Here is a 56,479-nt window from a genome sequence, read left to right as displayed (position 1 = left end):
CAGCAAGCCAACGCACTGCGCATCAGCATCGGCGCTCAGCCGCAAAGTATCGACGACAGCGTCCTCCTGCAACAGAACGTGGCGCTGCTCAACAACTCCGATCCAACCGACTCTGCACCCGGCTATCGCCAGGTCACTACCAGTGACCAGGCTTTCACCGGTAGCCGTGGGGTGATTCAGTTGAATCAGAGTGCCGGGGTGGGAAACCGAACGGCCAACACCCTGAGCATACGGGTCGCGAACTGACCCAAACAGGTAGGAACAACACTTAACCTAAAATAAAGTACGGAGAATCACCATGAAACCCTCGATGGCACTAAAGCCTCTGGTTTTCGCAATTGCTGCGGTCATGGCTGTTGCTGTACAAGCTGGGCAGAACGATCGGCGTGGCAATGATCACCATAATAATGGTCATCATAACAACGGCCACCACACCCCTCCTCCAACCAAGATCCCTGTCTATGCGACTGCCAATGCCTACGATAGCCAGCGCAGCACCGGCAACCGCATCCACAACGAAGGGACCGAGAACTCAGCCGAGGTGAGCGAGTCCGTCGAAGGCGCAAGCGGCAACGTCGGGGTCAACGTGGCGGCCGGTAACGGCAACCAACAAGACAACGCCGCGGCCATCGCCAACGCTCAGTCCGAATCGAGCGTCGACAACACCTTCGTGTTCGGCACTGCCGAAGCTACCGCCCGCGTCACGCAATACAGCAACAACAACAGGGTCAACAACTGGTCGACGCAAAACTCTGCGGTCATGAGCGGATCAGCCAGTGGTACCAACGGCAACGTGGGTATCAACATTGCTGGTGGCGACCTTAACCAACAGAAAAACACCATGGCCATTGCCAATACCAATGCGCCACTCGGTAACGCAAGAGCCACCGCCTCTGCCAATCAAAACGGCCCTGGCCTGACTGTCAACAACTACGCCGATCGGGAAACCCGTCTGGATACGCTGACCTTTACCAAAACCATCAGCGGTTCGTCCTCTCGCGAAGGCACCTTCGACGCCAGCGTTGATAAGAGCGCTTCGTCGAGCTCCAGTGCCAGCGGTTCGCGCAGCTCTGAGGCCAGCGGTTCGAAGAGCTGGAGTGCCAGCGGTTCCAACAGCATGACTGCCAGCGGTTCCAACAGCTCGAGTGCCAGCGGCTCCAACAGCTCGAGTGCCAGCGGTTCGGGCAGCTCGAGTGCCAGCGGTTCCCACAGCTCGAATGCCAGCGGTTCCAACAGCCGCGATACCAGCGCAACCAGCAGTGCTTCGCTGGACGTCGCGCTGAACGCCGCCGCCGAGGCTGCCCGGTCCGTCACCACGGATGATGGCCGTCGCGAACGCACCCGCAGCGAAGAAGCCAGTGCATCGCTTGATGTAACGCTTAATGCATCGTTCGATGCATCGCGCGAAACTTCATTCGACTCTTCGTTCGACAGATCGCGCGACTCGTCGTGGGATAAATCGCGCGACTATGCGTACGACAAATCGCGTGATTCTTCCTACGATAAATCCCGTGACTCTTCTTACGATAAGTCCCGTGACTCTTCTTACGATAAGTCGCGTGACTCTTCGTACGATAAATCGTCGTCCTCCTCGTTCGAGAAAGCCTACGAAAAAGCTTCTGAGTCTTCGAGCTCTATCTCGAAAAGCTACAGCGAAGCCGACTCGTTTGAGCTGAGCAACAGTGTTTCCTTCCAAGTGCTGACTCCAATTGGCTGGGCCAACCCTGTCACCAACACTGCAACCCTGAGTGGTTCGGTGAATGGCGGCAGCGGCAACCTGGGCGTCAACGTAGCTGCTGGCGTGGGCAACCAACAAAGCAACTCGCTGGCCATTTCCAACACCTCGTTCTAATCGCCGTGGCTTGGAGGCCCCCTTCGGGGGGCCTTTTTCAACACCCGCAGGGGGCGTCGAACATGCGCATTATCGCCTTGGCGTTTTTGCTTTGCCTGGCAAGCATCAGCGAAGCTGCGCAATTGCCACTTTCCGTGTTGCCCGGTGGTGCGGTGATATTCAAGCCCATCCAGAGCGTGCGTGAGCGCAAATTCGCCGACCTTGTGCAACAGAAAACCGACTTCAGTTGCGGCGCCGCTGCCCTGGCGACCATATTGCGCCAGGCCTATTGGCTGGACGTGAATGAAGAACAGATTATCGAAGGCATGCTGGCCCATGCCGATCAGGACCTGGTCCGTGTCCAGGGCTTCTCCATGCTCGACATGAAGCGTTACGTGGAAAGCCTCGGCATGCGAGCCCGTGGTTACCGGGTAGCCGTCGAGACCTTGCACACCATCCGCATTCCGGTGGTGGTGCTGATGGACATCCGTGGCTACAAGCATTTTGTGGTCATGCAAAAAGTTCACAACGGCTGGGTATACATCGGTGATCCGGTGCTTGGCCATAAACGCTTCAAAGTCGACGACTTTGTCAAAGGCTGGAACGGCATCATCTTCGCCATCATTGGCCAGGGTTACGACAAGACCAATGCCCTGCTCGACCCGCCTCTACCGCTCACCGCCAAGAACCGCATCAACACCTTCACCCCGGTGCAAGACGCAGAGTTGCTGGACTTCGGATTCATCCAAAGCGACTTCTTCTAATGACAAGGGAGCACGAAGCTCCGGGAGCATCCAATGAAGACTTCAATCTGGCTCGCCGTGCTTTGCCTGGCCGCCAGCCTGCCAACCCAGGCGCAGACGCTCAAACCCATTGAACTGAAGGATCAGGAACTGGCAAACCTGCGAGGCCGCTTTGTCATGCCGGGGCGGATCATCAGCTTCGGCATTGTCATGAGCAGCACCTGGCAAAATGCCAATGGTGAGGTCATCGGCGCAACATCCTCGATGCACATTCAACAGTCGACCATCAAGCCACAGTTCTATGTGTCAATGATCGACGAAAATGGCACGGGCTCGGCGCGTTCGCAAAACACCGGGACCGGCACCGTCACCGGTGGCAGCGGCCTCAACAGCACCGAAGGCGTGACTCAGATCGTGCGTGCGGCCGGCGACAACAACAGCGCCTACAACAACGTTGATATCAACGTCACCAGGGCCAACCAGGCGCCAGCAGCCGCAACCCAACCACAGGGCCAGGCACTGGCCGCAGGCTCGACGCTGGCCGGCGCCAACGGCGCAGGCTCGCTGAGCATTTCGTCCACCGGTAGCGGTGTGCAACTGAACATCGTCGCCAGCAACAACCAGGGCAGTACCGTGCAACGCCTGGCCCAGGGCGGGCTGATGCAGAACACCACCTTGCTCGGCGCTGGCAACCAGGTCAGCAACCTCACCTCTCTCAATGTTGTGCTGCGTGACAACGTGCCGACCGCCGGAGCGCTGAACGGCAACCTCGACCAGCTCAAAGGCCTTCGCACGCTCGGATTCTGATCTACGCTCAGTCTCACCATCTGAATTCAGAAGGGACGGCTAACCCATGCACCGATCGATGACGTTCAGGGCTATCGTCTGTTTGAGTAGCCTGACTCCAGCCACATTGCTCTACGCAGCAGCCGACCCCCAGGTCGAAGCACTAAAACAAGAACTCATGGAGTTGAAACAGCGTTACGAAGCACAGCAGCAAGCGCTGATGGTCCTTGAACAACGCGTACGCCAGGTTGAAGAAGCACCTGCCACACCTGCCCCCAAACGCCTCACCAGGTCCCCCGCCGAGACGGTCAAGAGTGGCCAGACGGTGGCATCCGGTGCGCCGGGTACCACCGGCAGTGCCTACGGCCAGTCGCTCAAGGACGATTCGGAGCCTGCGCAAAGCGTTTCCAACCTGTATGACGAAGCCAGCGGCTTTTTCGGTGGCGGCAAGTTCAGCGTCGAAACCGGCCTGACCTACACCCACTACGATACTCGGGCACTGGTACTCAACGGTTTCCTGGCACTGGACTCGATTTTCCTCGGCAACATCAACCTCGACCGCATCAAGGCGGATAACTGGACCCTGGACCTGACGGCCCGCTACAACCTGGATCAGAGTTGGCAGTTCGACATCAACGTCCCCGTGGTCTACCGCGAGTCCACCTACTCTTCTGGCGGCGCAGGTGGCGCTGGCCCGGTTTCATCCGAAGCAACCGTCAGACGCGACCCCACCATCGGCGATGTCAACTTCGGCGTTGCCTACAAGTTTCTGGATGAATCGGAAAACCTGCCTGACGCAGTCGTCACCCTGCGGGTCAAGGCGCCTACCGGCAAGGACCCTTATGGCATCAAGCTGGTCAACGACCCCACCAACGACAACTTGTCCGTGCCCGAAAGCCTCCCCACCGGCAATGGTGTCTGGGCGATTACACCGGGTATTTCGCTGGTCAAGACCTTCGACCCTGCCGTGCTCTTCGGCAGCCTGTCCTACACCTACAATATGCAAGACTCGTTCAGCGATATCAGCCCGACAATCAATACCAAAGTCCCGGGTGACGTGAAGCTCGGCGACTCCTGGCAGATCGGTGCCGGTATTGCCTTTGCCTTGAACGAGAAGATGAGTATGTCGTTTTCGTTCTCCGACCAGTTTGCCAGCAAAAGCAAGATCAAACCCGATGGCGGCAACTGGCAGTCGATTCCCAGCAGCGACTACAACGCAGCAAACTTCAACATCGGCATGACCCTCGCCGCTACCGACAACCTGACCATCGTCCCCAACCTGTCCATTGGCCTGACCGACGACGCGCCAGACTTCTCTTTCAGCCTGAAGTTCCCCTACTACTTCTAAAGCTTGCGCCCATGAAAAAGCCCGCATCGGCGGGCTTTTTCATGGGCGCTCAGCGAATTTGATGCTTATGCAACAGGCGGTAGAACGTAGGCCGGGAAACCCCCAGCACCTTGGCGGCAATACTCAAGTTGTCGCTGTGTCGGTTAAGCACATCGCACAAGGCCTGGCGCTCGGCCCGGTGCTTGTAATCTTCAAGGGTACCCATGCTCGGGGCGAAAGCATGCGGGCTGAGCAGCCCCAGGTCCTGAGCCTCGATCTGCCGGCCCTCGGCCAGAACCAGGCCACGCCGGACCCGATTGGCCAGTTCGCGTACATTGCCTGGCCAATCGTGCTTGCCCATCGCCACCAAGGCATCCTCGCTGAAACTGCGCGGGCGTCGCCCGGTTTCCAGGCTGTAGAAATGCGAAAAATGACTGGCCAGCATCGACAGATCGCCGTGGCGGTCTCGCAGCGGCGCGGTGACGACCTGCAGCACATTGAGGCGGTAATACAGGTCTTCACGAAAACGCCCGCTGTCGATGGCCTTTTCCAGGTCGACGTGGGTGGCGGCCAAAACCCGCACGTCCACGGCAATCGGCTGGCTGCCGCCCACCCGTTCGATGTGCTTCTCCTGCAAAAATCGCAGCAGGTTGGCCTGCAGCTCCAGTGGCAGATCGCCGATTTCATCGAGAAACAGGGTGCCGCCGTTGGCCGCTTCAATTCGGCCGATCTTGCGTTGATGGGCGCCGGTAAAGGCGCCTTTCTCATGGCCGAACAGTTCGGACTGGATCAGGTGTTCGGGGATGGCGCCGCAATTGATCGCCACGAACGGCTTGTCGTGGCGCTGGGACTGGCGGTGCAGGGTCCGCGCCACCAACTCCTTGCCGGTACCGCTCTCGCCGCGGATCAGCACCGGCGACTCGGTGGGCGCCAACTTGCTCAGCAGCTTGCGCAGCTCGCGGATCGGATGGCTATCGCCCAACAGTTCATGCTCGGTCTCGTCGACATGCACGTTGCCCTTGCCTCGCAGGCGCGCCATGCCAAAGGCCCGGCCGAGGGTGACCTGCACCCGCGAGACATCGAACGGCAAGGTATGAAAGTCAAAAAACCATTCGCAGACAAAATCGCCGACATTCTGCGCCCGCAGCTCTTCGGCGCTCAAGACCGCGATCCATTCGGTGTTGCTGCGGCTGATCAGGTCCTTGACCGCATCCGGGTGCTGCAGGTGCGAAGCCTGCAAGCGCAACAGGCCTACGTCGCAGGGATGCTCAAGGGCCGAAGTCAAGGTACAGCTATGCACGTCCCAGCCCACACTGCGCAAGCCTGGCAACAGGCGATGACAGTCATCGCACGGATCGACGATCAGCAGGCGGCGGTTGGATGCAGGCTCTAGCATGACCTTTTCCTTGGCGCCAATAGTTGGAATTTTAAGTAGAAACAGTGTGTTGGCAGGCCCGTTTTAACAGTAGCAACGATGCGTCAATATCCCACTACCGTCTGTCTGCAAAGCATCGTTAGTTGCCTAAGGGTCGGGAATTTTTCTGCGCTTTCAACGTCTGAAGCGGCGACACTTGGTCGCGTTGTGTCACTGCGGTTAAATAATTTTCAATAGCGATGTGACTCACCTTGGTGCTGCGTGCATCAGTACAAGTAACTTACCGCTGCGCAAACAGGCGCGCGGGTTTATTCCATGTTTGGGCCCACAGAGAGACCGAACCCATGAACGCCCCGCTGCGTGTCAACGAAGCCCTGCTGATTGCCGACCACGCCTTTGAACCTTTCCAGTGTGTTGCCTGGGATGTACCCAACGGTACCGGCGAGTTGAGCCTGGCAGTCATCGACCGGACCAGCACCCGCATTGGCAGCAAGCAAGTTCCTTGCAGCACCTACTCCGACCCTGCGCAACTGGCTCATTTGATTGAAGAAGTTCGCGCCGAGTTGAGCGAGAAAGGTTATGCGCTGCAGCCTTGGTCGATGCCCAAGTAAAGAGCGGTTAATTGCCAAAGATGCTGTATTCGCGCGCGTCTTTGGCAACGTTGCTATAACACGCGTATAAACTGCGACACATAGCCGCAGTTACTCTTATGTATTCCGCGTTATTCGCCGAGTAGTGCCAGTGTCTCCAGGTGCTGGTAATCGGCATGCAGTTGTTGCGCAAGTAACTGTGCCCTTCCCAGCTTGACCGGCGAGCTTTCGATATCCACCAACACTGATTGGCAAGGCAGCGGTTGCAGCGCCTGCCAGGCCTTGAGCCGACCATCCGTCACGATCAGGCATCGCTGCAGTTCTGCCGGATAGCGTCGTTGACGCTCCTGCAGCCAATTCCGTGCCTGCTCCAGTGCCGCCAGCAATGGCGTACCGCCCCCCGCCCCCAACGCCTCCAGCCACGGCTGCAAGCTCGCCGAGGCTTTAAGCCCATGCCGCTGCCAGCGCGGCGCATTGCCGCTGGCGGTGAGCAGGGTCAGCCGCGCGCGGTTGCGGTAGGCCTGATCGAAAAACCCCGCCAGCATGCCCTTGGCCCGGCTCAGGGCCTGGTGGCGGCGCGTTGACGCCGAAGCATCGACAATCACCAGCCACAACTCATGGGCGCTGGCCGTGCGCTGCTGCCAGCACAGGTCGTTGCGCGTGCGCGGGCGGCCCTTGAGCAAGGTCGCCGGCCAGGCCACCGCGCCGGATGTAGCCTGCTTGCCACGCCCACGCGGGCCCGCAGTCAATGCACCGGGCCGGGGTCTGGCATCCGCGCTGGTGTGCCGGCGGATGCTCAGGGCTTTTTTGCCCAGCTCGGTACCTCGCGCCGGGCGCCGCTCGGTGTGGCTTGTGGCGCCAGTTCGCCCCACTGGCCCTGGCCTTGCTGGCCGGCCGATGGCGGCATCGCCGCACCGTTGTCTGGCGCTTGCGGTTGTGGCGTGGGGGCTTCACGGCGGCGATGGCGCAAGGCGAATTCGGCCACGGCATCGATATCCTCGGCTTCGATCGCCAGCGCTCCGCGCCAGGCCGCGTGTGCCCGGGCCGCCCGCAGCCAGACCAGATCGGCACGCAGGCCATCGACGCCAGCGGCAAAGCAGCGCTCGGTAATCTGCGCCAGGGCCTGGTCGTCCAGGGCAATCTGTTGCAGGCGCTCACAGGCGCCATGGCAACGCTCGCGCAGGGCCGCCTGAGCGGGCGCCCACTGGGCACAGAACGCCTCGGGGTCACTGTCGAAATCCAGGCGCCTGCGAATGATCTGGCCACGGGCTTCGGGCAACGGCTGGCCTTCGAGCACGACATTAAGGCCGAAGCGGTCGAGCAATTGCGGGCGCAACTCGCCCTCTTCCGGATTCATGGTGCCAATCAGCACGAAACGGGCACTGTGGCGGTGGGAAATGCCGTCGCGCTCGACCCGGTTGGTACCACTGGCGGCGACGTCCAGCAACAGGTCGACCAGATGATCCGCCAGAAGATTGACTTCATCCACATAGAGCACGCCGCCGTCGGCCTTGGCCAGCACCCCGGGGGAAAACTGCGCCTTGCCCTGGCCCAACGCCGCATCCAGGTCGAGGGTGCCGACCAGGCGCTCTTCGCTGGCCCCCAGCGGCAAGGTCACGAACGGTCCTTCACCGAGCAAATCCGCCAGGCCCCGGGCCAGGGTGCTCTTGGCCATGCCGCGCGGACCCTCGATCAGCACGCCGCCGATCTTCGGGTCGATGGCGGTCAGGCACAGCGCCAGCTTCAGCTGATCGGCGCCAACCACGGCGGCCAGGGGGAAGTGTGCAGGTTCGCTCATCTCAATTCTCTTCTTCGCCGTCCAGCAGTTGTTCTTCCAGGGCTTCGCGGTACTCGCCGGGCTCCTGCCAGAGCCCGCGCTGCTGGGCTTCGAGCAGGCGCTCGGTGATGTCGCGCAGCGCCTCGGGGTTGTGCTGGCGGATAAAATCGCGGGTCGGCCCATCGAGCACGTAGGCGTCGGCCAGCGACTGGTAATGGTGGTCGTCGATCAGGTGCGTGGTGGCATCGAACGCGAACAGGTTATCGACGGTGGCGGCCAGCTCGAAGGCACCTTTGTAGCCGTGGCGCTTGGCCCCGTCGATCCACTTGGGGTTCAGCGCCCGGGCACGGATCACCCGGTTGAGCTCTTCCTTGAGGGTGCGGATGCGTGGCCGGTCGGGCTGACTGTGATCGCCGTGATAACTGGCCACGCTGTTGCCGCCCAGGCTTTCCACAGCGGCGAGCATGCCACCCTGAAACTGGTAGTAGTCATTGGAATCGAGCAGGTCGTGCTCGTGGTTGTCCTGGTTCTGCACCACCGCCTGTACCTGGCTCAGGCGCCGGGCAAAATGCGCGCGCGCCGGCGTGCCGTCATCGGCTGCACCATAGGCATAGCCTCCGTGATTGAGGTAGACCTCGGCCAGGTCCTGACGCTCATTCCACAGGCGCCCGTCGATGGCATTCTGCACCCCCGCGCCATAGGCGCCCGGCTTGGCCCCGAACACCCGCCAGCCGGCCTGACGGCCCGCCTGTTCGGCGTCCAGGCCCTGGGCCAGCAACTCGGCGCGCTCGCTGCGCACCTTGGCCGCCAGGGGGTTGAGGTCATCCGGCTCATCCAGCGCCGCCACCGCCTGTACAGCAGCATCGAACAGTTTGATCAGGTTACCGAAGGCATCGCGGAAGAACCCCGACACCCGCAAGGTGACATCCACCCGTGGGCGGTCGAGCAGGCTCAAGGGCAGGATCTCGAAATCGTCGACGCGCTGGCTGCCACTGGCCCACACCGGCCGCACACCAAGCAAGGCCATGGCCTGGGCAATATCGTCGCCACCGGTGCGCATGGTCGCCGTGCCCCACACCGACAGGCCCAGCTGGCGCAGGTGATCGCCGTGGTCCTGCAGGTGACGCTCGAGGATCAGGTTGGCCGAGGCAAAGCCGATACGCCAGGCGGTGGTGGTCGGCAGGTTGCGCACATCGACGGTATAGAAGTTGCGCCCGGTCGGTAGCACGTCCAGGCGCCCGCGGCTCGGCGCGCCACTCGGGCCAGCGGGCACGAAGCGCCCGTCCAGGGCCGCGAGCAGGCCGTGCATTTCTGCCGGGCCGCAGCCGTCCAGTTGCGGTGCGACCTGATGCTCCAGCGCCTCGACAATAGCCTGCACCTGCGCCCATTCAGGGCTGTCGGCAAGCACTTTGCTGCCGTTGAGCGTCTGCTCGATCAGCTGGCTGGCATACAGTTCCAGGCGCTCGCGGGTATCGCCTGCGGTGCGCCACAGCGCCGCATCGAGGTCGGCCAGCAGCGCCGGGCGCGGGCCCTGCCAGGGCTGGCCAAGGTCGCAATCGAGTGGGTCGAAGCCCAGCTTCAGCGCCCTGGCCAAGGCCCGCAACAGGCTACCGTTGGCCCCGCGCCCATCGCCCCGCTCAACCCGCAACAGGGCCAGCAAGGTGTCGATGCGCAGGCGTCCGCTCGGTGACTCGCCGAACACATGCAGGCCATCGCGGATTTGCGACTCCTTGAGGTCGCACAGGTAGGTGTCCAGGCGTGGCAGCCACACCGCCGCGTCGTCCAGCGCGCCTTCGATCTGCAGTTCACGGTCGATATGGTTGTCGCGTACCAGCGCGAGGATATCGCGCTGCAACTCCCGGGCCCGGCGCGGGTCGAGCAACTGCGCCTCGTAGTACTCGTCGGCCAGCAGCTCCAGGTTGCGCAATGGCCCGTAGGTTTCGGCGCGGGTCAGCGGCGGCATCAGGTGGTCGATGATCACCGCCTGGGTGCGGCGCTTGGCCTGGGCACCCTCGCCCGGATCATTGACGATAAACGGGTAGATGTTCGGCAGCGGCCCGAGCAGGGCGTCCGGCCAGCAGCTGTCGGACAGGCCGACGCCTTTGCCGGGCAGCCATTCCAGGTTGCCGTGCTTGCCGACATGGATCAGCGCATCGGCGGCAAAGCCGTGACGCAACCAGAAGTAGAACGCCAGGTAGCCGTGCGGCGGCACCAGGTCGGGGTCGTGGTAGACCGCGCTCTGGTCCAGCTGGTAACCCCGGGCCGGCTGGATGCCGACGAAGGTCAGGCCGTAGCGCAGGCCGGCGATCATCATCCGCCCGCTGCGGAACATCGGGTCCTGGCTCGGTTCGCCCCAGCGCTCGCGCACGGCCATCTGGTTGGCCTCGGGCAAAGCGGCAAAAGCCGCCAGGTAATCGTCCAGGGCCATGCTCTGCATGCACGGGCGCAGGTCAAGGCTGTCCAGGTCGTTGCTGACGCCGCCGAGCAGGGCCTGGATCAGCGCCGTGCCGCTGTCGGGCAAGGGCGCCACGGGATAGCCCTGAGCCTGCAAGGCGCGCAGGATGTTCAGCGCGGCGGCCGGGGTGTCGAGCCCCACACCGTTGCCAATGCGGCCATCGCGGGTCGGGTAGTTGGCGAGGATCAGCGCCACGCGTTTCTGCGCGTTGGGTAGCTGTGCCAGGTCGCACCAACGCCGCGCAAGTTCGGCGACAAAGTCCATGCGCTCGGGCTGGGCCCGGTAGCAAACTACATCGGACTGGCTGCGCTCACTGCGCCAGGCCAGGTCCTTGAAGCTGATCGGCCGGGTGATGATGCGCCCGTCCAGCTCCGGCAAGGCGATGTGCATGGCCAGGTCGCGGGCGCCCAGGCCTTGCTCGCTGGCCTGCCAGGCCGGCTCGTTGTCCTGGGCGCAGATCGCCTGCAACACCGGGATATCGCGGCGGAACGGACGCAGGTGCGGCTGCTCGGGGCTGGACTGGGCAAAGCCTGTGGTGTTGATGATCAGCGCCGCGTCAACCTGGTCCAGCCAATCCTCGACCTGTTGCAGGCAACCTGCCTCCTTGAGGCTGGCCACGGCAATCGGCAAAGGGTTGAGGCCGGCCCGTTGCAAGCGCTGGCAAAAGGTATCGATAAAGGCGGTGTTGGCCGCCTGCAGGTGCGAGCGGTAGAACAGGATCGGCACCACCGGCTGCTCGACCTGCCACTCGTCGAACCAGTCTTGCAGCACCGCGGCGGCCTTGCGCGGGTGATACACCGCAGTGCGCGGCAGCTGCTGCGGCTCGCTCCAGGGGTAGTCGCCCTGCAGGTACTGGCTGGCCAGGCAGTTGAACAGGTTCAAGGCATTGGCCTTGCCGCCCTGGCGCAAAAAGTGCCAGAGCCGTTCGGCCTGCTCGGCCGGCACCGTGCTCAGGCGGGTCAGTTCCGGGTCCGGACGGTCGTCGCCCGGCACCAGGATCAGCTGCACGCCACGGGCGGTCAGTTCCAGCAGTTGCTCGACACCATAGCGCCAGTAACCGACGCCACCGTGCAGCGACACCAGGATGACCTTGGCATGGCGTAGCACCTGGTCGACATACAGGTCGACCGAGGCGTGATTCTGGACCTGCATCGGGTTGGCCAGACGCAGGCTGGGGAAAGCCTCGGGCAGCTGCTGGGCGGTTTCGGCCAGCAGCGCCAGGTGCGAGTCACCGCTGCAGAGGATTACCAGCTCGGCCGGGGTCTGGCCGAGGTCGGCAATACTGTCGTCCGGTACAAAGCCACCGGGCTGGGTCCGCAGCAGGTGCATGGGTCAAGCGCCCAAGGCGGCGCGCAGGCGCGCTTCCAGTTGTGCCGCATCCAGTTCCTGGCCGATCAGCACCAGGCGGGTGGTGCGTGGCTCTTCGCTGCGCCAGGCGCGATCGAAGTGCCTGTCGAAACGGGTCCCCACGCCTTGGATCAGCAGGCGCATCGGCTTGCCCGGGATCGCCGCGAAGCCTTTGACCCGCAGGATGCCGTGCTGCACCACCAGTTGAGTCAAGGCGTCGAGCAACAGGCTTTCGTCGGCTTGCGGCAGCTCGATGGAGATCGAGTCGAAGGCGTCGTGGTCATGGTCGTCGTGATCGTCGCCATCGTGGTGCGAATCATGGTGGGTACGGCGGCCATCGATGTGCGCCTCGGACTCGGCGCCCAGGCCCAGCAGCACCTCTAGCGGCAGGCGGCCGCTGCTGGCTTCGATCACTTTGACCGCCGGTGGCAGCTCTTCTTCGACTTCGGCGCGCACCTTGGCCAGGTCGTCGGCAGCGATCAGGTCGGCCTTGTTCAGGACCACCAGGTCGGCGCTGGCCAACTGGTCGGCGAACAGCTCGTGCAGCGGCGATTCGTGATCCAGGTTGGGGTCAAGCTTGCGCTGGGCATCGACCTGCTCCGGGTAGGCGGCAAAGGTGCCGGCGGCGACGGCCGGGCTGTCGACCACGGTGATCACCGCGTCGACGGTGCAGGCGTTGCGAATCTCTGGCCACTGAAAGGCTTGCACCAAGGGCTTGGGCAGGGCCAGGCCGCTGGTTTCGATGAGGATATGGTCCAGATCGCCACGGCGGGCCACCAGCTCGCGCATCACCGGGAAGAACTCTTCCTGCACGGTGCAGCACAGGCAACCATTGGCCAGCTCATAGACGCGGCCGCTGGCTTCTTCTTCAGTGCAGCCGATGCTGCACTGCTTGAGGATTTCGCCATCGATCCCCAGCTCGCCAAACTCGTTGACGATCACCGCGATGCGCCGCCCCTGGGCGTTGTCGAGCATATGCCGCAGCAGCGTGGTCTTGCCCGAGCCGAGGAAGCCGGTAACGATGGTGACAGGGAGTTTGGCCAGTGTTTTCATGTCGATGCCCTTGGCAGGATGGCGGGCATGCGGGACGAGCGCCAAAGGTGTCACGCACCTGGCCTGTTCGCCACCGGATCACCCCGCCCGGTTGAATGTCGGAAACTGTTCGAGGCAGGTCTCCTGGCTTGCATTGCACCGGCGCCGGGCCAGTCGAACGACGCCTTCCCGCACGCTGTGCAGTGGCTGTGTCGAGCGCTTCAATGCTTACAGTTGCGGGGGCAGCCGCGGCTTGAACCGCGTTCCCGTCTTAGCTTCGGCCAGCGCCGAAGAACCTCGAAGCGGCTAGGCTACGCAGTGCCCGGTGAGTGGTCAACTGCTGTCACGATTGACGCCTGCCCGCGCCCGTGATTTGCTAAGGCCATTCGTTTGGGTGCCCCTTGAGGGTGAAACTGGGAAACCGGTGCGTCATACACTTCTTTTTAAGGTGTATGACAAGTCCGGTGCTGCCCCCGCAACGGTAAGTGAGAAAAGCGTCAGAACCACTGTGCCCGCTGTTTGGCATGGGAAGGTGACGCCTGTGGTGTGGCCACCAGCCCACCCTCACCAGCCCGGAGACCGGCCCAACGCTTGACTGAACAAACCCGCGGTGGGCGGGCGCTGTTACAACCCCTGGGCGAACCTCGTGCAGGGGGTTGCTGCGCTTGCCTGTTGCCGACAACACCAAGAGGAAAGCGCCATGCGTACCAGTACCGCCAGTAATGAAGCCGTTACCCCTTCAAGCCTCAGCCAGCGCCTGCTGGTCGCCGTCGGTGCCTCGCTGCTGGGCCTGTGCCTGGTGTACTTCGCCGGTTTCTCGCACATCGAAGCAGTGCACAACGCCGCCCACGATACCCGTCACAGCGCCGCCTTCCCTTGCCATTGAGTGCTGCCCCGATGATCAAGCATATTGCCAGTACCGCAGGCTTTACCGGCCTGCTGGCCGCCCTGCTGCTGACCCTGCTGCAAAGCTTCTGGGTCGCGCCGCTGATTCTCCAGGCGGAAACCTATGAAAGCGCCGCGCCTGCGGTCGAGGCGTCCCATGAACATGCCGCCGGTACCGCCGAGCATCATCACGACAGTGAAGCCTGGTCGCCTGAAGACGGCTGGCAGCGGGTCCTGTCGACCACCGGCGGCAACCTGGTGGTGGCGGTCGGTTTCGCCCTGATCCTCGCCGCGCTCTACACCCTGCGCGCACCGAAGAGCGTAATCAGCGGCGCGCTGTGGGGCCTGGGCGGCTTTGCCGTGTTCTGCCTGGCGCCGACCCTGGGCCTGCCGCCGGAGCTGCCGGGCACCGCTGCCGCCGACCTGGCCCAGCGCCAAGCCTGGTGGGTCGGCACCGCCGCCGCCACCGCCGTGGGCCTGGCCTTGATCGTGTTCGCTCACAACTGGCTGCTGAAGGTTGTCGGTGCGGTACTGCTGGTGGTGCCTCATGTGATTGGCGCGCCACAGCCTGAAGTCCACCAGATGCTCGCACCAGAAGCCCTGGAAGCCGAGTTCAAGGTCGCTTCGCTGCTGACCAACGCCGCGTTCTGGCTGGCTCTGGGCCTGATCAGTGCCTGGCTGTATCGCCGTTCAAGCCAGGCCTGAGGATGCAGCTGTACCTCGGCCTGGGTTGCCGTCGCGGCTGCCCGGCCGACGCCCTGAGCACCCTGCTCACACGCACCCTGCTCGCCCATGACCTGCCGCCCGGCGCGGTCATGGGCCTGGCCAGCATTGACCTCAAGCGCGACGAACCCGGCCTGCATGAACTGGCCCGGCGCCTGGGCGTACCGCTGGTGTTTTTCAGCGCGGCGCAACTGGCCGCCTTCGAACAACGCCTGAGCCACCGCTCGGCCGTGGCCTACCAGCACAGCGGCTGTTATGGCGTGGCCGAGAGCGCCGCCCTGGCCCTGGCCGAACAGCTTGGCGGCCCGGCATGCCTGCGGGTACCGCGCACCCTGCAGGCCGACGCCAGCCTGGCATTGGCCAGCGCCACCGATTTTCGCCGATAATCGGCGCTTTCCCAGCAAGGACTTTCCATGACCGTCTATTTCATCGGCGCCGGCCCCGGCGATCCGGAGCTGATCACTGTCAAGGGCCAGCGCCTGATCCAGCGCTGCCCGGTGATCATCTACGCCGGCTCCCTGGTCCCGGCCGCAGTGCTGGAAGGCCACCGCGCCGAGACGCTCATCAACAGCGCCGAACTGCACCTGGCGCAGATCATCGAGGCGATCAAGAGCGCTCACGACAACGGCCAGGATGTCGCCCGGGTGCACAGCGGCGACCCGAGCCTGTATGGCGCCATCGGCGAGCAGATCCGCTACCTGCGCGAGTTGGGTATTCCCTATGAGATCGTCCCCGGCGTCACCGCCGTGGCGGCCAGCGCCGCCCTGCTCGGCTGCGAACTGACCTTGCCGGGCATCGCCCAGAGCGTGATCCTCACCCGCTACGCCGACAAGTCACCGATGCCCGCTGGCGAGCAGTTGGCCGACCTTGCCCGCCACCAGACCACCCTGGCGGTGCACCTGGGGGTCAAGCACCTGGCCAGGATCGTCGAAGAACTGCGCCCGCACTACGGCGCCGACTGCCCGATCGCCGTGGTGCACCGGGCGACCTGGCCGGACCAGGACTGGGTGCTGGGCACCCTGGAGACGATTGTCGAGCTGGCGGCGGCCAAGGATTTTCGCCGCACCGCGCTGATTCTGGTAGGCCGGGTGCTGGGCAACGACACCTTCTCGGAGTCGGCGCTGTACCGCGCCGGCCATGCCCACCTGTATCGGCCCTGAGCGTATACACTGACGATTTCCCCCTGCCTGCGAGGACCTGAGCATGCTCGAACTGCGCCCGAACTGTGAATGCTGTGGCTCTGATTTACCCGGCGATAGCCCGGATGCGTTGATCTGCTCGTTCGAATGTACCTTCTGCCGTGATTGCGACGAGCGTCAGCTCAAAGGCCAGTGCCCCAATTGCGGCGGTGAGCTGGTCAAGCGCCCGGCCCGCTCGGCGGCCAAGCTGGTGAACAACCCGGCGTCGACCCAGCGGATCGTCAAGGAACACGGCTGCCCGACACATTGAGGTGAATCTGATTGGCAACAAGGCAGGCTCCACACAGGACCGGCAAGCACCGAGATTCTGAGCCTTGCTGTATGGATTCGACCACCAAGGGGTAAACCATGGATATCTTCGAGCGCCTGAAACAGGCCGCCAGCGCCGATTGGCACAGCTATGTCGAGCACGACTTCGTTCGCCAGATGGCTGCCGGCACCCTGGCGCAGCCAGCGTTTCGCACGTACCTGGTGCAGGATTACCTGTTCCTGATCCAGTTCGCCCGCTCCTGGGCCCTGGCCGCCTACAAGAGCCGCACCCTCGCCGATATCCGCGCGGCCCAGGCAGGGCTGGCGGCGATCCTCGACGAAACCGAGCTGCACGTGCGCCTGTGCGAGCGCTGGGGGTTGTCGCCCGCGGACCTCGCGGCGACCCCAGAGCACCAGGCCACGGTAGCCTATACCCGCTTCGTGCTGGACTGCGGCGCCGCCGGCGACCTTTTAGACCTGCACGTAGCCTTGGCGCCGTGCGTGATCGGCTACGCCGAGATCGGCCGCAACCTGACGCCGAACGGTGTCCAGGCGCTGGGCGATCATCCTTATCGCGAATGGATTGGCGAGTATGCCGGCGCCGGTTACCAGGGCGTGGCCACCGCTGCCCGCGCGCATCTGGATGAGCTGGCGGCCCGGACCATGACCGAACGGCGATTCGAGGAACTGGTCAAGGTCTTCGCCCAGGCCTCGCGGCTGGAAGCAGACTTCTGGCAGATGGGGCTGGAGGCGGCTGGGCAGTAATCTAGAAGCAACTGCCCACAGGTCAGTAATCGTAGCGATCCACCGCCCGCCGCCGCTCGTTGTCATCGCGCATGTCGTAGTTGGCGGTGGTCTGGATGTTGGTGTGGTGGGCCAGCTTTTGCGCGATCGACAGGTCATGCTCCTCGATCACCCGGGTGATGAACGAGCGGCGAAAATCGTGGGGCATGATCTTTACCCCGACCTGGGTGCCGCGCTGGCGAGCAATGTAGTAGATCGCATGCTTGGTGATCCGCTCGCGGGTAATGTGGCTGCCACGGCGGATCCGGTTGAACAGGAACTCATCGTCGGCCTGCCCTTCAGGCAACTGCTCGCGGCGAAACGCCAGCCAGGCGTTGAGCTTTTCGAAAGCCCAGGGCGGTGCGTACTTGATCAGTTGCTTGTTGCCCTTGCCCAGCACCTGCAGGCTGCGCTCATCAAAGTCCACCTGGCTCAAGGTCAGGTTGACCGACTCGGACTTGCGCATGCCGGTGCCATACAGCAAGGCAATCACCGCCGCATCGCGCAGGCCCTGGGGCCGCGGGTCGGCGGCGCAGGCGTCCATCAGTTCGCGGATCAGGCTGCGCTTGAGGTTGCGCCCGGCCGGCAGTCGAGCACCTTGAGTTGGCTTGACCGTGCGGATCTTGAGCAACTGCTCCTGGCTGATCAGGCTCAGGCGCCAGGCCTCGTTCATCACCCCGCGCACCGCATTGACGTACAGCGACGAGGTGTTCGGCGCATAACCGTCGGCGCGCAAGGCCGCTACCAGCGCGGTGACATGCCCGGGCTCAAGCTGGTGCCAGGGCACCTCGGCGATGTCGCAATCCTCGAAGCCCAGGCGGTCGGCGGCATCCTGGAGGATGTACTTCATGGTCAGCTGGCTGGACGGCGCCAGGCGGGCGAGGTATTGCAGCAAGGGGTTTTGCAGTGAATCGGACAAACCGGGAATCCTGTAGAGCGCAACAGAGGTCAGGGGCCTGCAACGGGCCAGTCTGACTCGTGACAGCGCCGCGGCCACTGACCTGCATCACGATCAGGTCTTTGATTGGCAAGTCTTTTTGGCCACGGCAAGAATCCCGATAGTACCTCATCGACGCCCTTGGAATCGATTGAGGGCAATTTCATGGCACCGGCTCATCCAGGTACAACTGCACGGTCTCCGGGGTCAGCGACAGGACTTCATGGGTCAAGCCGTCGTAATCGGTCTCGCCCCGCTCCAGGTAGCCATCGCGGCGCTTGACGATGTAGGGCACATAGCCGCGCGGTTTACCGGTGTCGGTATCGATCATCTGCAGGCGCTTGCCGTACAGCGGCACAGGCTCGAACTGCGGGACCAGGGGCGGACGACCGGCATCCACCTGGTAGGGAACCCACTCCGGCAGCCGGTCGCGGTGCTTGGCCACTTCGCTGAGCACCTGGGCGACCGGCAGTTGCATGGTTTTCGAGTAATAGGCGTTGTAGGGGAAGGCGGTGATGCTCAGCTTGCAGGGGATGCTGGTCTTGCCCGCCAGCAGGCGATGGATTGCCGGCTTGAGCAGCGCCGTCTCGGTGCTGCGGTCCGGGGTGGTCTTGTTGAAACGTGCCCAGACCACATAGTTGTAGCCCTTGACTTCGGAAATGCCCTCGAAGTCCACCCCGCCGCCCAGGTTGTAGATCATGGCATGACCGACGGTGAAGTCCTGGTCGTCATCCAGGGCGCACTTGAGCCACTCACCGATCTGCCCGTCGCCGGTGTGCCGCTTGAACAGGCTGACAATTTCTTCGTCGCTGCGAAAACGCAGGTAATAGGAGCCGTCGTGATAAGTGAAGGAGCTGAATTCCAGCGGCATCGATTCGATGCCATGGCTGCAACCGCCGAGCGACAGTGCAGCGCCCAGGGCGCAAGCGGCCAGGCGTAGAGAGGGGGCAAACAAAGGCGGCGTCATCCATGAGCATAAAGGCGCGCAAGGATGCCCAAGGCCACGCCTGCCAGCAAGCATTTCCGTGCCCGGTGGCCGAGGCGATGGGCTACAGTTGCCCAGATACCCTCCCGACCTGAGGCCCCATGGCTTTCCATCGACTGACCCGCACCCACCCGCGCCTGAGTTTTTCTGCCGTTGTCGGCGGCCTGAGCGGCTGGCTGATCCCGGCCGATGGCCTGGTCCAGCACATCCTCACCGGCTGGAACATCGGTGTCTGGCTGTACCTGCTGCTGGTGCTGTGGCTGACGCTGCGCGCAAGCCCCGAGAAGGTGCGCGAAGTGGCCTGCATCGAGGATGAAAACGCGGGGCTGGTGCTGTTCACCGTCAGCATCGCGGCGATCGCCAGTCTCGCCGCAGTGACCCTGCAACTGGCCGCCAGCCGTGGTCTTGTCGGCGGCCCGCAGATGCTGCACTACGTCTACACCGGCTTCACCGTCGCCGGCTCCTGGCTGATGATCGGCATGATTTTCAGCCTGCACTACGCCAGGCTGTTCTACACCGCCGGCAGCAAGGAGCCGCTACTGCGCTTTGCCGATGGCGAGCTGAACCCCGATTACTGGGATTTTCATTATTTCTCCTTCACCCTCAACGTCGCCGTGCAAACCTCGGACGTGGGCGTGGCCGACCGGCAGATGCGCCGCATCGTCCTGGCCCACTCACTGGTAGGTTTCGTTTTCAACACCGCGATTCTGGGTTTTACCATCAATATTGCCGCCGGCCTGCTGAACTGACGGCACGCCTTCGAGCACCTGGGCGGCGCAGCGGGCAATGCGCTGGCAGGCCTGCTCCAGGCGCTCGCTGTCGAGCACCAGGCCAAAACGCAGGTGCCCGGCGGCGCTGGGGCCGAAGGCATCGCCGGCCAGCACCGATACCCCATGCTCCTCCAGCAGGCGCTCGGCAAAAGCCTGGGCGCCAATGCCGGTCTCGCGGATATCGACCATCACAAACATGCCACCATCGGGCTTGTGCACGCGGATGCCCGGGCAGCCTTCAAGGCTGGCACAGACCCGATCACGCCGCTCGCGGTAGGTGTCGCGCATTTGCCGCACCTCGGGCAGGTCTTGCTCAAGGGCCACCTGGGCGGCGTTCTGGATAAAGTCCGGCAGGCCATAGAGCATGCACAGGGCCAGGTTGCTCAAGTGCTCGGTCAACAGCTGCGGGCCGATCACCCAACCGACCCGCCAACCGGACATGGCATGGGACTTGGACAGGCTGTTGATGGTCGCGCTGCGCTCGGCCATGCCCGGCAGGCTAGCCGGGCTGAAATGCTCGCCCTCAAACAGCAGCTCGCTGTAGACCTCATCGGAGATCAGCCACAAGTCGTGTTTGATGCACAGGTGCGCCAGGCGCTGCCAGGTGGCCTTGGGCAGGCTGGCGCCGGAGGGGTTGTGCGGGCTATTGAGCAGCAACGCGCGAGTGCGCGGGGTAATCAGCCGAGCGACGTCATCGGCGTCGACCCGAAAGCCCTGCTCCGGGCGCACCGGCACCGGTACCACCCTGGCTGCGCAGGCGCCAAACACCGCCTCGTAGGTCACATACATGGGCTCGGCGACGATCACCTCGTCGCCCGGATCGAACAGGCACTGGGCCACGCCATACAGCGCACATTGCGCCCCGGCCAGCACCACCACTTCCAGCGGGTCGACCGGCTGCCCGCTATGACGGGTGTGGTGAGCGGCAATGGCACGGCGCAAGGCTTCGCTGCCGCGCACATCGGAATAATGGGTATGGCCAGCGCGCAGGCTGTCGATGGCGGCATCGACAATCGGCCGAGGCGTATCGAAATCCGGATCGCCAATCGACAGCAGGATGATGTCCCGGCCCTGGCCTTGCAGTTCGACGGCACGGTAGTGGATGTTCCAGGCTGCAGCACCGTCACCGGCGATACGTTGGGTGAGCGCGGAATAACGCATGGACGGTCTCCTTGACTGAACCCGGACGCGCCATTGGTCTGAAACTCCCTGGCAAGCATCCCAGCCGACTGCCGGTAAAAATAGCAGAACAGCGCGACCGCACGGGGGGAAATATTGTCGGCAAACGTTTGCCGGGAAAGGGAAAGTGTCCGCCCTGCCCTCAAGTGAACGTGACCTGGATCAAACAATCGGGAAACCGTCATGATCGGCGCCGGACACTGGCGCCAGTGATGCTATGGTTAGGTTTCCCGCCGGGTCCCACCGACCCGCCCACTCTTGCGTGAGGTTCACCGTACACGGAGGCCGGCATGAACAAGCTGACGTTCCCCAACGCCTGCCAGATGATGCGCTGGCATTTTCATCCGCTGGGCTTCGAGGCCAGCATGGATGCCCCACGCAGCATGGTGGCGCGCCTGTTCGACCGGGCCACCGGCGAAACCTTGCTGGCGGTTGCCGGCATTCCCTGCGCCACGCTGATGCCTGCGGCTGACGTCGAACGCATCATCGAGGCGGTGGAGGCCGAACTCGACGCCTTCCAGCCGTTCTGCAACCTGCGCGCCGCTGGCTGATCAGCTGGCGGCCAGGGGCTCGCGCCCTCGCTCGATATCGGCAATGAAGCGATCGGCCGGCTGTGGCTGGCCGAGCAGATACCCTTGCAACGAGTCACACCCCAGCCGGGTCAGGAAGCTCTGCTGGCGATCGGTCTCGACCCCTTCGGCAACAATCCGCAGGCCCAGTGCCTGGCCCAGGGCGACGATTGCCGAGACGATGGCGGCATCGTCGCTGTCCTGCTCCAGGTCACGAACGAAGCCTCGGTCGATCTTCAGCTCGTTGGCCGGCAGGCGCTTGAGGTACATCAGGCTCGAATAGCCGGTACCAAAGTCGTCGATGGACAGGTCCACGCCCATGTCCGAAAGCCGCTGCAGCACCTGCATGCTGGCGTCGGCGTCGCGCATGGCGGTGGTTTCGGTGATTTCCAGGGTCAGGCTGTTGGCCGGCAACTGATGCCGCGCCAGGACCTTGGCCACACTCTCGACCAGCCCTGTGTGACAGAACTGGATGGCCGAGAGGTTCACGGCGATGCGCCAGTTGCTGTGGCCCTGATCGATCCAGATGCGCATCTGCCGACAGGCCTCATCCAACACCCACTCGCCGATCGGGATGATCAGCCCGGTCTTCTCCGCCTGGACGATAAAGCGGTCCGGCAGCATCAGGCCATGCTGCGGGTGCTCCCAGCGCAGCAGCGCCTCGGCGCCGATCGGCTGGCAGTTGTGGGCATCGAACTTGGGCTGGTAATACAGGCGGAACTGACCCTGCTCCAGGGCCACGCGCAAATCCTGCAGCAGCTGCAGTTGCAGACGCGCGTTGCTGTTCATCGACACGTCAAAGAAGCTGTAGCCGTTCTTGCCGGCGCTCTTGGCGTGGTACATGGCCGCGTCGGCGTTGCGCAGCAGCTCATGCTGGTCGATGCCATTGCCCGGGTACAGGACGATACCGATGCTCGCCGAAATCTGCAGGTTCTGCTCGGCGACGCGAAAGCTGCGCGAAACCAGGTTGACCTGCTTGGCCGCCACGCCCACGGCGTCATCGGCTTCCTGCAAGTCGACCAGCAGCACGAACTCATCGCCGCCGATTCGCGCCAGGGTGTCCTGGCTGTGCAGATGGCCGCGCAGGCGCAGGGCGACTTCCTTGAGCAACTGGTCGCCCATATGGTGGCCGAAGGCGTCGTTGACCGGCTTGAAGCCGTCCAGGTCGATGAACATCAGGGCGAAACAACCCCCCTGCTCGGCCACCTTGCTGATCGCCTGCTCGATACGGTCGGCCAGCAGCGTACGGTTCGGCAGGCCGGTGAGCGTGTCATGCAGGGCCAGTTGGGTCAGCTCCTGGTTAGCCAGGGTCAGCGAGCGCGCAAGCTCGGCAGTACGGGCTTCCAGGCGGGCATCCAGTACCGAGGTCAGCAAGGCTGCGGCCAGCACCGCCAGGGTAGTGATCAGCACCAGGTAATCCAGGCCGTTGCCACTCAGGCCCTTGCCCAGCACCCCGCAGTAGCTGCCTTCAGGGAAGTTCGCCGCAGCCATGCCGGTGTAATGCATGCCGACGATCGCCATGCCCATGATGATCGCCGCGCCGCCACGAATCTGCCGCACGTACAGGGTTTGCTGGCGCAGGCGGAAGGCGATCCACAACGCCGCCGCCGAAGCACCGACGGCAATCAGCAACGAGGCGCTGAACAGCGCGGGGTCGTAGTCGATGCCCGGCGCCATGCGCAGCGCCGCCATGCCGGTGTAGTGCATGCAGCTGATGCCGCTGCCCATGATCAGCGCACCGAACCCCAGTTGCGGCCAGGGCAAGGTCGGCTGGCTGACCAGCCACAGGGCAAAGCCCGACGACAGCCCGGCGATCAGCAGCGACAACAGGGTCAGGGTAATGTCATAGCCCAGCTCGATCGGCAGGCTCAGGGCGAGCATGCCGATAAAGTGCATCGACCAGATTCCGGTCCCCATGGCCAGGGCCCCGCCGCAGATCCACAGGTACACCGCACGGCCCTTGGCCGTGGTGATCCGGCCGGTCAGGTCCAGGGCGGTATACGAAGCAAGGATGGCCACACACAGCGAAATCAATACCAGCGAAGAGGAGTAACTACCGATCAGCATGAGGCCTTCCACAACCCGTAGGCCGGGCACTGGCAAGGCCCGGGTAAAAGCCGATGATTGTACTCAACCTTTGGCGAAACGCACGGAGTTTTCGGTAGAAGATGGCAATAGCAAATCATCGCCACCCAGGCAGTTTATAGAATAGAAATTTCTTATAAAACAACAAGTTAAGAGATATTTCTAAAGTCTAACAACAGAAATTAGTGCAATCTGCACCGAAAGCCTCTTAACCGAATAAATGACATTAACAACAGGTTCTATCTATTTGTTTTATAACGATTTATATCAGTCATTCTGCCCAGCAAACGCTGCCTGTGAGTCCCACCCACCGCCCAACGCCGCGATCAACTGCACGCTGGCCACCAGCCGCCCCTGCAGCAGGTTGAGCACGCTGCGCTCGTTGCTCAGGGCGGTGGTCTGCACGTTGACCACGTCCAGGTAGGCAATCAGCCCGGCCTTGTACTGGTTGTTGGTCAGGCGCAGGGATTCGCGGGCCGAGGCCAGGGCTTCGCTGCGCACCCGAGATTCGTCTTCGTAGACCTTGAGCTGCACCAGGTAGTTTTCCACTTCCTTGAAGCCGTCGAGCACGGTCTGGCGGTACTGGGCCACGGTCTGGTCGTAGACCGCTTCGCTGCGGTCGACTTCGGCGGCGCGCTGGCCGCCGTCGAACAGGGTCATGGCCAGTTGCGGGCCGACCGACCAGAAGCGGTTCGGCAGGCTGATCCAGTCGCTGAAACTGCTACTGCTGTAGCCGCCGCTCATGCTCAGGGTCAGGTCCGGAAAGTAGGCGGCACGGGCCACGCCGATGCTGGCATTGGCCGACATCACATTGCGTTCGGCCTTGGCGATGTCCGGGCGGCGCTCGAGCAACTGCGAGGGCAAGGCCACTGGCACCTGCGGCAGCGCCGGGATGGCCTTGCTGTCGGCCAGGGCGAACTCGGCCGGCGCCTTGCCCAGCAGCACGGCGATGGCGTTTTCCAGTTGCGCGCGCTGCCACACCAGGTCGATCAGGTCGGCCTGGGTGCTTTTCAGCTGGGTCTGCGCCTGGGCTACCGCTTCCTTACCCGAGACCCCGGCACGGTACTGGTTCTCGGTCATTCTCAGTGAACGTTCGTAAGCCTCGACCGTCGCCTCGAGCAGGCGTTTCTGCTCGTCGATCACCCGTAACTGCAGGTAGCTCTGCACCAGCTCCGATTGCAGGCTCAGGCGGATCGCCGCCATGTCGGCGAGGCTGGCCTCGGCGCTGGCCTGGTTGGCGGCCAGGCCGTCACGCAGCTTGCCCCACAGGTCGGCTTCCCAGCTCACCCCCAACTGGGTGCTGTAGGTGTTGCGGATGCCGCTGCTGTTATTGCTCAGGCTCGAGCTTGAGCTGCCGGTGCCCTGGCTGGAGCGGGTCTTGCCGGCCGACAGGTCTAGACTTGGGAACAGTGCGCCACGGGCGCTGCGCACCAGGGCCTGGGCCTGGCGGTACTGGGCTGCATATTGGGCGACGGTCTGGTTGCTGGCATTGAGCTGCTCGACCAGGCCATTGAGCTGGGCATCGCCGTACAACTCCCACCAGGCACCGCGGGCGATGGCGTCCGAGGGGTTGGCCTGGGTCCAGCCTTCGGCGTGCTTGAACGCTACCGGCGCCGGGGTTTCCGGCCGGTGGTAGTCCGGGCTCAGGGTACAGGCGCTGAGCATTGCCAGGCTCAGCGCGCAGGCCAGCAGGCGCGAGCCGCGGGCGGCCAGCAACGGCTGCAGCGAACGGTCGGAAAGAAACGGACGTCGGGTCATAGCGGGGTTTCCAAAGTAGCGTCGGTACGCACGCCGCGCCAGCGGTTGAAGCGATGGCGCAGGCGGTCCAGATAGAGGTAGACCACCGGGGTGGTGTAAAGCGTGAGGATCTGGCTGAAGACCAGCCCGCCGATGATGGTCAGGCCCAGCGGTTGACGCATCTCGGCGCCCTCGGCATGGCTGAGCAGCAGCGGCAAGGCGCCAAGGATGGCCGCCAGGGTGGTCATCAGGATCGGCCGCAGACGCAGCAGGCAGGCGCGGCGGATCGATGCCTCCGGGCTCAGGTGCTCATGGCGCTCCAGCTGCAGGGCCAGGTCGATCATCATGATCGCGTTCTTTTTCACCACGCCGATCAGCAGGAACAGCCCGAGCAGAGAAATCAGGCTGAACTCGCTGCCGACCACGTACAGCGTGAGCAAGGCCCCTACCCCGGCCGATGGCAAGGTCGAGAGGATGGTCAGGGGGTGAATGTAGCTTTCGTAGAGAATGCCCAGCACCAGGTATACCGCGAGCAAGGCGCCGAGGATCATGAACGGCTGGCCCTTCTGACTTTCGGCGAAGGCGTCACCGGTGCCGCCGAGCTTGGCGATCACGTCCTCGGGCAGGCCGACCTTGGCCACCGCCCGCTCGACCGCGGCCATGGCCTGGTCCTGGCTGTAGCCTTCGGCGATGTCGAAGTTGATGCTCTCGGAGGCGAACTGGCCCTCGTGGCTGACGCGGTCGTCGGCCAGGCTGTTCTCGTAGTGGGCGAAGGTGGCCAGCGGCACCCGGGTGCCGTCGGCGGTGATCACCTGCACCTGCTCCAGGGTCCGCGGGTCCTGGGCGTACTTGGGGTTGATCTCCATCACCACCTGGTACTGGTTGAGGCTGTCGTAGATGGTCGAGATCTGCCGCTGGCTGTAGGCGTTGTTGAGCACCGAGGTGACCATGCTCATGTCGATGCCCAGGCGTTTGGCCTGTTCGCGGTCGACCACCAGGGTGATCTGCTGGGTACCGCCGCCCTCGCGGGCGTCGATGGCGGTCAGCTCCGGCAGGGTCTTGAACGCAGCGACCACCTTCGGGTACCACTCGCGCAGGGCCGACAGCTCGCTGCTTTGCAGGGTGTAGAGGAACTGCGAGCTGCTCTGGTCGCGGCCACCGCCGAACTGCAGGTCCTGGTCGGCCATCAGGAACAGCCGCCCGCCGGGCACCTTGGGCAGCTCTTTGCGCAGGCGCTCGATGATCTTCTGCGCCGACACCTTGCGCTCGCTGATCGGCTTGAGGCGCACCAGCACCATGGCGTTGTTGGTGCCGCTGTTGCCGCCGATGAAGCCGGCCACGCTTTGCACCGCAGGGTCGGCGAGCAAGGCACGGCGGTAGATTTCCATCTTCGGCTGCATCACCTGGAACGACAGGCCGTCGTCACCGCGGACAAAGCCCATCAATTGGCCGGTGTCCTGCTGCGGCAGGAAGGTCTTGGGCACCACCACATACAGGGCGATGTTGACCGCAATGGTCACCAACAGGCTCAGCAGGGTCAGGCGCCGATGGCGCATGACCCAGTCCAGGCTGCGCCCGTAACCGGCCATCATGCGCTGGTTGAGCTGCTCGCTCCAGCGTTGCAGGCGGGTCTGCTCGCCCTTCGGCTGGGCCTTGAGCCAGCGCGCGCAGAGCATCGGCGTGAGGGTCAGGGACACCAGCAACGACACCAGGATCGCCACCGCCAGGGTGATGGAGAATTCGCGAAACAGCGAACCGACGATGCCGCCCATGAACAGGATCGAGACAAACACCACCACCAGCGACAGGTTCATCGACAGCAGGGTGAAGCCGACTTCCTTGGAGCCCAGGTACGCGGCGCGCATCGGCGGCACGCCCTCGTCGATATGCCGGGAGATGTTCTCCAGCACCACGATGGCATCGTCGACCACCAGGCCCGTGGCGAGGATCAGGGCCATCAGCGACAGGTTGTTCAGCGAGAAGCCGCACAAGTACATGACCGCGAAGGTGCCAACCAGCGACACCGGCACCGCCAGGGTCGGGATCAGCGAGGCGCGCAGGTTGCCAAGGAACAGGAACACCACCAGGATCACCAGCACCACGGCGATGATCAGGGTGTGCTCGGCTTCCTTGAGGGTCGCCTTGATCACCGGCGAGCGGTCCATGGCCACGTCCAGCTTGACGCTGGCGGGCATCAGCGACTCCAGGGCCGGCAGTTGCTCCTTGATCTTGTTCACGGTCTCGATGATGTTGGCGCCGGTCTGGCGGTTGATCACCAGCAACACCGCATCCTGGTCATTGAAAAAGCCGCTGTTGTAGCGGTTCTCCACCGCGTCGCTGACCTTGGCCACATGGCTCAGGCGCAGCACCGCGCCGTCCTGGTAGCGAATCACCAGGGGCTCGTAGTCCTTGGCCTTCTCCAGTTGGTCGTTGGCCTGCACCTGCCAGTTGCGCTGGCCGTCCTCGATAAAGCCCTTGGGCCGGCGCTGGTTGGCATTGGCGATGGTCTGGCGCACGTCATCGAGGGCCACGCCATACTGGTTGAGCAACTGCGGTTCGAGCTCGACACGCACCGCTGGCAGCGAACTGCCGCCGATCTGCACCTCCCCTACCCCCGGCACCTGGGACAGGCTCTGGGACAGGATGGTCGAGGCAAGGTCGTACAACTGGCCCTTTTGCAGCACGCTGGACGTCAGCGCCAGGACCATGATCGGCGCTTGCGACGGGTTGAACTTCTTGTAGGTCGGCATGCTGCGCATGCCGCTGGGCAGCAGGTTGCGCGAGGCATTGATCGCCGCTTGCACTTCGCGCGCCGCCGCGTCGATGTCACGGCCCTGGTCGAAGCCGAGGATCACCCGGGTCGAGCCCTGGCTAGAGCTGCTGGTCAGGGTGTTGACCCCGGAGATGGCGCCCATGGAGCGTTCCAGCGGCGTGGCCACGGTCGAGGCCATGACCTCGGGGCTGGCGCCCGGCAGGTTGGCCTGGACGACGATGACCGGGAATTCGATCTGCGGCAACGGCGCCACCGGCAACAGGCCGAAACTGACGCCACCGAGCAGCATGATCGCCAGGCTCAGGAGCATCGTCGCCACTGGGCGGGCGATGAAGGGCGCGGACAGGTTCATGGCTTGGCCTGCACCACGGCATCAGGCTCGCGGCGCCAGCGCCGCGACAACCGATCGAAGTACAAATAGATGACCGGCGTCGTGAACAGCGTCAGTACCTGGCTGACCAGCAGCCCACCGACCATGACCAGGCCCAGCGGCTGGCGCAGTTCGGCGCCGGAACCGGTGGCGAGCATCAGCGGGATGGCGCCGAACAGCGCCGCCAGGGTGGTCATCAGGATCGGCCGGAAGCGCAGCAGCGCCGCCTGGTAGATCGCCGCCTCGGGCGCCATGCCCTGGTTGCGCTCGGCCTCCAGGGCGAAGTCGATCATCATGATCGCGTTCTTCTTGACGATACCAATGAGCAAAATGATACCGATGATGGCGATCATGCCCAGGTCATTGCCCGAGAGGATCAATGCCAGCAAAGCCCCCACCGCCGCCGACGGCAAGGTCGAAAGGATGGTAACCGGGTGGATGTAGCTCTCGTAGAGCACACCGAGCACGATGTACATGGTCACCACCGCCGCCAGGATCAGCAGCAAGGTGCTCGACAGCGAGGCCTGGAAGGCTTCGGCCGCGCCTTGGAAGCGGGTTTGCACGCCCACCGGCATGCCGATGTCCTGCTGCACCTGCTCGATGACCTTGACCGCTTCACCGAGGGCCACACCCTGGCCCAGGTTGAACGACATCATCACCGCCGGGAACTGACCGATATGGGCAATCGCCAGTTGCGCCTGGCGCTGCTCGATGCGCGCCAGGCTCGACAGCCGTACCTGGCCGCCGTCGCTGGCCTTGACGTGAATCTGCTCAAGCACTTGCGGGCCGATGCTCGACGCCGCCTCGGCCTGCAGCACCACGCGGTACTGGCTGGCCTGGGTGTAGATGGTCGAAATCTGCCGCTGGCCGAAGGCGTCATACAGGGCATTGGTGATGTCGGCGACGTTGATGCCCAAGCGGCTGGCGGCGTCGCGGTCGATCACCAGGAACACCTGCAGGCCTTTGTCCTGCAGGTCGCTGGCAACATCGGCAAGCTCCGGGCGCTGCTGCAGGGCATCGACCAGTTTGCCGCTCCACTGCGCCAGCAACTCGGCATCGGGCGATGACAGGCTGAACTGATACTGGGTGCGGCTGACCCGGTCCTCGATGCTCAAGTCCTGCACCGGCTGCATGAACAGGCGGATGCCGAGCAGTTTGTCGACCTGCGGCTGCAGCCGGGCAATCACCTGGGCAGCGGTAAGGTCTCGCTCGCCATGGGGTTTGAGGTTGATCAGCAGGCGGCCACTGTTGAGGGTGGCGTTGTCGCCATCGACGCCGATGTAGGACGACAGGCTCTGTACCGCCGGGTCCTTGAGGATCACCGCGCTGAGTTCCTGCTGACGCTGGCTCATGGCAGTGAACGACACCGACTGCGGCGCCTCGGAAATGCCCTGGATCACCCCGGTGTCCTGCACCGGGAAAAAGCCCTTGGGCACCATCAGGTACAGCAGCACGGTCAGCCCCAGGGTTGCCACCGCCACCAGCAGGGTCAACGGCTGGTGCTTGAGCACCCACTGCAGGCCACGGCCGTAGTAGTCGATCATCCAGTCGATCCAGGCGCCGCTGGCCCGGTAGAAACGGCCCTGCGCCTCGATCGTGGGCTCGCGCTTGAGCAAGCGTGCGCACATCATCGGCGTCAGGGTCAGCGACACCACCAGGGAAATCAGGATCGCCACCGCCAGGGTAATGGCGAACTCGCGAAACAGCCGGCCGACCACGTCAGCCATGAATAGCAGCGGGATCAGCACCGCAATCAGCGAGAACGTCAGCGAGATCAGGGTGAAACCGATTTGCCGGGCGCCCTTGAGCGCGGCCTGCATCGGCGTCTCGCCCTCCTCGATATGCCGCGAGATGTTCTCCAGCATGACGATGGCATCGTCGACCACAAAGCCGGTGGCGATGGTCAGGGCCATCAGGGTCAGGTTGTTGATCGAAAAGCCGGCCAGGTGCATGACCGCAAAGGTGCCGATCAGCGACAGCGGCACGGCCACCGAGGGAATGAGGGTGGCGCTGAAGCGGCGCAGGAACACGAAAGTGACCATGACCACCAGGGCAATGGCGATCAACAGCTCGTGGCGTACGTCCTTGACCGAGGCGCGGATGGTCTGGGTGCGGTCGGTGAGCACGCTGACGTCCAGGCCCGCCGGCAGGTTGTCGGTGATCGACGGCAGCATGGCCTTGATCCGGTCGACCACTTCGATGACGTTGGCCCCGGGCTGGCGCTGGATGTTCAACAGCACCGCCTGGTTCTGGTTGGCCCAGGCGGCCAGGCGTTCGTTCTCGGCGCCGTCGACGATCTCGGCGACGTCCTTCAGGCGCAGCGGCGCACCGTTTTTGTAGGCGAGGATGAGGTTGGCGTATTCCTCGGGCGAACGCAGCTGGTCGTTGGCGTCGAGCATCGAGACCCGGGTCGGGCCGTCGAAGTTGCCTTTGGGCTGGTTGACGTTGGAGGCGCCGATCAGGGTGCGCACGTCGGCCAGGTTCAGCCCGGCCGAGGCCAGGGCGTCGGGGTTGACCTTGATTCGCACCGCCTGGCGCTGGCCGCCGGCGATGCTGACCATGCCGACGCCGCCGATCTGGGCAATCTTCTGCGCCACCCGGGTGTCGACCAGGTCGTTGAGCTTGGGCAGCGGCATGGTTTTCGACGAAATCGCCAGGGTCAGCACCGGGGTATCGGCCGGGTTGACCTTGTTGTACACCGGCGGCGCCGGCAGGTCGTTGGGCAGCAGGTTGCTGGCGGCATTGATCGCCGCCTGCACCTGTTGCTCGGCGACGTCCATGTTCATGTCCAGGCTAAAGCGCAGGGTCAGCACCGAGGCACCGCCGGAGCTGGTCGAGGCCATCTGGGTCAGGCCGGGCATCTGCCCGAATTGACGCTCAAGGGGTGCGGTGACCGCGCTGGTCATCACCTGGGGGCTGGCGCCGGGGTAAAGGGTCATGACCCGGATGGTCGGGTAATCGACCTGGGGCAACGCCGCCACCGGCAGCATCTTGTAAGCCATCAGGCCGGCCAGAACGATGGCCAGCATGCTCAGGGTGGTCGCCACCGGGCGCAGGATGAACAGCCGCGAGAGGTTCATGCGCCGGCCTTGCCCTGAACGCCGGTCGCGGCGGAAGCGTCTTTGTTGTCCTGGCCCTGCAGGTGCTGGCCTGGGGTGACGGGAACGTCGGCGCTGTCGTTAACCACTTCGACGTCGCTGCCATCGCGCAGGCGGTCGGTGCCTTCGAGCACCACCCGCTCGCCTTTGGCCAGGCCTTCGCTGACCACAGTGAGGTCGCCGTCACTGGCACCCAGCTTGAGCTGGCGGATGCGCACCTTGTTGTCGCCTTCCATGACATAGACGAACGAGCCGTCGGTACCGAACTGGATTGCCGCCGAAGGCGCCAGCACCACGCCCTTCAGGGTGTCGGCCAGCAGCCGCACATTGACGAACTGGTTGGGGAACAGCGCTTCGTCCTGGTTCTCGAAGAAGGCCTTGAACTTCAGGGTGCCGGTGGTGGTGTCGATCTGGTTGTCGAGGCTGCGCAGTACACCAACCGCCTGCTGCTTGGCATCGCTGCGGTCCCAGGCCTCGACCGGTAATTGTGCACCACTGCGGTAGCGCGCCAGCACGGTGTTGAGCTCCGACTCGGGCAAGGTGAAAGCCACGCTGATAGGCTGGGTCTGGGTGATGACCACCAGCGCGGTGGTGTCGTTGGCCGCCACCAGGTTGCCGACGTCGAGCTGGCGCAGCCCCAGACGGCCATTGATCGGCGCGCGGATGCGGGTGAAGTCGAGGTTGAGCTTGGCGTCGCCCACCGCCGCCTGGTTGGTCTTGATCGTCCCCTGGTACTGGCCGACCAGCGCCGCCTGGGTGTCCAGGGTCTGCTTGGCGATGCTGTCTTCGGCGTACAGGCCTTGATAGCGCTGCAGGTCGATCTGGGCGTTTTTCAGTTGCGCCTGGTTCTGCGCCAGGGTGCCTTCGGCCTGTTGCAGGGCGATCTGGTAGCTGCGCGGGTCGATCTCGGCCAGCAGGTCTCCGGCCTTGACCTTCTGCCCTTCCTGGAAGTTGACCTTGACCAGCTCGCCACCGACCCGGCTGCGCACGTTGACCGTGTTGGTCGCCGTCACCGTGCCCAGGGCCTTGAGGTACACCGGGAAGTCGCCAACTGTCACCGGCTCGACCCGCACCGGCACGGGACCTGCAAACGCGCCAAAGCCCGGCCGTCCACCCTTGCCACCCGGCGCAGCGGCGGCCTTTTGCGCGACCGGCGACGGCCACAGCCACCAGCCGAGGCCGGCGACCAGCAGCAGGATCAGCAGGCCGACAAGCCAGCGACGGGAGGAACGGGAACGAGAAAGCATGGGTTGATCGACCATTGTGCGGGAAAAAATTCTTTTGAGGAGGCTGAACGATAAGCATTGAAGACGGATAAGCAAAGCGCCTTTACCGGCACTTTACCTTGAGCTTACGTAGCTAAAGTAATGAACTATAAATAAAAACGGCCTGGACGAGGGCCAGGCCGCAACAACTCTTAGCAATTATTAACAATAATCGCGTCGCCTTCATCGCCGGCAAGGCCGGCTCCCACAGCAACAGCGTACTCAGGTGCATTGTGGGAGCTGGCCTTGCCAGCGATGGGCTGCGCAGCAGCCCCGGCGGGGTCGCTATTACTTCAGGACTGCCAAAGCAGCGTCATAGTTCGGTTCTTCAGCGATTTCGCCAACCAGCTCGCTGTGCAGCACCTTGTCGTTCTCATCCAGCACCACCACGGCGCGGGCGGTCAGGCCGGCCAGCGGGCCGTCGGCGATAGCTACGCCGTAGTGTTCCTTGAACTCGGCGCCGCGCAGCAGCGACAGGTTCTGCACGTTCTCCAGGCCTTCAGCGCCACAGAAGCGCGCTTGCGCGAACGGCAGGTCAGCGGAGATGCACAGTACAACGGTGTTGTTCAGCGTGCTGGCTTGCGCGTTGAACTTGCGAACCGAAGTAGCGCAGGTCGGGGTGTCGACGCTTGGGAAGATGTTCAGCACTTTGCGCTTGCCGGCCAGGGAAGCCAGGGTCACGTCGGCCAGGCCAGCACCAACCAGGGAAAACGCAGGCGCCTTGGCGCCGACTTTCGGCAGTTCGCCTTTGACCTGAACCGGGTTGCCTTTAAGAGTCACTTGAGCCATGAACGAAGTCCTTATGCGGGGTGAGTAAAGGACCAGAGTTAAGCATGAAAGTGCCCGTCTACCTATGGGCCAATGTTAAATTGTTGAATTTCCAGACAACTTTTGTGGACAATTTTTAGTCACTCGGGAGCCGATTGCCGGCTCCCGAATCCATTGGCTCAGCTCAGCAGCGAGTAAACCAGCGCCGAGATGGCCACCAGGCCCACGGCGGCGACGAAGACGTTGGACATCTGCCCGCGGTACTTGCTCATGGCCGGCACCTTGCGGATGGCGTACATCGGCATCAGGAACAGGATCGCAGCGATCACCGGGCCACCAAGGGTCTCGATCATGCCGAGAATGCTCGGGTTGAGGGTGGCGACGATCCAGCAGATCACCAGCATGAAGGCCGCGGTCATGCGGTCCAGGGCCTTGGCGCCCGGACGCTTGCCGGTCTTGAGGATCAGGCCCTTGAGGCCTTCGCTGGCACCGATGTAGTGGCCCAGGAACGACTTGGCGATGGCGATGAAGGCAATCAGCGGCGCGGCAAAGGCGATGGTCGGGTTGCTGAAGTGGTTGGCCAGGTACGACAGGATCGACAGGTTCTGCGCCTTGGCTTCGGCCAGTTGCGCCGGGGTCAGGGTCAGTACGCAGCTGAACACGAAGAACATCACCATGGCCACCATCAGCAGGTGGGCGCGACACAGGATCTGCCCGCTGCGCTCGTCGGCGTGCACGCCATAGCGACGCTTCTGGTCAACGGCAAACGCCGAAATGATTGGCGAATGGTTGAACGAGAAGACCATCACCGGAATCGCCAGCCACAGGGTGTGCAGGAACGCCGAACCCGAAGGCACTTCAGTGGCGGTAGTGAGGATGCCGCCGCTCCAGTGCGGGATCAGGAACACCGCCAGGAACGCCAGGGCGACGATGAACGGATAGACCAGCCAGCTCATGACCTTGACCGTGGCCTGCTCGCCGCAGCGCACGATGGCCAGCAACCCGAGGATCAGCACAAAGGACAACACCACGCGCGGTGGCGGCTCGATGTGCAGCTGGTGCTCCATGAAACTGCCGACCGTGTTGGTCAGCGCCACGCTGTAGATCAGCAGGATCGGGAAGATGGCGAAGAAATACAGCAGCGTGATCAGGGCTCCGGCGCTGAGGCCGAAATGCTCTTCGACCACGTCGGTGATGTCGGCGCCATCGCGCCCGGAGAGCACGAAGCGGGTCAGGCCGCGGTGCGCATAGTACGTCATCGGAAAGGCCAGCAGCGCCAGGACCAGCAGTGGCCAGAAGCCGCCGAGGCCGGCGTTGATCGGCAGGAACAGGGTCCCGGCGCCGATTGCCGTGCCAAACAGGCCCAGCATCCAGGTGGTGTCCTGACGGGCCCAGCTACCGAGGGCGGCGGGGGTTGATTCAAAGCGTTGTTCAACGCTTGGGGCCTGCTCATTCATCCGGGTGCAACTCCACTCGCAAGACTGTAACAGGGCTGAGAGGGGCGAAACAGAGGCTTCGCCCCCCTCAACCATATAAAGAGGGGCGCGATTGTGCGCCGTTTGGTTGCGCTTGCAAAGCCCTGGCCGAGGAGTGGTTGCACCCTGGGCAAAAAGCATCGCGGGGCAGGAGCGGGCTTGTCCCGCGATGTGCTTGCCCCGCGACGGGCCTGCTTACTGAACCGCAGCGAAGGCCTTGGCCACCTGCTGCAGGTTGTCCGGACGCAAGCCGGCCATGCACACCCGGCCACTGTCGATCAGGTACACACCGAACTCGTCACGCAAGCGGCGCACCTGCTCGACGCTGAAGCCGGTGTAGCTGAACATGCCGCGCTGGCGCAGGAAGAACTGGAAGTCCTGGCCCGGCAGCAGTTCGGCCAGGGTATCGACCAGGGCCTGGCGCATGTCGAGGATACGCAGGCGCATCTGCTCCACTTCCGCTTGCCACTGGGCGTTGAGCGCGGCATCACCGAGTACCGCCGCCACCAGTTGGGCACCGAAGCTTGGCGGGCTGGAGTAGTTGCGGCGCACGGTGGCCTTGAGCTGGCCAAGCACGCTTTGCGCGGTATCGGCGTCATCACAGACCACCGACAGGCCGCCAACCCGCTCGCCATACAGCGAGAAGATCTTCGAGAACGAATTGCTCACCAGGCACGGCACACCGGCACGGGCGGCTTCGCGGATGGCATAGGCGTCTTCGGCCAGGCCTTCGCCAAAGCCCTGGTAGGCGATGTCGAGGAACGGGATCAGGTTGCGCGCCTTGACCACTTCGATCACCTGTTGCCACTGCGCCTGGCTCAGGTCGACCCCGGTAGGGTTGTGGCAGCACGGGTGCAGCAGGACGATGCTGTTGCTCGGCAGCCCCTGCAGGGTGCTGAGCATGCCGTCGAAATCGACGCCACGGCTGGCCTGGTCGAAGTATGGGTAGGTGTTGACCTTGAAGCCTGCGCCTTCGAAGATCGCCCGGTGGTTGTCCCAGGTCGGATCGCTGACCCACACCTGCGACTCGGGGAAGTAGCGCTTGAGGAAGTCGGCACCGACTTTCAGCGCACCGGAGCCACCGACGGTCTGCACGGTGGCCACACGGCCGCTCTCGACAGCAGGATGAGCGGCGCCAAACAACAGCGCCTGGATCGCCTGACGGTAGCTGTTCAGGCCTTCCATCGGCAGGTACATCGAGGCTTCGTGAGGCTGGGCGGCAAAGCGTTGCTCGGCTTCGCGCACCGCAGCCAGCTGTGGCACCACGCCTGCGGCATCGTAATACAGGCCGATACTCAGGTTGACCTTGGCGGCACGCGGATCGGCCTTGAAGGTCTCCATCAGGGAGAGAATCGGATCGCCGGCATAGGCATCGACATGTTTGAACACAGCGCACAGCTCCTTGGGTCAGGACAATTCGGACTAAAAGCCGTGTCGAGGATACCTGTACTGTGGGCCAAGGAACATTACCCTTGGTGCAACTGATCAGTGCACGTGTGCACAGTAATCGCTGGCAAGCCAGCGCCCACAATGATCAGCAAAAACCCTGTGGGAGCTGGCTTGCCAGCGATAGCGTGCTCAAGTTCACTATTGGGCCAACCCCTGCAACTGCTCAAGCTCCGCCACTGTCAGCGTCACCCCCTCCTTCATCGACTGCTCACGCTCACGGAAGCGGCGCTCGCCCGGCAGGCGCTGCAAGCCCACTGCCTGCATCTGCCGCACCAGGTCGCGGCTGCGTTCGGCAAAGCGATTACCCACCGACTTGGCCGGGTCGATGACGATGATCAACTGGCCGGTCCAGGGCGTTTTCGCGCCCGGGTGCTGTGACCAGTCGAACTCGAACGAGAAGTTGCCGCCGGTCAGTGCCGCCGCCAGCAGCTCGACCATCATCGACAGCGCCGAGCCCTTGTGCCCTCCGAACGGCAGCAAGGCGCCGCCGTCGAGAATCGCTTGCGGGTCGCGGGTCGGTTGGCCCTGGTTGTCGACGCCCATGCCTTCAGGCAGCAGTTCGCCCTTGCGCGCAGCAATCTGCACATCGCCGTGGGCGATGGCGCTGGTGGCCATGTCGAAGACAATCGGGTCGCTACCGGCGCACGGTGCGGCGAAGGCAATCGGGTTGGTGCCGAACAACGGCTGCTGGGCGCCATGGGGCACCACGCAGGTCATGCTGTTGACCACGCTCAGGGCCACCAGGCCTTCATCGGCAAACGGCTCGACGTCCGGCCACAAGGCCGCGAAATGGTGCGAGTTATGGATCGCCAGCACGGCAATACCGGCGCTGCGGGCCTTTTCTACCAGCAGCGCACGGGCCGCCGCCAAGGCCGGCTGGGCAAAACCGCCGTTGGCATCGACGCGCACAAAACCGCTGGCAACGTCTTCGACGTCGGGCACAGCCTGGCCATTGACCCAGCCACTGGCCAGGGTCGAAACATACCCGGGGATACGGAACACACCGTGGCTGTGCGCGCCATCGCGCTGGGCGCTGGCGCAGTTGAAGGCCAGGGCCTGGGCCACCGCTGCACTGCAACCATGGCCGAGGAAAATTCGCTGCAACAAGGCCTGCAGGTCGGCAAAGGCAATCTGCGCGACAGCAGTGTCGGGACGTGCGGACATCTGAAGCTCCCTTATTGGATTTGGAATGGGCGACAGCGATGGGCAATGGCCAGACTTTCCCCCAGTGACAGCAAACTGTCAAATATTGACTTGATGACAGAAAACATTCATTTTCTGTTTCAACGTGTCGCCGCCTTCGAGAGCCGCCCTGTGAGCCAACCGATCAAACAGCGCCTGGAACACAGCCTGCACAACGCCGCAGCGTCCGGGCGCAAGATCGCCAGCTACATGCTCGCCCACCTCACCGACCTGCCCTTCGAAACCTCCGCCAGCCTTGCGGCCAAAATCGGCGTCAGCGAGTCGAGTGTCGGGCGCTTCTGCCGCTCGCTGGGCTACGAGCACCTCAAGGCCCTCAAACATGACCTCAAGGACGATCTGGGTGAAGGCCCGTGGCTGGTCGGTGATCGTCTGCAAGAATTTCGCCAGCAGCACGGCAAGGATGCCGCCGGCCTTGCGCGCAGCCTTGAACAGGAAGTTGGCGCGCTGGTGCGGGTTTACGAGTACAGCCGCACCCCGGCGTGGGACACCGTCAGCCTGCGCCTGGCGCAGCGACGCAAGGTGTTCGTCGCCGGCTTTCAGACCGAGCGCGGCATCGCCCAGTGCATGGCCCACCTGCTGCAATACCTGCGCGATGGCGTGCAGGTGGTCGATGGCAGTGCCGGACATTTTGGCGAGGTACTGCTCAGCACTCCGGCCGATTGCGCCCTGGTGGTGTTCGAGGCGCGCCGCTATTCCCGCCATGCCCTGACCCTGTGCCGCAAGGCGCATGCGGCAGGCATTCCGGTAACCCTGGTTACCGACACTTTTTGTGACTGGGCCGATGCCAACGCCAGTGAGGTGTTTCGCATCCCCACCGAATTCAATCTGTTCTGGGAGTCCACCGCGACGATGCTGTCGTGGGTACAACTGATGGTCAACGAGGTCTGCAAGAAGCTAGGACCGGATGTTGAAAAGCGCTTGGAAGCAACTGCAGCTCTACACAACGAATTCGTTGGCTACACGTCAACGAGCAAACAATAGCAAGAGTGCAAACAACAACAGATCGAGGTGTGTCATGAAACCTGTTATCCGCTTCGCAGGGGCTTGCGCCCTGCTGCTCGCCGGCTCGACCATGGCCCAGGCCGAAACCCTGAAGATCGCCACCGAAGGCGCTTACCCACCATTCAACTACGTCGATTCGGATAACAAGCTGCACGGCTTCGACGTCGACATCACCCACGCCCTGTGTGAGCAGATGAAGGTCGAATGCACCCTGGTGGCCCAGGACTGGGAAGGCATCATCCCGGCCTTGATGGCGAAGAAATACGACGCGGTGGTGGCGTCGATGATCAATACCGAAGAACGGCGCAAGAAGATCGCCTTCACCAACCACTACTACAAGACCCCGTTGTCGGTGGCAGTGGCCAAGGACAGTGAAATCACCGACGCGCAAACCGACTTCAAAGGCTACACGGTCGGTGCGCAATCCTCCTCGACCCAGGCTATCTATGCCGAGGACGTCTACGGCAAGGCCGGCGCCGACGTCAAACTCTACCCGACCCTCGATGAAGCCAACGCCGACCTCGCCGCCGGGCGCCTGGACGGGGTGATTGCCGATAAGTTTCCGCTGACCGAATGGCTGGGCAAGGCCGGCAAGGACTGCTGCAAGATCCTTGGCGACGTCAACGGCACCAAGGCCGACGCCTCGATTGCCGTGCGCAAGGAAGATGAAGCCCTGCGCGAGCGCCTGAACAAGGCCCTGGACGCAATTGTCGCCAACGGCACCTACCAGAAGATCGCCAGTCGTTACTTCGACTTCGATATCTACCAGTAAATCTCACGTCCTGTGAGGGACCTGTGGGAGCTGGCCTTGCCAGCGATGCAGACGCCGCGCACTGACTGACTGCGTGTCGATGCCATCGCCGGCAAGGCCGGCTCCCACGGGGCTGAGTGTCTGTCTTGCGAGAGGGTTTGAGCATGCTCGAACAACTGTCACTGCTTTCCTTCGCCAGCGGCGGCTGGGGCCAAGCCCTGCTGGCCGGTGCCCTGGTGACCATTTCCCTGGCCCTGGCCTGCCTGCCCATCGGCTTGCCGCTGGGCCTGGGCGTGGCCCTCGCCGCCCGCTCCTCCAAACGCTTCCCGCGCGCTGCCGCCACCGTGTTCTCCACGGTGTTCCGTGGCCTGCCGGAATTGCTCACGCTGCTGATCATCTACTACGGCTGCCAGATCGCCGCGCAGAAAATCCTCCTGGCCATGGGCTATGAAGGCGAGGTGCTGATCAACACCTTCCTGGCGGCGATGATCGCCTTCAGCCTGGTGTTCGCCGCATTCTCCAGCGAAATCTGGCTGGCCGCGTTCAAAACGGTCGCCAAAGGCCAATACGAAGCGTCGGCCGCGCTGGGCCTGAGCAAGGCCACCACCTTTCGCAAGGTGGTGTTCCCGCAACTGGTGCGCATTGCCCTGCCGGGCCTGTCGAACAACTGGCTGTCGCTGCTCAAGGACACCTCGCTGGTGTCGACCATTTCCCTGGTCGACTTGATGCGCCAGACCAATCTTGCGGTCAGCGTCACCAAGGAGCCGATGTTCTTCTATGGCGTCGCCTGCCTGGGCTACCTGCTGTTCTCGGCGCTGTCGGGACGGGTGTTCACTTTCATCGAGCGGTACTTCAGCCGCCATCTGCGGGGGGCACGGACATGAGCTTCGATCAATTGCTGGCGCTGGTGCTCGACCCCGACCTGCTGGAACGCTACGGCCCGCGCTTTATCGACGGCCTGCTGGTCACCGGCAAGCTGGTGGCGCTGTCGTTCACCCTCGGTGCCCTGCTCGGCATGCTCCTGGCCCTGGCCAGGCTGTCGAACAACCTGATGCTGCAACGCCTGAGCGCTGGCTACATCTACTTCTTCCGTGGCTCGCCACTGCTGGCCCAGCTGTTCTTGCTGTACTACGGCCTGGGTTCGCTCAAGGGTTTCTGGCAGGACGTCGGCCTCTGGTGGTTCTTCCGCGACGCCTGGTACTGCACGGTCCTGGCTTTCACCCTCAACACCGCCGCTTACCAGGCAGAGATCTTCCGTGGCAGCCTGCTGGCGGTCGCCCCCGGCCAGTACGAGGCCGCCAAGGCCCTGAGCCTGAAGCGCTCGACCACCTTCTTCAAGGTGATCCTGCCGCAATCCTTGATCGTTGCCATCGGTCCGTTGGGCAACGAGTTGATCCTGATGATCAAGGCCAGCGCCATTGCCTCGCTGGTGACCATCTACGACCTGATGGGGGTCACCAAGCTTGCGTTCTCGCGCAGCTTCGACTTCCAGATCTACCTGTGGGCCGCCGTGCTCTACCTGCTGATCGTCGAGATCGTGCGCCGCAGCCTGAAACACATAGAAGCCCGCCTGGGCCGCCACCTGCGCTGATCGCCTGCTAGTGAGGACCGTTCCAATGCATTGTCAAACCATCGTTCTGGGCGCCGGCATCGTCGGCGTCTGCACGGCCCTTCATTTGCAGGCACGCGGGCGCAAGGTGATCCTCATCGACCGCCAAGAGCCTGGCAGCGGCACCAGCCACGGCAACGCCGGGCTGATCGAGCGCTCCAGCGTCATCCCCTATGCCTTCCCCCACGAGTTGTCGAGCCTTTTGCGCTATGGCCTGAACCGCCAGCCCGATGTGCGCTACAGCTTCACCCACCTGCCGAAGATCAGCCCGTGGCTGTTCAAGTACTGGAAAAACTCTTCGCCAGCCGGCCTAGCCGTGGCCACCCAGGCCATGCTGCCGCTGGTGCAGCGCTGCGTCGAAGAGCACGACGCGCTGATCGAAGCAGCGGGCCTCGGCGAACTGGTCAAGGCCAGCGGCTGGATCGAGGTGTACCGCAATGAAGACGCTTACAAAAAAGCCGTGGCCGACGCCCATGCGCTGCAGGCCTATGGCTTGAAATACGAAATCCTCGATCGCCAGCAGCTGCACGCGCGCGAAGTGGACCTCAGCGACAACGTGGTCGGCGGCATTCACTGGCTCGACCCCAAGACCGTCAGCAACCCCGGCGGCCTGACTCGCGGCTATGCGGCGCTGTTCGTGCAGCGTGGCGGCCAGTTCATCCACGGCGACGCCCGCACCCTGCGCCAGATCGGCAGCGAGTGGCAGGTCGACAGCCGCCAGGGGCCAATCACCGCCCCCGAGGTGGTGGTCGCCCTCGGGCCACAGTCGGCCGAGCTGTTCAAGCCGCTGGGTTATCGCATTCCGCTGGAGATCAAGCGCGGTTATCACATGCATTACCGCGCCCGTGACGGCGCCGAGCTCAAGCATTCGATCTGCGATGCCCAGGGCGGTTACGTGCTCGCACCCATGGCCATGGGCATCCGCCTGACCACCGGCATCGAGTTCGCCGCCAGCACCGATGCCGCCAACCAGATCCAGCTGCAGCGCTGCGAAGCCTTGGCGCGCAAGGTCTTCCCGCTGGGTGAGCGGGTCGATGCCGAGCCCTGGCTGGGCCGCCGCCCGTGCCTGCCGGACATGCGCCCGGTGATCGGCCCGGCCGCTCGCCACAAGGGCCTGTGGTTCAACTTCGGCCATGCCCACCACGGCCTGACCCTGGGCCCGGTAACCGGCCGCCTGCTGGCGGAGCTGATCACCGGCCAAACGCCATTTACCGATCCTGCGCCTTATCGCGCGGACCGCTTCAACTGATCGCGGGAGAATAACAACATGACCGCTTCACTGAGCCTTGCTACCCCAACCCCTGCCCCTCAGGCCGACCCGCGCAAGGTCGTGGTGACCATCGAGGGCCTGAACAAGCACTACGGCGCCTTCCATGTGCTGCGCGACATCAACCTCAACGTGCGCGAGGGTGAGCGCATCGTCCTGTGCGGCCCTTCCGGTTCAGGCAAATCGACGCTGATCCGCTGCATCAACCGCCTGGAAATTGCCGAACAGGGCAACATCCGCGTCAACGACACCGACCTTTCCCTGACCACCCGCCAGGCCGCTGAAGTGCGCAGCGAAATCGGCATGGTGTTCCAGCATTTCAACCTGTTCCCGCACATGAGCGTGCTCGACAACTGCACCCTGGCGCCCATGAGCGTACGCGGCCTGTCGCGCAAGGAGGCCGAAGAACGCGCGCGCTTCTACCTGAACAAGGTGGGCATCGAAAGCCAGGCCGGCAAGTACCCCAGCCAGCTGTCCGGCGGCCAGCAACAACGGGTAGCGATTGCCCGGGCGCTGTGCATGAAGCCGAAGATCATGCTGTTCGACGAACCGACCTCGGCGCTGGACCCGGAGATGGTCGCTGAAGTGCTGGACGTGCTGGTGAAACTGGCTGACACCGGCATGACCATGCTCTGCGTCACCCATGAGATGGGCTTTGCCCGCCAGGTGGCCGAGCGGGTGCTGTTTCTCGATGGCGGCCAGATCATTGAAGACGCCAGCCCCGAGGCGTTCTTCAACAACCCGCAGAGCGCACGGGCCAAGGGGTTCCTGGCGCAGATACTGCACTAAGACCGTTGGGCAAGGCTTCGCCTTGCATCGCTGGCAAAGCCAGCTCCCACAGGTTCTGCGCAGCTCTCAAGACCAGCGCCAATCCTGTGGGAGCCGGCCTTGCCGGCGATGGGCTGCGCAGCAGCCCTTGTTCATTGCCTGGCATTTTAGTTATGTTATAACGAATAACTTAGCAATTCCACGCCAGCGACCTCACCCATGCCAACCGCCCCACCCGCCAACCAACGCCTGCTCTGCATCGACGCCCTGCGCGGCCTGGTGATTGTCTTCATGCTGCTCGACCACGTGCGCGAAACCTTCTTCCTGCACCGCCAGGTCAGCGACCCAATGGACGTCGCCAGCACCGACCCCTGGCTGTTTCTCAGCCGTACCCTCGCCCATTTGTGTGCACCAGTGTTCGTCCTGCTCACCGGCCTGTCGGCCTACCTGTACGGCGAAAAGCACCAGGGCAAAGCCGCAGTCTCGGTCTTCCTGTTCAAACGTGGCCTAGTGCTGGTGTTGCTGGAGTTCACCCTGGTCAGCCTGGCCTGGACCCTGGAGTTGCCGCCGAAGGTGATCTACCTGCAAGTGATCTGGGCCATCGGCCTGAGCATGATCGCCCTGGCCGGCCTGGTGTGGCTGCCGCGATCGCTGTTGCTGGTGCTCGGTGCGCTGATCGTCGCCGGGCACAACCTGCTCGATCCGCTGCACTTCGCTGCAGGTTCGGCGATGCACATCCCTTGGGCGATCTTGCATGACCGCGGCTGGATCGAAGTGTCGGACAGCTTGCGCCTGCGCACCTCGTACCCACTGCTGCCGTGGATCGGCGTGATTGCCCTGGGCTATGCCATGGCCCCCTGGTTTGCCAGGGGTGCGGATGGGCAGGCACGTCAACGCAAGTTGCTGCTAACCGGCATCGGCGCCCTCGCCGGTTTCCTGCTGCTGCGCCTGTTCAACGGTTACGGCGAGACCCAGTGGCAGGTCAGCGAAACCACGTTGCGCACACTGATGAGCTTTTTCAACATCACCAAATACCCGCCGTCGCTGCTGTTCCTGGCCCTGACCCTGGGAGTCGGCGTGTTGCTGCTGCGCAGCTTCGAGCACCTGCAAAGCAACCGCGCGATACAGGTGTTGAGCGTGTTCGGCGCAGCGCCGATGTTCTTCTACCTGCTGCATTTATATGTGCTGAAGCTGCTGTACCTGATCGCCATCGCCTGCTTCGGCCTGAACCAGGGCAGCTACTTTGGTTTCGACGGGATCTGGGCGATGTGGCTGACGGCAATTGTCTTGAGCATTGCGCTCTATCCGCCGGTGCGCTGGTTCGCCAGGCTCAAGGCCCGGCGCCGGGATATCGGCTGGCTCAAATACTTCTGAGCCAAGGCGTGCCCCTGCAAGCAGGGGCACGCCCCGTCACTACTTACTGGGTATGCATTTTCGACTTTATAAAACCGGCGATGAAGGCCAGCACCGCGCCGCCGGCACCGCCGCCGACAATACTGCTGATCAGCGCCGGCAGATCGAGTGAGCCACCCGCCGCCACCGCCGCACCGGGTTCACCGGTAAAGGCTGCGAGTATCTGCCCGACAATCACCCCACCCACTCCACCGAAGATCGAGTTGAGTAGCGGGCCCATGCTCTGCTTGCTCATACCGGCTGCGTTGCCGCCCACCACACCGGCAATAACCTGAATGATCAGACTGACAATATCCATGATCCAACCCCTTGTAGCGTTGAGAATTGACGACTCGCGTCCTGCTACTTCAGAAAGTCACGACCACGGGAACAGAGACGCCTGGCTCCGGTCAACGACGGCACGCTGTTGCGGATGGGCACAGTATAGGTAGCAAGCGGCCAGTGCGCCAAAACGGCGCTCAGGGCTTGATGTTTTTCAGGCTGTTGAGCAGGCCCAGCAGTGCCTGCAGTTTGTCTTCGCCGAACTGTTCGAGGATGCGCTGATAGTTGTGCTCCATGTCTTCGCTCATGTCGACGAAGCACTGCTGGCCCTGTTCGGTCAGGCCCACGAACACCCGGCGCTGGTCCTGGGTCGACTTCTTGCGCCGCACCAGGCCGTCACGCTCCAGGCGTGCCAGCACGCCGGTCATGCTTGGCTTGAGGATGCAGGCCTGCTCGGCCAGTTGATGGCTTTCCAGTTCGCCTTGCTGGCGCAGGATGCGGATCACCCGCCATTGTTGTTCGGTCAGGCCATGGGCATTGAGCGAGGGGCGGAAGAAGGCCATGGCGGCTTCGCGGGCTTGCAGCAGGGTCAGGGTCAGGGACGGTCTTGGAGTGGGCATGGTTCAGGCTGGTAGTCATCGGTGACAGCCAGCTTAAGAGAAACCGCGCGATGCAGCAAAGCCACGCAGGCGCCGCTTCGGCCATTCACCGGACCTTGTTCAATATAATGAACTGGCCACAGCAGGCGCCATGCCGGTTACCGGGGCCTGCAGGCCGATAATTGCATTCAGGCAATCTCAAGCTTCGCCCATGCAATCTGAAGTCGTTTGACATATTAAACGGCTCTGGCAAGCTATATGACAGGTTTCGACCGGATACAGCCCCTTGCTTGGCGTACCGGCAGTGCTCGAAACCTCAGGCAGCGCAAAGGTTTCAGCAGCGCGCCTGCACAATAATGACAGGCTGCGCCTGTCCCAAGGTGACATATGCCCAACAGCAACATTGGCAATAAGAATCAAACCCCTCGCAAACCCGTCGTGCTGATGACCATGGGCTCCCAGGAGCGCAAAGGCCACGACTATCAGGTCATGACCCACAAATACATCGTACCGCTGGTTGAACACGCCGGTTGCGTACCTGTGCTGGTGCCAACCTGCTGCGGTACCGACGACCTCGAAGCCTACCTGGACATGGCCGACGGTGTTTACCTGACCGGCGCCGGCAGCAACATCGACCCGGCCCTGTACGGCCAGGAGAACGAAACCCCGGGCAAGGCCCAGGACCGCGACCGCGACCTGTTCGACCTGCCGCTGGTACAACTGGCTATCGCCCGTGGCCTGCCGATCTTCGGCATTTGCCGTGGCATGCAGGAAATCAACGTCGCCCTGGGTGGCGACATCTACCAGAAGGTCTACGCCGAGCCAGGCTTCAACGACCACCGGGAAAACCCGGACGACCCGGTCGATGTGCAGTACAGCGCGGTTCACAGCGTCAAACTGGAGCGAGGCAGCTGGCTGCACAAGCTGCTGCAGAGCGATGAAATCCGCGTCAACTCGCTGCACGGCCAGGGCCTGAAAACCCTCGGCGAAGGCATCGAGCCCCTGGCCCGCGCCGAAGACGGCCTGGTCGAAGCCATCCACGCCCCGAGCCTGTCGCCTTTCCTCTTCGCGGTGCAATGGCACCCGGAATGGCAAGCGGCGAAAAACCCGGATTCGGTGAAGATGTTCCAGGCCTTTGGCGAAGCGTGCCGCAAGCAGGCCGCCAAGGGTCAGGTGGTGAAGAAGCTGGGTACGGCTGCCTGATTGCGATCGCGGGGCAAGCCCGCTCCTGCATTGTAGGAGCGGGCTTGTCCGGCGGTAAGCCGACTGACTAGTTGCCCAACCCCTTTCAAGATCTTTCGACGCCCGGCCCTTGCAGCCGCGGTGCCCAGTCCTCGACTTCGGCCTTTTCCAGACGCCGCGAAAGCGTCCGGCGCCAGGAGGCAGCCAACGGCAGTTCCAGGCACTGGCGAATGACCTCAAGGTCGACCTGCTTGTCGAACAGCACTGACGACAAGCGCGCCACCGACCACTGCGGATGCGGCCGAGCGACCAGCTCGATACTCATCCCGGCGGCCAGCACACCCTCCTCCAGCACCCGGTAGTACCAGCCGGTGCGACCGCTTTGCTGCACCCGCAGGGACATGTCCCTGACCCCAAAACGGTCGTTGAGCTTCCAGCACGGCATGCGCCCCTGGGAGATCTCCAGCAAGGCCGTGCCGGCGCGAAAACGGTCGCCCAGGCATACGGTCTGCTCGGTCCAGCCACAGGTGCTGAGGTTTTCGCCGAAAGCACCCGGTGCCTGCAGCAGGGGATGTTCGCCCAGCTCCGCCGCCCAGGCAGCATAGTGTTCACGTGGATAGTGATGGATGGCCTTTTCGATTCCGCCATGCACCCGCAGGTCGCCTTGCTCGTCGCCGGCCAGGCCCAGTTCGGTCACGGCCACCTCGCCGTCACGTGGGGCCTTGGCGATGGCGCTGGCTGAACCCGGGCGGGTATAAGGCACGGCGCGGCCGGTCAATACGCTTTGCAGTTGCAGTTGCTGTCCCAGCATGAGCGATTCACTCCTCTACACATTCGGCCAGCTCAAACACGTCCGGCGGCCTCAAGGCTGCGAGCGTATCGGATAAATACGCTACCGACAAAGCGCAGCACCGAGCCCATGGCAGAGGGCGCTGGATTCGCTATGCTGCAAGGCATGAACGCCACCCTGCCCACCCGCACCCCCTGCCCGCCCGGCGCCTGTGATTGCGGCCGCGAGACGCTGCAGGACCCGCGCATCCTGCTGCTGACGCGCCAGGAAGAAAAGCGCCTGCTCGAACGCCTGGAAAACCTGCAGAGCCTGTCGGAGCTGGAGCACATGCAACGACGCTTGTATGAGCAGTTGGGCATTCGGGTGCAGATCACTCCGAGCTTCAATGAAGTGCGGACCATGCGCGGCATCAACATTCAGATCGAGGAGCTGCCGGGGTTGTGCCGCAAGACCCGGCAGAATATTCCGGCGGCGATCCGCCGGGCGCTGGAACGCCAGCCGCAGATTGCCTACCGGTTGCTCGATGCCCATGACCTGTTGCGCGATGCCTGACACAGCAGCGCGGGGCAAGCTGACTGCGACCTAAATATCCCGGCCGATAAAACTGTCCGGATCCTCCACCGCCACCCGCCGCCACTTCAGCAAGCGCCCGTCGATCGCCGCCAACCCCAGGGCAATCAGCCCCATACCGATAAAGTGCCTGGTCTCCAGACGCTCCCCCAGCACCAGCACGCCAAGCACGATGGCACTGAGCGGAATCAGGAAGGTCACCAGCATCAGGTTGGTCGCCCCGGCCGTGGCCAGGATACGAAAGAACACCACATAGGCCAGCGCGGTGGAAAGCAACACCAAACCGGCCACCGCCGCCCAGGTTGTCAGGCTTGGCGCGGCCAGCTTCCAGGGTAGGTCGATCAGCAACGCCAGCGGCACCAACAAGATGGCCGACGCACTGATCTGTCCGGTGGCAGTGATCAGCGGCGCCACCCCCATGACCTTGAAGCGCCGCCCGTAAACCCCGGCCACGGCGTATGACAAGGCCGCCGCCAACACCGCCAGTTGTGCCCACAGGTTGCCGTCCAGGCCGGACCAAGCCGCCGAGCCAATCATGATCGCCACTCCAACAAAGCCCAGCGCAACACCGGCCAGCTTGTTGACGCTGATGTTTTCGTCCTCGGTCAGCAGGTGCGCAACGATCACCGCAAACAGCGGCGTGGTGGCATTGAGGATCGAGGCCAGGCCGCTGCCGATGCGGGCCTGGCCCCAGACGATCAGGCAGAATGGCAGCAGGTTGTTGAGCAGCCCCATGACCAAAAACGCCCGCCAGATCCGCCACTCTCGCGGCATGTACAGCCCCAGCAGCCGTACCAGCGCAAGCAGTACCAGCGCCGCCAGCCCCACGCGCAGCATCACCAGGGTGAAAGGCGGCAGTTCCTTCACGGCAATACCATTGAAGAAGAACGAACCGCCCCACAGTATCGACAGGGCAATCAACAGGCCCCACTCCCTCAGGCTCATGACTTTGTTCATCGTGGCTAACTCCTCAAACGGGCGATCGAGATTGAGCTCTGCTAAGGTCAATCGGCAGCCTCTGGAGCTCTTCAATGCCAGTATTCATGGGCACCAGCACCACGACAAACGAGCATTTTTCGCCAGATGATTGAGGTGAATTAAAGCATCATGACCCTACCCTCACTCAGCGCCTTGCGCGCCTTCGAAGCCGCCGCCCGGCATGTCAGTATCACCCTTGCCGCCCGCGAGTTGTGCGTCACCCCCGGTGCGGTCAGCCTGCAGATCAAGGAACTGGAAGCGGCCCTGGGCGTGCAGTTGTTCGTCCGCCGCCCGCGCAGCCTCAGCCTCACCCCGGAGGGCGAGGACTATTTCGCGACCCTGCGCAGCGCCTTTCGCATGATTCGTGAGGCCACCAGTGCCCTCACTACTCGCGGCAGACAACAGGTACTGACGCTGAGTTGCACACCCGGGTTTGCCGTACAGTGGCTGCTGCCACGGCTAGGCGGTTTCGAGGCGCAGCAGAGCGGTGTCGATGTACGCATCAGCGCCTGCAAGCGCCTGGTGGATTTCGCCCGCGACGGCATCGACCTGGCGGTGCGTCATGGCTATGGCCGCTATGACGGGCTGGTCGCCGAACGCTTGCTGGATGATGATCTGGTGCCGGTGTGCAGCCCGCACTTGCGCAACATCCACGCCCTGCACCAACCCAACGACCTTGCCAGCGTGCACCTGCTGCACGATGAGCACCGCCACGACTGGCGGATGTGGCTGGATGCAGCCGGGGCGCCACAGGTGGAGGCCAGTGGCGGTACCTTGTTCGTAGACAGCAACGGCGCGATTGAAGCGGCCAAGGCGGGGCTGGGCGTGGCGCTGGTGCGCCGCGGCTTTGTGCAGCGGGAGCTGGATGAAGGCATGCTGGTGACGCCCTTTGCACAGGGCATCGCCAGTGAGCTGGCGTATTACCTGGTGTACCCGGCGACGGCACTGGAACGGCCGCAGGTGGCCGGGTTTCGTCAGTGGTTGCTGGCTTGTCGCTAGCAGGGATTGCTTGGCAGCCCATCGCCGGGCAAGTCGGTCTTACCAGCTATAGGTCAGGTCAGTGGTAATGGTCCGCCCTTCGCCGTAGTAGCAATCCACGTCGCTGGTGCAACGGCTGACATACACCTTGTCTTCCAGGTTCTGCAGATTGACCTGCAACTTCACCCCTTTCAGGCGCAATGGCGACTGCTGCAAGTCGTAGGAGACCATGCCGTCGTACACGGTGTAGGACGGGATGCTGAAGTGGCCATCGGCAAAATCGGTGCCGTCACTGCCGCGTACATAACGCGCACCCAAACCCATGCCCAGGCCGGCAATCGGGGTATCACCGGTGAACTGATAGTCCAGCCACAGCGATGCGGTCATCGGCGGGGTGCCCGACGGATGACGACCTTCACGGCCATCGTTGTCCTTGGTGTAAACCACGTCGTTGCGCGATACCGAAGCGATCAGGCCCAGGTTATCGGTGAGGTTGGCCTTGCCTTCAAGCTCGACGCCACGCGAGCGCAGTTCGCCAACCTGGCTGTTGAAGCCGGGGTTGCCGACGTCGGCGGTGAGGATGTTCTGCTGGTTGATCTCGTACACCGACAACTGAATGAAGCTGTCCTGGCCAGGCGGTTGGTATTTGATACCCGCCTCGACCTGCTTGCCGGTGGACGGCTCGAACGCCTTGCCCGCGTAGTCGGCGCCGCTCAGCGGCAGGAACGACTCGGAGTAGCTGACATAAGGCGTCACGCCATTGTCGAAGGCATAGCCAAGCCCCGCGCGGCCGGTGAACTTCTCGTCCTTGACGGTGGTATGGGTGCCAGCGATCGGCTCCTTGTTATCGGCCTCGGCCCAGTCGTAGCGGCCACCGAGGGTCAGGAACCAGTTGTCCCACTTGAGCTGATCCTGCACGTACAGGCCGGTCTGATTGATGCTGCGGTCCCATTTGAACGGCTGGCCGAAGTTCATTGGCTTGCCGTACACCGGGTTGTACAGGTCGATGACCGGCGGATTGCGGTCGTACAGGCCGAGGAATTTGGAGTTGGAGTGGTAGTAATCAACGCCGATCAACAGGGTGTGGGCGACGTCGAAGGTGTTGAACTTGGCCTGGGCCATGTTATCGATGCCAAACACCTTGTTGCGCTGGGCCCAGTCGACCCCGTAGCGGGTCATCGCGCTCTGGTCGTCGGCCCCGGTGACCGGGTTGGGCACGAAGGCGTAGCCGTGCAGCGGCGCCCGGTATTTGTCATCGACGTAGGCGTAGCGGGTGTTCTGCTTGAGGGTCCAGACGTCGTCCAGCTCATGACTGACTTCATAGCCAAAGGTGTACTGCTCGCGATCGTAGGAGTTGACCCCCGGCTCGCCGATGAAACGGCTGCGCTTGATCCGCCCATTGGGGCTGGCAAACACCGTGCCCACCGCCGGCAGGCCCTGGGCTTCCGGCACGCCGTTGTCGCGCTGGTAGTGGCCGTAAACGGTCAGGCGCGTCTGCTCGTTGGGGCTCCAGGTCAGGCTCGGGGCGATCATGTAGCGCTGCTGTTCGACGTAGTCGGCCTCGCCGTTCTTGTCCAGGCCCATGCCGGTCACGCGGTACTGGTACTCGCCCTGGTCATCCACCGGGCCGGCAAAGTCGAACGCGCCATAACGCCGGTCCTGGCTGCCGCCACCGAGTTTGACTTCATGCAGCGGCGTCACGGTCGGGCGCTTGGAGACCATGTTGATCAGGCCACCTGGCTGGTTCTGGCCATAGAGCACCGAGGCCGGGCCCTTCATCACCTCGATACGTTCCAGCGCGTACGGATCGATCTGCAGCGCACCGCCAGTACTGCCGCCGCCATAAGGCAGGTGCAGGCCGTCCAGGTACAGCGGCGTCGGGCTGAAACCGCGGGAGGTCGGCTCGTCGAAAATCCCGACCCGGTCGGAGAAACCACCACCGGTGATACCCGGGGTGTAGCGCAGGGCCTGGGTGACCGTCTGCGAGCCGAGCGCCTTGATTTCATCCTGGGTGATGACGTTGATGGTCTGCGGTACTTCCAGCACCGAGGTATCGGTCTTGGTCGCAGTGCCGGTGCGCTTGGCCACATAGCCCTGAACCGGCCCCCAGGCATCTTCGCCGGCGTTGGAAACGATCTGGGTCAGGCCCAGTTCCAGCGCCCCGCTCTGCTCGGCCGGCACGAGGTTCCAGGTGCCGCCGGCGGTGATGTTGAGATTAAGGCCGCTGCCATTGAGGGCCTGGGTCGCCGCTTGCTCGGGAGTGAACTGACCGCTGACCGCTGCCGAGCGCTTGCCCTGCAACAGTGCCGGCTTGACCGACAGCACTCGGCCGGACTGGCGGGCAATGTGGCTCAAGGCTTCGCCCAGGTCCCCGGTCGGGATATCAAAACGCTGGCTGGCGCTGACGCTGCTGTCGGTTTGCGCCTGCGCGTACAGCGGCGCACTGCTGCCCAGGGCGATGGCAAGGGCCAGCAGGCTGGGGCGGATCATGGAGTCGGGCATGGAGGTGTTGGCTCGTTCGAGGTTGTTGTCCATAACGAGGACACGCCAGTGACCGAACCCCCTCAGCGAAATCTAAATTATTTTTATTCAGATCACATCGATACGGGTCAGCCAGCCGCCAAAGCTGTCGACCCGGATCGGCAGGGTCTCGGCCAGGGAGCGCAAGGTGCGCTCGCTGTCATCCAGCGGGAAGCTGCCGTAGACGCGCACCTGTGCGGCCTGCGGGCTGATGCGCAACAGCCCGGCGCGGTACGGGCGCAAGGCCTCGATCAGCTCGCCCAGAGGCTCGTCGCGGACATCGATGCGGCCATCGGCCCAGCTCGCACGGGTGCGCAGTGAGGCCGCCACTGGCTGGCTGCCGTGGCCATCAAAACGGAAGGCCTGGCCCTCTTCCACGCGCTGGGCTGGCGCACTGCCGCTGCTGAGCATGACGCTGTGCTGTTGCACCGAAACCAGGCTCTGGCGCTCTTCCTGGCGCACGCTAAAGCGCGTGCCCAGGGCTTGCACCTGGCCTTCGCGGGTAGCGACGATAAAGGGTCGGCCCGGTTCTGTGGCCACATTGGCTTGCAGCTCACCGTCGCGCAGCAGCACCAACCGCTGCCCGGCGCTGAAACGCACATCCACTGCGCTGCGTGCGTTCAGGCACAGGCGCGAACCATCGGCCAGGGTGAAGGTACGCCGTTCACCGGTGCCGGTGCGCAGGTCGGCAAGCAAATCGCCCAGCGGCGCCACCCGATTACCAATTGCACCGGCGCCCAGCCCCAGCAACAACATCGCCAGACCGCCGCCCAGCGCTTTGCGCCGCGACGGCGACGGCAAGGCACGCAAACTGCGGCTGGCCATGGCCAACTGGCCGGGGTTGCGCTGTTCGGCTTGCTGCAGATCGGCCAGGGGTTCGCCAAGCAAGGCATTGACCCGCTGCCAAGCGGCCTGATGGCCGGGAGACTGCTCGAGCCAGCTGTTGAACGCCACCAGCAACGGGCTGCCGGCAGGAACATTCTCCAGCTTGAGCAGCCAGTCCACCGCTTCGTGGGTGCCGCGGTCCAGTTGTGTGTTGCTCATTCCGGCCTCGCGCTCAGGCAGTGCACGAAGGCCCGGCGCAGGTCGCGCTCGACCGTGGCCAGCGACACCCCCAGATGCTCGGCAATGCTCGGCTGGCTCATGCCTTCGAGGCGATGCAGGATAAAGGCGTGACGCACCCGCGTCGGCAGGCCATCGAGCACGCGGTCGATTTTGGCCAGCGCTTCACGCACCAGCACCACGTCTTCGGCCGAGGGCATGCAGTGTTCGGGCAGGCACACCAGCTCGTCGAGGTAGGCCTGCTCCAGCGCACGACGGCGGAACACGTTGCTCAGCAGGCGGCGGGCGACGGTGGCGAGAAAGGCGCGGGGTTCTTCAAGGGCGGGCAAGGCGCTGCTGGTCATGGCCCGGACGAAGGTGTCCTGGGCCAGGTCCGCCGCATCGTGCGGGCAGTTCAGCCGGCGGTACAGCCAGGCGCGCAACCAGCGATGATGGTCGCTATAGAGGTGGGCGACGATAGCCTTGGAGTCGACAGAGCTCGGCACGAGGGTGATCACACATTAATGGTAATTACTCTCATTATCATGATGCGTGGGAAATTTCACAATCCCCTTTTCGCGGGGCAAGCCCGCGCCTACAGATCTTGCCCCGCCACTACGGTCGCCAGCTTCTGTGGCTGAACGACGCGTTTGAACGCCGCCTTGACTTGCGCAGGCGTCACCGCCTCAAGCTGTTGGCGCCAGGTCACCAGGGTATCGTCCGGCAAGCCGTTCAAGGCGATCTGCGCGACATGCTCAAGCAGGCGGTGGCGGCTGGTGCCGGCAAAAAGCTCGAGTAGCCGCGCCTTGGCCTCAGCCAGTTCCTCGGCGCTCGGCCCCTCGCTGACAAAGCGCGTCAACGCCTGATGGGCCGCCTTCTGCGCCTGCTCCTGATGCCCGGCAGGGACTTCCAGCGAGATCACGAAGGCCCCGGCCTGTTGGCCCATGGCGAAGTAGCTGGCCGATTCCCAACTGACATCGCCGCCAAGCTCAGCGCCCACGGCCCGATTGAGCCGCGTCGGCCAGTGCTCGCCACCGAGAATGTCGCTGCCCAGCAGCAACGGGAAAAAGTCCGGGTCGCTGCGTGGCACTGCCGGCTGGCCGATCTGTATCCAGATCGTACCCTGCTGCGGTTCCAGTTGCTGGCGGCTGGCCTGGCTCAACGCCTGCACTTTGGGCAGCGCTGGCAACGCTGTGCAATGACCGCTCGGCAAGCGCCCAAGCACTGCATTGGCCACGGCATCGGCCTGAGCCCGGTCAAGATTGCCGACCAGGCTGACCGTGGCCCGGCATGGCAGCATCATTGCACGGTAATGCGTGCGCAAATCTTCCATGCGGGTGCGCTCGACCATGGCCGGGGTCAGGGCATAGCCGAACGGCAGCGCGTACTCGTACAGGTCGATCTGCTTGTTGCGCTGCAGTCCCGGGCGGGTCAGCTCGCGGCCATAGGGGTGGTCGCCATAGACCGCCAGGGCAAAGCGTTGCCCTACCCCGGCAAAACGCCGGGTGGTTTCGCCGTTGACCTGGCGAATGTAATACGGCTTGGCCCGGAACCAGATGCTGCCGGCAAAGGCCGGTTCGGCAATCTGCCGACCTAGCAACGCCGTGGCCTCGGCCTGGCGCTGGGCACTGGTGTCGGTGATTTTCAGGATGTAGCTGAAGCGGTCGGCATCGACCTGGGTATTCAGTTCACTGTCCAGGCGCATCCAGGCCATTCGCAGCGCGTTGCCGTTCAGCTCCGGGACATCGCCCTGGGCATGGAGACCTTCCACCGCAAGCGCTGCGCCAAGCACCGCCAGGCCCGGTTGGTCCAGTGGGTCGCGGCGGCTGCCGGCATCGAAGTCAACCTGGATCTGCAGGTCGCTGGCCTGGCTTTGAGGCAACAGGTAGACCCGCGCGCCGCTGGGCTGGGTCCAGTGTTGAATAGCAAGGTTGTCGGCAGCCAGGGCCGGGGCCATTGCGCTCAATCCAAACGCGCAGGTGAAGAGTCGTTCCATCAGGGTCATAACCGATACTCAAAAGACCAAGGTGCGCACGCTACCCACTAGGCCGCGGCAGATCAAGCCTGGACAACGGCTGACAGCGGCGCCGGCACGCACTATGCTCAGCGCCCTCGCGACCCCGTCGCCCAGGCCATGTACCTTGAGAGCGAGAAATAGATGCCAGCCCTGAGTGCCCGTGAGGTGTGCCAGCAACTGCGTGATGCCGCCCTCGGCGTTCGTCCGTTGCGGCGTGTCGGCGTTGAGGTCGATATCGACGGCTGGCGCCTGAGCCTGGATTTCGACGGTACCCACCTGCACCATTGCCTCACGTGCTGCAGCAGTGACGGCCGTGAGGGCACGCTGGACAGTTGGCAATGGGGCACGGACCCGGTGAGCTTGCTCAGCACCTGGGAACTGGCGCAGGTCGAGCGTTTGTTGCGCGGGGCTACTGCGTAGCCCATCGCCGGCAAGGCCGGCTCCCACAGGGTTGGTGCAGGGCCTGTAGGCGCTGGCTTGCAGCAATGAGGCCTTACAACAACTGGCGCTTGACCGCCTCGTCCAGCGTGCTTTGGGTCAACTGCCGGACCAGTTCGCTGGTGTCCTGCTGGAAGGGAATCCCGACGATCAGCACCAGGTGCATCCAGGTGCGTACCGACTCGCTCTTGCTGATGCGCCCCAGTTCCTTGCCGTCCTTGTCCTTGAACACCGTATCAAGGGTAAAAGTGTTGCGCGCCGTGGACGGGATGATGAAGAAGGTCGCCCCGGTGATGATCGCCGACGCCACGTTGTACTGTTCGTGGTTGGTCAGGGTCGATTCGGCGTAGATATCCGCCGTGACCTTTTCCGTGCTCACCCGGGCAAAGCGCCCGGACTGCTTGTAGGTGTCGACCAGTGCCTGCTCCCAGGCCTCGGCCGGCTTGCCGGCGGTGGCATTGGGCTGGCCGCGATTGACCTGGTATTGCGCGGTGGTGCGCACATAGGCGGTCGGTTTCACCGTCTGGGCT

General features: G+C 63.6%; 51 protein-coding genes and 2 riboswitches (2 of these 53 running past the window's edge). Of the genes, 25 read left to right on the top strand and 26 right to left on the bottom strand.

Translation table 11 applies throughout. The features are described from left to right. The 5 genes from NLX68_RS12970 to NLX68_RS12950 all read left to right on the top strand — a co-directional run. On the top strand, positions 1-246 hold the final stretch of the coding sequence (locus NLX68_RS12970) for an adhesin (protein WP_254284317.1). The gene continues 327 nt to the left of window position 1, outside the view; only the last 246 of its 573 coding nucleotides appear in the window; its start codon lies off the left edge, out of view; it ends in the stop codon at positions 244-246. A 52-nt stretch (positions 247-298) separates the two neighbouring features. Further along, positions 299-1,852 (top strand): heme utilization protein, encoded by a 1,554-nt coding sequence (locus NLX68_RS12965; RefSeq protein WP_254284316.1) that lies wholly within the window; start codon positions 299-301, stop codon positions 1,850-1,852. A gap of 62 nt (positions 1,853-1,914) precedes the next feature. Next, entirely contained in the window at positions 1,915-2,595 is a 681-nt protein-coding gene (locus tag NLX68_RS12960) for a C39 family peptidase (RefSeq protein WP_254284315.1), read from the top strand. A gap of 33 nt (positions 2,596-2,628) precedes the next feature. Next, complete coding sequence (locus tag NLX68_RS12955; protein WP_254284314.1) at positions 2,629-3,381, top strand: hypothetical protein; 753 nt, start codon at positions 2,629-2,631, stop codon at positions 3,379-3,381. A gap of 46 nt (positions 3,382-3,427) precedes the next feature. After that, entirely contained in the window at positions 3,428-4,708 is a 1,281-nt protein-coding gene (locus NLX68_RS12950) for a hypothetical protein (protein WP_254284313.1), read from the top strand. A 49-nt stretch (positions 4,709-4,757) separates the two neighbouring features. Here NLX68_RS12950 and NLX68_RS12945 read toward each other — a convergent pair whose 3' ends face one another. After that, entirely contained in the window at positions 4,758-6,083 is a 1,326-nt protein-coding gene (locus NLX68_RS12945; RefSeq protein ID WP_254284312.1) for a sigma-54 dependent transcriptional regulator, read from the bottom strand. A 323-nt stretch (positions 6,084-6,406) separates the two neighbouring features. Here NLX68_RS12945 and NLX68_RS12940 point away from each other — a divergent pair, with 323 nt between their 5' ends. Continuing rightward, positions 6,407-6,673 carry a hypothetical protein gene (locus NLX68_RS12940; protein ID WP_100782718.1) on the top strand — a complete coding sequence of 89 codons (267 nt, stop codon included), beginning with the start codon at positions 6,407-6,409 and terminating at the stop codon, positions 6,671-6,673. 110 nt (positions 6,674-6,783) lie between these two features. On the opposite strand, the gene NLX68_RS12935 is transcribed toward NLX68_RS12940, so the two are convergent. The 4 genes from NLX68_RS12935 to cobW all read right to left on the bottom strand — a co-directional run bounded on the left by NLX68_RS12935 (position 6,784) and on the right by cobW (position 13,284). Next, the gene (locus NLX68_RS12935) at positions 6,784-7,353 is read right to left on the bottom strand and encodes a VWA domain-containing protein (RefSeq protein WP_367949532.1); all 570 of its coding nucleotides are present in this window, start codon (positions 7,351-7,353) and stop codon (positions 6,784-6,786) included. A gap of 95 nt (positions 7,354-7,448) precedes the next feature. After that, the gene (locus tag NLX68_RS12930) at positions 7,449-8,450 is read right to left on the bottom strand and encodes an ATP-binding protein (protein WP_254284310.1); all 1,002 of its coding nucleotides are present in this window, start codon (positions 8,448-8,450) and stop codon (positions 7,449-7,451) included. 1 nt (position 8,451) lies between these two features. Further along, on the bottom strand, positions 8,452-12,213 hold the full coding sequence (gene cobN / locus NLX68_RS12925; protein WP_254284309.1) for a cobaltochelatase subunit CobN: 3,762 nt from the start codon (positions 12,211-12,213) through the stop codon (positions 8,452-8,454). Between the two features lie 3 nt (positions 12,214-12,216). Next, positions 12,217-13,284, bottom strand: a complete 1,068-nt coding sequence (cobW, locus tag NLX68_RS12920; RefSeq protein ID WP_302056180.1) for a cobalamin biosynthesis protein CobW — start codon at positions 13,282-13,284, stop codon at positions 12,217-12,219. Positions 13,285-13,379: 95 nt separating this feature from the next. Continuing rightward, a riboswitch (cobalamin riboswitch) is annotated at positions 13,380-13,578 on the bottom strand. Positions 13,579-13,638: 60 nt separating this feature from the next. Continuing rightward, positions 13,639-13,866: riboswitch (cobalamin riboswitch) on the top strand. A gap of 97 nt (positions 13,867-13,963) precedes the next feature. Between cobW and NLX68_RS12915 the strand changes: the two genes are divergently transcribed. From NLX68_RS12915 to tenA, 6 genes are all read left to right on the top strand, one after another. Beyond that, entirely contained in the window at positions 13,964-14,149 is a 186-nt protein-coding gene (locus NLX68_RS12915) for a CbtB domain-containing protein (protein WP_115086775.1), read from the top strand. A gap of 11 nt (positions 14,150-14,160) precedes the next feature. Further along, positions 14,161-14,853 (top strand): CbtA family protein, encoded by a 693-nt coding sequence (locus tag NLX68_RS12910; protein WP_254284308.1) that lies wholly within the window; start codon positions 14,161-14,163, stop codon positions 14,851-14,853. A 2-nt stretch (positions 14,854-14,855) separates the two neighbouring features. Continuing rightward, positions 14,856-15,257: a cobalamin biosynthesis protein gene (locus tag NLX68_RS12905; protein ID WP_254284307.1), complete on the top strand. Its 402-nt coding sequence runs from the start codon at positions 14,856-14,858 to the stop codon at positions 15,255-15,257. A 27-nt stretch (positions 15,258-15,284) separates the two neighbouring features. After that, entirely contained in the window at positions 15,285-16,031 is a 747-nt protein-coding gene (gene cobM / locus NLX68_RS12900; protein ID WP_254284306.1) for a precorrin-4 C(11)-methyltransferase, read from the top strand. Positions 16,032-16,074: 43 nt separating this feature from the next. Next, positions 16,075-16,320, top strand: coding sequence for a DUF1272 domain-containing protein (locus NLX68_RS12895; RefSeq protein WP_254284305.1), 246 nt, complete (start codon positions 16,075-16,077; stop codon positions 16,318-16,320). A 98-nt stretch (positions 16,321-16,418) separates the two neighbouring features. After that, entirely contained in the window at positions 16,419-17,084 is a 666-nt protein-coding gene (tenA, locus tag NLX68_RS12890) for a thiaminase II (protein WP_254284304.1), read from the top strand. A 22-nt stretch (positions 17,085-17,106) separates the two neighbouring features. Here tenA and NLX68_RS12885 read toward each other — a convergent pair whose 3' ends face one another. Both NLX68_RS12885 and NLX68_RS12880 read right to left on the bottom strand, forming a co-directional pair. Then, positions 17,107-18,021: a tyrosine recombinase XerC gene (locus tag NLX68_RS12885; RefSeq protein WP_254284303.1), complete on the bottom strand. Its 915-nt coding sequence runs from the start codon at positions 18,019-18,021 to the stop codon at positions 17,107-17,109. A 181-nt stretch (positions 18,022-18,202) separates the two neighbouring features. After that, on the bottom strand, positions 18,203-18,994 hold the full coding sequence (locus NLX68_RS12880; RefSeq protein WP_254284302.1) for a hypothetical protein: 792 nt from the start codon (positions 18,992-18,994) through the stop codon (positions 18,203-18,205). Positions 18,995-19,125: 131 nt separating this feature from the next. On the opposite strand from NLX68_RS12880, the gene NLX68_RS12875 reads away from it, so the two are divergent. After that, entirely contained in the window at positions 19,126-19,773 is a 648-nt protein-coding gene (locus NLX68_RS12875; RefSeq protein WP_254284301.1) for a DUF1345 domain-containing protein, read from the top strand. Here NLX68_RS12875 and NLX68_RS12870 read toward each other — a convergent pair. Next, positions 19,699-20,955, bottom strand: a complete 1,257-nt coding sequence (locus NLX68_RS12870) for a pyridoxal phosphate-dependent aminotransferase (protein ID WP_254284300.1) — start codon at positions 20,953-20,955, stop codon at positions 19,699-19,701. The genes NLX68_RS12875 and NLX68_RS12870 overlap by 75 nt on opposite strands. Before the next feature lie 308 nt (positions 20,956-21,263). Here NLX68_RS12870 and NLX68_RS12865 point away from each other — a divergent pair, with 308 nt between their 5' ends. Next, entirely contained in the window at positions 21,264-21,524 is a 261-nt protein-coding gene (locus NLX68_RS12865) for a DUF1652 domain-containing protein (protein ID WP_254284299.1), read from the top strand. Here NLX68_RS12865 and NLX68_RS12860 read toward each other — a convergent pair whose 3' ends face one another. The 9 genes from NLX68_RS12860 to NLX68_RS12820 form a co-directional block, all read right to left on the bottom strand. Further along, positions 21,525-23,609: a bifunctional diguanylate cyclase/phosphodiesterase gene (locus NLX68_RS12860; protein WP_254284298.1), complete on the bottom strand. Its 2,085-nt coding sequence runs from the start codon at positions 23,607-23,609 to the stop codon at positions 21,525-21,527. It lies immediately after the preceding gene. A 285-nt stretch (positions 23,610-23,894) separates the two neighbouring features. After that, positions 23,895-25,385 (bottom strand): efflux transporter outer membrane subunit, encoded by a 1,491-nt coding sequence (locus NLX68_RS12855; protein ID WP_254284297.1) that lies wholly within the window; start codon positions 25,383-25,385, stop codon positions 23,895-23,897. Beyond that, positions 25,382-28,489: an efflux RND transporter permease subunit gene (locus tag NLX68_RS12850; RefSeq protein WP_254284296.1), complete on the bottom strand. Its 3,108-nt coding sequence runs from the start codon at positions 28,487-28,489 to the stop codon at positions 25,382-25,384. Before NLX68_RS12850 ends, NLX68_RS12855 begins: the two co-directional genes overlap by 4 nt. Next, a complete protein-coding gene (locus NLX68_RS12845; RefSeq protein ID WP_254284295.1) occupies positions 28,486-31,587 on the bottom strand; it encodes an MdtB/MuxB family multidrug efflux RND transporter permease subunit in 3,102 nt (1,033 codons plus the stop codon). Before NLX68_RS12845 ends, NLX68_RS12850 begins: the two co-directional genes overlap by 4 nt. Beyond that, complete coding sequence (locus NLX68_RS12840; RefSeq protein WP_302056179.1) at positions 31,584-32,867, bottom strand: MdtA/MuxA family multidrug efflux RND transporter periplasmic adaptor subunit; 1,284 nt, start codon at positions 32,865-32,867, stop codon at positions 31,584-31,586. The genes NLX68_RS12845 and NLX68_RS12840 overlap by 4 nt, the downstream gene beginning before the upstream one ends. 291 nt (positions 32,868-33,158) lie before the next feature. After that, a complete protein-coding gene (gene tpx, locus NLX68_RS12835; RefSeq protein ID WP_254284293.1) occupies positions 33,159-33,659 on the bottom strand; it encodes a thiol peroxidase in 501 nt (166 codons plus the stop codon). 158 nt (positions 33,660-33,817) lie between these two features. Further along, positions 33,818-35,095 carry a serine/threonine transporter gene (locus NLX68_RS12830; protein ID WP_254284292.1) on the bottom strand — a complete coding sequence of 426 codons (1,278 nt, stop codon included), beginning with the start codon at positions 35,093-35,095 and terminating at the stop codon, positions 33,818-33,820. Positions 35,096-35,308: 213 nt separating this feature from the next. After that, positions 35,309-36,502 carry an amino acid aminotransferase gene (locus NLX68_RS12825; protein ID WP_254284291.1) on the bottom strand — a complete coding sequence of 398 codons (1,194 nt, stop codon included), beginning with the start codon at positions 36,500-36,502 and terminating at the stop codon, positions 35,309-35,311. Between the two features lie 198 nt (positions 36,503-36,700). Next, complete coding sequence (locus NLX68_RS12820) at positions 36,701-37,726, bottom strand: Ldh family oxidoreductase (RefSeq protein WP_254284290.1); 1,026 nt, start codon at positions 37,724-37,726, stop codon at positions 36,701-36,703. Positions 37,727-37,876: 150 nt separating this feature from the next. Here NLX68_RS12820 and NLX68_RS12815 point away from each other — a divergent pair, with 150 nt between their 5' ends. The 7 genes from NLX68_RS12815 to NLX68_RS12785 all read left to right on the top strand — a co-directional run bounded on the left by NLX68_RS12815 (position 37,877) and on the right by NLX68_RS12785 (position 44,536). After that, the gene (locus NLX68_RS12815; RefSeq protein ID WP_254284289.1) at positions 37,877-38,746 is read left to right on the top strand and encodes a MurR/RpiR family transcriptional regulator; all 870 of its coding nucleotides are present in this window, start codon (positions 37,877-37,879) and stop codon (positions 38,744-38,746) included. A gap of 34 nt (positions 38,747-38,780) precedes the next feature. Next, complete coding sequence (locus tag NLX68_RS12810) at positions 38,781-39,539, top strand: transporter substrate-binding domain-containing protein (protein WP_010222010.1); 759 nt, start codon at positions 38,781-38,783, stop codon at positions 39,537-39,539. A 143-nt stretch (positions 39,540-39,682) separates the two neighbouring features. After that, the gene (locus tag NLX68_RS12805; RefSeq protein ID WP_010222009.1) at positions 39,683-40,402 is read left to right on the top strand and encodes an ABC transporter permease; all 720 of its coding nucleotides are present in this window, start codon (positions 39,683-39,685) and stop codon (positions 40,400-40,402) included. Continuing rightward, complete coding sequence (locus NLX68_RS12800) at positions 40,399-41,109, top strand: ABC transporter permease (RefSeq protein WP_010222008.1); 711 nt, start codon at positions 40,399-40,401, stop codon at positions 41,107-41,109. Before NLX68_RS12805 ends, NLX68_RS12800 begins: the two co-directional genes overlap by 4 nt. 25 nt (positions 41,110-41,134) lie before the next feature. Then, positions 41,135-42,376, top strand: coding sequence for an FAD-binding oxidoreductase (locus tag NLX68_RS12795; protein WP_254284288.1), 1,242 nt, complete (start codon positions 41,135-41,137; stop codon positions 42,374-42,376). A gap of 18 nt (positions 42,377-42,394) precedes the next feature. Further along, on the top strand, positions 42,395-43,183 hold the full coding sequence (locus NLX68_RS12790; protein ID WP_026001246.1) for an amino acid ABC transporter ATP-binding protein: 789 nt from the start codon (positions 42,395-42,397) through the stop codon (positions 43,181-43,183). 198 nt (positions 43,184-43,381) lie between these two features. Next, positions 43,382-44,536 (top strand): DUF1624 domain-containing protein, encoded by a 1,155-nt coding sequence (locus NLX68_RS12785; protein ID WP_254284287.1) that lies wholly within the window; start codon positions 43,382-43,384, stop codon positions 44,534-44,536. Between the two features lie 43 nt (positions 44,537-44,579). On the opposite strand, the gene NLX68_RS12780 is transcribed toward NLX68_RS12785, so the two are convergent. Further along, the gene (locus NLX68_RS12780) at positions 44,580-44,873 is read right to left on the bottom strand and encodes a hypothetical protein (protein WP_254284286.1); all 294 of its coding nucleotides are present in this window, start codon (positions 44,871-44,873) and stop codon (positions 44,580-44,582) included. 160 nt (positions 44,874-45,033) lie between these two features. Then, positions 45,034-45,456 (bottom strand): homoprotocatechuate degradation operon regulator HpaR, encoded by a 423-nt coding sequence (gene hpaR, locus NLX68_RS12775; RefSeq protein WP_010222002.1) that lies wholly within the window; start codon positions 45,454-45,456, stop codon positions 45,034-45,036. 366 nt (positions 45,457-45,822) lie between these two features. Here hpaR and NLX68_RS12770 point away from each other — a divergent pair, with 366 nt between their 5' ends. Next, positions 45,823-46,638 (top strand): gamma-glutamyl-gamma-aminobutyrate hydrolase family protein, encoded by an 816-nt coding sequence (locus NLX68_RS12770; protein ID WP_254284285.1) that lies wholly within the window; start codon positions 45,823-45,825, stop codon positions 46,636-46,638. An 85-nt stretch (positions 46,639-46,723) separates the two neighbouring features. Here NLX68_RS12770 and NLX68_RS12765 read toward each other — a convergent pair whose 3' ends face one another. After that, positions 46,724-47,428 (bottom strand): MOSC domain-containing protein, encoded by a 705-nt coding sequence (locus NLX68_RS12765; RefSeq protein ID WP_254284284.1) that lies wholly within the window; start codon positions 47,426-47,428, stop codon positions 46,724-46,726. Between the two features lie 144 nt (positions 47,429-47,572). Here NLX68_RS12765 and NLX68_RS12760 point away from each other — a divergent pair, with 144 nt between their 5' ends. Continuing rightward, the gene (locus NLX68_RS12760; protein WP_254284412.1) at positions 47,573-47,959 is read left to right on the top strand and encodes a hypothetical protein; all 387 of its coding nucleotides are present in this window, start codon (positions 47,573-47,575) and stop codon (positions 47,957-47,959) included. A gap of 30 nt (positions 47,960-47,989) precedes the next feature. On the opposite strand, the gene NLX68_RS12755 is transcribed toward NLX68_RS12760, so the two are convergent. After that, on the bottom strand, positions 47,990-48,934 hold the full coding sequence (locus tag NLX68_RS12755; RefSeq protein ID WP_254284283.1) for a DMT family transporter: 945 nt from the start codon (positions 48,932-48,934) through the stop codon (positions 47,990-47,992). Positions 48,935-49,084: 150 nt separating this feature from the next. On the opposite strand from NLX68_RS12755, the gene gcvA reads away from it, so the two are divergent. Next, complete coding sequence (gene gcvA, locus NLX68_RS12750) at positions 49,085-49,954, top strand: transcriptional regulator GcvA (RefSeq protein WP_254284282.1); 870 nt, start codon at positions 49,085-49,087, stop codon at positions 49,952-49,954. Positions 49,955-49,993: 39 nt separating this feature from the next. Here the strand turns inward: gcvA and NLX68_RS12745 are convergent, their stop codons facing one another. The 4 genes from NLX68_RS12745 to NLX68_RS12730 all read right to left on the bottom strand — a co-directional run bounded on the left by NLX68_RS12745 (position 49,994) and on the right by NLX68_RS12730 (position 55,451). Next, positions 49,994-52,435: a TonB-dependent siderophore receptor gene (locus tag NLX68_RS12745; protein ID WP_254284411.1), complete on the bottom strand. Its 2,442-nt coding sequence runs from the start codon at positions 52,433-52,435 to the stop codon at positions 49,994-49,996. Positions 52,436-52,522: 87 nt separating this feature from the next. Next, positions 52,523-53,497 (bottom strand): FecR domain-containing protein, encoded by a 975-nt coding sequence (locus NLX68_RS12740; protein ID WP_254284281.1) that lies wholly within the window; start codon positions 53,495-53,497, stop codon positions 52,523-52,525. Then, on the bottom strand, positions 53,494-54,000 hold the full coding sequence (locus tag NLX68_RS12735) for a sigma-70 family RNA polymerase sigma factor (protein ID WP_254284280.1): 507 nt from the start codon (positions 53,998-54,000) through the stop codon (positions 53,494-53,496). The genes NLX68_RS12740 and NLX68_RS12735 overlap by 4 nt, the downstream gene beginning before the upstream one ends. Positions 54,001-54,089: 89 nt before the next feature. Continuing rightward, positions 54,090-55,451, bottom strand: a complete 1,362-nt coding sequence (locus tag NLX68_RS12730; RefSeq protein ID WP_254284279.1) for a pitrilysin family protein — start codon at positions 55,449-55,451, stop codon at positions 54,090-54,092. Between the two features lie 201 nt (positions 55,452-55,652). Between NLX68_RS12730 and NLX68_RS12725 the strand changes: the two genes are divergently transcribed. Continuing rightward, positions 55,653-55,931, top strand: coding sequence for a hypothetical protein (locus NLX68_RS12725; protein ID WP_254284278.1), 279 nt, complete (start codon positions 55,653-55,655; stop codon positions 55,929-55,931). A 73-nt stretch (positions 55,932-56,004) separates the two neighbouring features. Here the strand turns inward: NLX68_RS12725 and NLX68_RS12720 are convergent, their stop codons facing one another. Next, positions 56,005-56,479 carry the 3' portion of a hypothetical protein gene (locus NLX68_RS12720; protein ID WP_254284277.1) on the bottom strand. It continues 113 nt past the right edge of the window, so 475 of the gene's 588 nt are visible here — the last part of the coding sequence; the start codon falls outside the window, past its right edge; it ends in the stop codon at positions 56,005-56,007.

This window comes from Pseudomonas sp. SBB6 (genome assembly GCF_024213215.1).
Taxonomy (GTDB): Bacteria; Pseudomonadota; Gammaproteobacteria; order Pseudomonadales; family Pseudomonadaceae; genus Aquipseudomonas; species Aquipseudomonas donghuensis.
The sequence above is the reverse complement of the archived record's forward strand: the minus strand, read 5'-3'. Positions and strand labels throughout refer to the sequence as shown.

What these genes read in the sequence shown, in the direction of transcription:
- NLX68_RS12965 (WP_254284316.1), top strand. Translation starts at nt 299, where the DNA reads ATGAAACCCTCGATGGCACTAAAGCCTCTGGTTTTCGCAATTGCTGCG.
- NLX68_RS12960 (WP_254284315.1), top strand. Translation starts at nt 1,915, where the DNA reads ATGCGCATTATCGCCTTGGCGTTTTTGCTTTGCCTGGCAAGCATCAGC.
- NLX68_RS12955 (WP_254284314.1), top strand. Translation starts at nt 2,629, where the DNA reads ATGAAGACTTCAATCTGGCTCGCCGTGCTTTGCCTGGCCGCCAGCCTG.
- NLX68_RS12950 (WP_254284313.1), top strand. Translation starts at nt 3,428, where the DNA reads ATGCACCGATCGATGACGTTCAGGGCTATCGTCTGTTTGAGTAGCCTG.
- NLX68_RS12945 (WP_254284312.1), bottom strand. Translation starts at nt 6,083, where the DNA reads ATGCTAGAGCCTGCATCCAACCGCCGCCTGCTGATCGTCGATCCGTGC.
- NLX68_RS12940 (WP_100782718.1), top strand. Translation starts at nt 6,407, where the DNA reads ATGAACGCCCCGCTGCGTGTCAACGAAGCCCTGCTGATTGCCGACCAC.
- NLX68_RS12930 (WP_254284310.1), bottom strand. Translation starts at nt 8,450, where the DNA reads ATGAGCGAACCTGCACACTTCCCCCTGGCCGCCGTGGTTGGCGCCGAT.
- cobN (WP_254284309.1), bottom strand. Translation starts at nt 12,213, where the DNA reads ATGCACCTGCTGCGGACCCAGCCCGGTGGCTTTGTACCGGACGACAGT.
- cobW (WP_302056180.1), bottom strand. Translation starts at nt 13,284, where the DNA reads ATGAAAACACTGGCCAAACTCCCTGTCACCATCGTTACCGGCTTCCTC.
- NLX68_RS12915 (WP_115086775.1), top strand. Translation starts at nt 13,964, where the DNA reads ATGCGTACCAGTACCGCCAGTAATGAAGCCGTTACCCCTTCAAGCCTC.
- NLX68_RS12910 (WP_254284308.1), top strand. Translation starts at nt 14,161, where the DNA reads ATGATCAAGCATATTGCCAGTACCGCAGGCTTTACCGGCCTGCTGGCC.
- NLX68_RS12905 (WP_254284307.1), top strand. Translation starts at nt 14,856, where the DNA reads ATGCAGCTGTACCTCGGCCTGGGTTGCCGTCGCGGCTGCCCGGCCGAC.
- cobM (WP_254284306.1), top strand. Translation starts at nt 15,285, where the DNA reads ATGACCGTCTATTTCATCGGCGCCGGCCCCGGCGATCCGGAGCTGATC.
- NLX68_RS12895 (WP_254284305.1), top strand. Translation starts at nt 16,075, where the DNA reads ATGCTCGAACTGCGCCCGAACTGTGAATGCTGTGGCTCTGATTTACCC.
- tenA (WP_254284304.1), top strand. Translation starts at nt 16,419, where the DNA reads ATGGATATCTTCGAGCGCCTGAAACAGGCCGCCAGCGCCGATTGGCAC.
- NLX68_RS12875 (WP_254284301.1), top strand. Translation starts at nt 19,126, where the DNA reads ATGGCTTTCCATCGACTGACCCGCACCCACCCGCGCCTGAGTTTTTCT.
- NLX68_RS12870 (WP_254284300.1), bottom strand. Translation starts at nt 20,955, where the DNA reads ATGCGTTATTCCGCGCTCACCCAACGTATCGCCGGTGACGGTGCTGCA.
- NLX68_RS12865 (WP_254284299.1), top strand. Translation starts at nt 21,264, where the DNA reads ATGAACAAGCTGACGTTCCCCAACGCCTGCCAGATGATGCGCTGGCAT.
- NLX68_RS12860 (WP_254284298.1), bottom strand. Translation starts at nt 23,609, where the DNA reads ATGCTGATCGGTAGTTACTCCTCTTCGCTGGTATTGATTTCGCTGTGT.
- NLX68_RS12855 (WP_254284297.1), bottom strand. Translation starts at nt 25,385, where the DNA reads ATGACCCGACGTCCGTTTCTTTCCGACCGTTCGCTGCAGCCGTTGCTG.
- NLX68_RS12850 (WP_254284296.1), bottom strand. Translation starts at nt 28,489, where the DNA reads ATGAACCTGTCCGCGCCCTTCATCGCCCGCCCAGTGGCGACGATGCTC.
- NLX68_RS12845 (WP_254284295.1), bottom strand. Translation starts at nt 31,587, where the DNA reads ATGAACCTCTCGCGGCTGTTCATCCTGCGCCCGGTGGCGACCACCCTG.
- NLX68_RS12840 (WP_302056179.1), bottom strand. Translation starts at nt 32,867, where the DNA reads ATGGTCGATCAACCCATGCTTTCTCGTTCCCGTTCCTCCCGTCGCTGG.
- tpx (WP_254284293.1), bottom strand. Translation starts at nt 33,659, where the DNA reads ATGGCTCAAGTGACTCTTAAAGGCAACCCGGTTCAGGTCAAAGGCGAA.
- NLX68_RS12830 (WP_254284292.1), bottom strand. Translation starts at nt 35,095, where the DNA reads ATGAATGAGCAGGCCCCAAGCGTTGAACAACGCTTTGAATCAACCCCC.
- NLX68_RS12820 (WP_254284290.1), bottom strand. Translation starts at nt 37,726, where the DNA reads ATGTCCGCACGTCCCGACACTGCTGTCGCGCAGATTGCCTTTGCCGAC.
- NLX68_RS12810 (WP_010222010.1), top strand. Translation starts at nt 38,781, where the DNA reads ATGAAACCTGTTATCCGCTTCGCAGGGGCTTGCGCCCTGCTGCTCGCC.
- NLX68_RS12805 (WP_010222009.1), top strand. Translation starts at nt 39,683, where the DNA reads ATGCTCGAACAACTGTCACTGCTTTCCTTCGCCAGCGGCGGCTGGGGC.
- NLX68_RS12800 (WP_010222008.1), top strand. Translation starts at nt 40,399, where the DNA reads ATGAGCTTCGATCAATTGCTGGCGCTGGTGCTCGACCCCGACCTGCTG.
- NLX68_RS12795 (WP_254284288.1), top strand. Translation starts at nt 41,135, where the DNA reads ATGCATTGTCAAACCATCGTTCTGGGCGCCGGCATCGTCGGCGTCTGC.
- NLX68_RS12790 (WP_026001246.1), top strand. Translation starts at nt 42,395, where the DNA reads ATGACCGCTTCACTGAGCCTTGCTACCCCAACCCCTGCCCCTCAGGCC.
- NLX68_RS12785 (WP_254284287.1), top strand. Translation starts at nt 43,382, where the DNA reads ATGCCAACCGCCCCACCCGCCAACCAACGCCTGCTCTGCATCGACGCC.
- NLX68_RS12780 (WP_254284286.1), bottom strand. Translation starts at nt 44,873, where the DNA reads ATGGATATTGTCAGTCTGATCATTCAGGTTATTGCCGGTGTGGTGGGC.
- hpaR (WP_010222002.1), bottom strand. Translation starts at nt 45,456, where the DNA reads ATGCCCACTCCAAGACCGTCCCTGACCCTGACCCTGCTGCAAGCCCGC.
- NLX68_RS12770 (WP_254284285.1), top strand. Translation starts at nt 45,823, where the DNA reads ATGCCCAACAGCAACATTGGCAATAAGAATCAAACCCCTCGCAAACCC.
- NLX68_RS12765 (WP_254284284.1), bottom strand. Translation starts at nt 47,428, where the DNA reads ATGCTGGGACAGCAACTGCAACTGCAAAGCGTATTGACCGGCCGCGCC.
- NLX68_RS12760 (WP_254284412.1), top strand. Translation starts at nt 47,573, where the DNA reads ATGAACGCCACCCTGCCCACCCGCACCCCCTGCCCGCCCGGCGCCTGT.
- NLX68_RS12755 (WP_254284283.1), bottom strand. Translation starts at nt 48,934, where the DNA reads ATGAACAAAGTCATGAGCCTGAGGGAGTGGGGCCTGTTGATTGCCCTG.
- gcvA (WP_254284282.1), top strand. Translation starts at nt 49,085, where the DNA reads ATGACCCTACCCTCACTCAGCGCCTTGCGCGCCTTCGAAGCCGCCGCC.
- NLX68_RS12745 (WP_254284411.1), bottom strand. Translation starts at nt 52,435, where the DNA reads ATGCCCGACTCCATGATCCGCCCCAGCCTGCTGGCCCTTGCCATCGCC.
- NLX68_RS12740 (WP_254284281.1), bottom strand. Translation starts at nt 53,497, where the DNA reads ATGAGCAACACACAACTGGACCGCGGCACCCACGAAGCGGTGGACTGG.
- NLX68_RS12730 (WP_254284279.1), bottom strand. Translation starts at nt 55,451, where the DNA reads ATGGCCCCGGCCCTGGCTGCCGACAACCTTGCTATTCAACACTGGACC.
- NLX68_RS12725 (WP_254284278.1), top strand. Translation starts at nt 55,653, where the DNA reads ATGCCAGCCCTGAGTGCCCGTGAGGTGTGCCAGCAACTGCGTGATGCC.